The sequence below is a fragment of the Mesorhizobium sp. M7A.F.Ca.US.005.03.1.1 genome (assembly GCF_003997975.1).
Classification (GTDB): Bacteria; Pseudomonadota; Alphaproteobacteria; order Rhizobiales; family Rhizobiaceae; genus Mesorhizobium; species Mesorhizobium ciceri.
In genome coordinates this window covers 1-47609 of sequence record NZ_RZRO01000050.1, presented here as the reverse complement: position 1 = coordinate 47609, position 47609 = coordinate 1, and the positions used below count along the sequence as shown (strand labels likewise).

Here is a 47609-nt window from a genome sequence, read left to right as displayed (position 1 = left end):
GGTCGGCGGGGGCGGCGCGGGTACGGATGGCAATGACGGCCGGGCAGCCACGGGGACCAACACCGGCAACATCACCACCAGTGGCCTGGGCGCCATCGGCATGCTGGTCGAGTCGGTGGGCGGCGGCGGCGGCGATGGCGGCGGCGCCATCGGTCTCGTGTCGATCGGTGGCAAGGCAAGCGGTGGCGGCCAGGGCGATACGGCGACCGGCAATATTGGCGGCGTCATCAAGACCGGCGTCGATGGAAACGGCGGCGACGGCGCGCATGGCATTCTGATCCAGTCGGTCGGCGGTGGCGGCGGCAATGGCGGCTACGCCATCGGCGTAGCGCCTGCAATTTCGGTCGCCATCGGCGGTGGCGGCGGCACTGGCGGCAAGGGTGGCGTGGTCAACGTCAATCAGGCCGGCAACGGTGTGACCGTCGAGACGAACGGCCGTTCCGCTAGCGGCATCATCGCACAGTCGGTCGGCGGCGGCGGCGGCAATGGCGGCGGCGCCATTGCCATTGGCGGCCTGGTGGGTGTGTCGGTAGGCGGATCAGGCGATGCGGCGGGTGACGGCGACAAGGTGAATTACAACGTTGCGAACGCCAAGGTCACCACGCTCGGGGACGATTCCATCGGCGTGCTTATGCAGTCGGTGGGCGGCGGCGGCGGCAATGGCGGGTTTGCACTTTCCGGCTCGACCGTCGCAGCAGTGGGCGTCGGCGGCAGTGGCGGCAAGGCGGGTAAAGGCGGCGTGGTCGACGCGACCGTCGGCGGCACCGTCAACACCTCCGGGGATCGGTCGACCGGCATCGTTGCCCAATCGATCGGCGGCGGCGGCGGCAATGGCGGCTTTTCCGGCGCTGCCAGCTTCGGCGCCAGTGTGGGTGTCGGCGGCAGTGGCGCAGGCGGCGGCGATGCCGATGCCGTCACGCTGCGCACGGCTGATGGCGCGATGCAATCGATCACCACGGACGGCGCGGATTCGGCCGGCCTGATCGTGCAGTCGGTCGGCGGCGGCGGCGGCAATGGCGGCTTTTCCGGCACACTGTCGGCGATTGCCGGCTTCGGCATGGGGGGAAGAGGCGGCGCGGCCGGCAAGGGCGTGGCGACGGAAGCCACCTATAATGGTTCGGTCGAGACTTTCCGCGAAAGGTCGGCCGGTATCATCGTGCAGTCGATCGGTGGCGGTGGCGGAAATGGCGGCGGCCAGTTCGGCCTGAGCGTCAACGCAAGCGTGGGCATCGGTGGTTCGGGCGCGGGGGGCGGCGAAGCCGGGACGGCAAAGTTCTTCTCGACGACAACACTTGACGTCACGACCCATCAGTCGGACTCGGCCGGCGTCATCGTGCAGTCGGTCGGCGGCGGCGGTGGCAATGGCGGCTTCTCGTTGAACGGCGCGGGTCTTGTGGCTGCTGTCAGCATCGGCGGCAAGGCCGGCACTGCCAGCGACGCCAAGGCAGTGACGGTCGGCATCAATTCAGGGCTGATTCACACGCTTGGCGACCGCTCCACGGGTATCATCGCCCAGTCGATCGGCGGTGGCGGCGGCAATGGCGGCGGCACGGCTTCCGCCGGCCTCGGCGCCAACGTCACAATCGGTGGCAAGGGAGGTGGCGGCGGCACGGGCTGGACCGTCGATGTCACCAATGGCGCGGCGGTACACACCGAAGGTGTCCAGTCTCATGGCATCCTGGCGCAGTCGATCGGCGGCGGTGGCGGCTCAGGCGGATTTGCCGTCTCGGTTGGCGGGCCGTCCTTCTCGCTTGGCGGCGATGGCGCGTCGGGCGGCGGGAGCAAGAAGGTCTATGTCGAAAACACAGGCCTGATCAGCACGGACAAGGATATGTCGATCGGCATCTTCGCGCAGTCGGTCGGCGGCTCGGGCGGCGACGGCGGGTTTGCGATGGCGGCCGGCGCCTTTGCCGCGGTCGGCATCGGTGGCAAAGGCGGGGCCGGCGGCGCGGCCGGCGAGGTAGAGGTCAAGAACACCACCAACATCACGACCGTGGGCTCCCTCTCACACGGCATTCTCGCCCAGTCGGTCGGCGGCGGTGGCGGCAATGGCGGATCTGTCGGAACGTTTGCCGTCGGTCTGTTCGGCGCCGCTTCCGTGGCGATCGGCGGCGGTGGCGGCGATGGCAATCTCAGCAACCAGGTCACGGTCACCCACAAAGGTGACATTCATGTCGGCGGCATGGGCTCGAAGGCCATCCTTGCGCAATCGGTCGGTGGCAGTGGCGGCAACGGCGGTTCGGCTTATTCAGGCGCGGTCAGCGCTGGTCTCTACGTGTCCGCCTCGGTCGGGGTTGCCGTGGGTGGCGAGGGCGGCAACGGAGGCAACGGTGGAAAGGTAACGGTTCGGGCTGATGGCAACCTGATTGCCGACACCGACGCAGCCGGTTCCGGCGGCATCGTTGCCCAGTCCATCGGCGGCGGCGGCGGCAATGGCGGCCGCGCTGCCACGATTTCGGGTGCAGCCAGCACGGGGGTCAGCGTTTCACTCGGTGTCACTGTTGGCGGCTGGGGTGGCGACGGTGGCAAGAGCGACCTCGTCATCGTCGACAGCGGCATGAATGGCGGCGGCAGCATCGTTACCAAAGGCGCCAACGCGATCGGCATCCTCGCGCAATCGGTGGCCGGCAGCGGCGGCAATGGCGGCGATTCCTGGGGAGCTGCAGGCGGCTTCGGGGTCAACGCCAGCATCAATGCGACAGTCAACATCGGTGGCGGCGGCGGCAAGGGCAACATCAGCGGCGATGTCGCCGTTCACAACGCCATGACGATCAAGACGGGTGGGGACATGAGCGCCGCGATCGTTGCCCAGTCGATCGGCGGCGGCGGCGGCAATGGCGGAGCGACCAATGGCGCGACGGCCGATCTCGGTACAGAAAACGGCGTCAACGTCGCCGTCAACGTTGGTGTTGGCGGGGCGGGTGGCACAGGCAACAAGTCCGGTGCCGTGGATGTTACGAATTCCGCCAATTTGACCACCGACGGCGACTATTCGTCCGGCATTGTTGCCCAATCGATCGGCGGCGGTGGCGGCATGGGCGGTGCGACAAACACGCAGGCCTTCCACGTCGGCGGCACCGCCGGCACGAGCGTTACCGCAAATGTCAGCATCGGCGGCAATGGCGGCGAAGGCAACGATGCCGCCTGTGCCGCGGACGCAGGTGGCAATGCCACTTGTTTCGATGGCAAGGTCGGTGTCGCAGTCGATAATTCGGGCGAGATCCGCACAAGCGGGTTCAACTCGGTCGGCATCCTCGCCATGTCCATCGGCGGCGGTGGCGGCGGCGGCGGCTCGGCTTCGACCAAAGAGGATATCGTCGGCCCAGGCGATGCTGGCGAGACTTCGGTCGGTATCGGCGCGGCGATCGCGCTCGGTGCCGGCGGCGCCGGCAATGGCGGCACGGTTTCGGTGACCAACCGCAATCTGATCGTCACGGACGGCGCCGATTCCTATGGCATCAGCGCCAATTCGATCGGTGGCGGCGGCGGTGTCGGCGGCTCGTCCAGCTCTGGCGTGCTTGGCACTTACGCAATCGGCGGCTCGCTTGGCGGTGCGGGTGGCAAGGGCGGCAATGGCAACCAGGTCGATGTCGTCAATATGGCCGGCGCAACGATATGGACCAAGCAGGAGCGCTCGATAGGCATCTTCGCGCAGTCGGTCGGTGGCGGCGGCGGCGCAGGTGGTGCCGGCGAAAGCAAGGGCAAGAGCGATGGCGGTGAAGTCGCGGTAAACCTGTCGCTTGGCGGCTCGGGTGAGGTCGGCGGCAACGGCGGCAAGGTCAATGTCGAAAACAGCGGCATAATCCAGACCGACAAGGCCAATTCCCACGGCATCCTGGCGCAGTCGATCGGCGGCTCCGGTGGCGTCGGCGGCGCGTCCGGCACGTCATCCACCGACTCGAAGATCGCCATCACGCTGAGCCTCGGCGGCGCCGGCGGCGCTGGCGGTACCAGCGACAAGGTTCACGTCCAGAACTTCCAGAGCGGTTCGATCCTGACGCAGGACGACAACTCGCACGGCATCTTCGCACAGTCGGTGGGCGGCGGCGGTGGTGCGGGTGGCGCTGGCTCGACGGAGACCGGTAAGGCCGAGACGGCCGTTACCATGTATATTGGCGGCCAAGGCGGCAGTGGCAGCATCGGCGGTGAGGTCGAGGTCAACAACTTCGGCAAGATTGAAACACTGGGCTATATCTCGCACGGCATTTTTGCGCAGTCGATCGGCGGTGGCGGTGGTGCCTCGGGTGCCGCGACCGGCGCATCGGAAGCAGACATGACAATCGGTGGCGGTGCCAGCATACCCAACGGGATTCCGATCCCGGTGGTCGGCGACCCCAACGACCCCGACAACGAGGCCGATGGTGGCAAGGTCACCGTCACCAACGATGGCGAGATCATCACACACAAGGATGGGTCATACGGCATCTTCGCCCAGTCCATCGGCGGCGGTGGCGGATATGGCGGCACGGTTTCGTCCGACTTCGCCGGGTCCGACTCTTTTGCCCTCAGCCTGGGCGGCAAGGGCGGCAACGGCGGCGATGGCGGAGATGTGAGGGTTGAGGTTTCCGGATCGATCGAAACCTTCGGCGCCCGCGCGCATGGCGTCGTGGCGCAGTCGGTGGGCGGCGGCGGCGGTGTCGGCGGCGACGCAAAAGGTAAAACCTCGAACGCGCTCGGCATCGGCGGCCTTGGCGGCAATGGCGGCGATGGCGGCGAGGTGACCGTGATCCGCACCGGCACCATCACCACGCATGGTGTCGATGCGGTCGCCATCATCGCTCAGTCGGTCGGCGGCGGCGGCGGCATCGGCGGCGCCGGCTTTGGGCGCTTCGGCGCCACGGCGGATGGCGGCAGCGGCATCGACAACAACACCATCGGCTTCAACACATTTGCGGGTGCCAAGGGCAATGGCGGCACGGTGACCATCCAGCAGGACGGCGAGATCGTCACCGATGGCGAGCGGGCGCACGGCATCGTGGCCCAGGCGGTGGGCGGCGGCGGCGGCCTGGCCGGCACGCTCTCCACCGGCGCTGCCGGTTCCGGCGGTGGCATCGGCGATGCCGCGGCGGCGACGGCGACGGCCATGAGCCAGGTCTGGGTCAAGGGTGCGAGCTCGTATGCCATGTTCGGACAGAGCGCGACCGGCATCGGCGACGCGCACGCGGTTACGCTGACCGCGGGCGACAGCCTGTTCGCGCAGGGTGCTGGTTCCGTGGCCGCCTACGGCGAAAGCACAGCCAACGGCGCGAAAGGCAACATCACCATCAATCTCAACGGTCATTACACGATTGGCGGCGCCGGAACCGGCGTTGCCGCCATGCTCGTCGGCGGCGCCAACAACGCGCTGACCAACCACAGCCTGCTCTACGCAATGGGAGCGACGCCGACATTCGAGATCCAGGCAGCGGATATCCAGGCATTCCAGACCTTCCTGTTGGCGCCCGGTCCCGTCGTGCCGACCAATGCGATCCTGGAATCGCTGCTCGACGATTTCAGTCCGCTGGCCATTACCGGCACGTCGGGTGATGACCATGTCGACAATTCGCGGCTGGACGACACGCTGGGACGCGTCATCGGCAACATCGATCTCGGCGGCGGCGACAACAGCTTCCACAATTTTGCCGATGCCTCGATGGTCGGACTGAAAACCATCGATCTCGGCGGCGGGCTGTTCACCAATGACGGGCTCTATACCAACCAGGGCATCGGCGTGGTGGCGAAGGTGGATGTCGGCGGCGGCTTCAAACAAAACCTCTCCGGCGATTTCGTCACCGATGTGGATCTCAACAACCAGATCACGGATGCCCTGGCACTAACGGCGGCCGGTGACTTCAACGGCGAAGCGCCGCTGAATTTCCTGTCGATCGATAAGCTGTTCACGGAATATGTGGTCGCCAATGGCTCGGGGATGACCGACTCCGGCATAGCAGCGAAGACCTTGCATCCGGCAGTGGGCTTCAACTTCCAGTTCCGGGTGGATGGCGGCACCGATCTCGTTCTTTACGCCGACAACCCGACATTCCTGGAACTGGCGCAGGATCCGGGGTCCGGCACCACCGATCCCGGCGTGTTCCAGATGGCGCAGTACCTTGACGATGTCGAGGCAGCATCGACCCCGGACAACCCGATGGCCAGGCTGATCAACATGCTGCGCTTCCTGCCCAATGAAGAGGAACTGGGTGCAGCATTGACCCGGCTCACACCGCATTATGCCGTGCATACGTTCGACATGATCAACCGCGAAGCCGACATGATGCTGGAAGCGGCGCGTGAGTGTACTGGCGTGCCTGCCTACAAGAATCCCGACGGCCGCTGCGTCTGGGCAACGATCAGCCCGCAGGCCGAGTACGGCCGCGACGCGGGTGCTGGCACTACAAGCCGCGACGACGTCCTGAAGACGATGTCGCTTGGCGGCATTGGCGAGATCGGCCAGAACTGGTCGCTTGGTGCCACGATCGGCCGCACAGAGTTCGATTCCAAGATCGGCTTTGATGGCGACCTGCTGTCGGAGACCACCGGTGAGGCCTGGCAGGCCTATGCGCTGGCCAAATATACCAACAAGAATTACTTCGTGGACTTTGCACTCGGTGGCGGCACGGGCTCGTTCAAGGGCGAACGCGACACCCATATCGACCCGGCATTCTACATTCCGGGCGAAACGTTGGTGGGTGATTATCTCGACGAGGTAATGCTGCCTGGCATCGGCAGCAGCGTCACCTACACACAGAAGACCGCGATGTTCGGCGGCTCGGCGCGGTTGGGTTTCACCCGGGAGATGGGCGCGTTCTATCTGCAGCCGACAGTGCAGTTCGACGCGCGCTGGCTGCGTGTCTCAGGCACGGAGGAGGGTTCGGTCGCCGCCTTCAACTTCGATGGCTCGGCCAACACCTACTATTCTGCAACCCCTGCAATCGAGATCGGCACCGACATCGCGCTCAGCGACATTGCCAGCCTTCGCGTCTACGGCAAGGCCGGGGCGGAGTTTTCCAACAAGGAGTGGGAAATCGAAGGTCGCTTCGCGGCGGCGGAGAATCTGCCTGGCAACCCCGCATTGCACTTGACGGAGGCCGTCGATTCGCCGCTCTATCGGGTCGGCGCCGGCCTTGAACTGAATGGCGTCAATGGCGTCGGCATGTCCGTCAGATATAATGGCGCCTTCGGCGAAACGGTTAAACAGAACGCGATCAGCGCGTCTCTCAAGGTCAGCTTCTAGCTGGCCCGAGGCGGAGCCGGGCGGGAGGGGTCTTGATGAGGAAGTTCGCGTATTTCGTGGCGATGCTGGGTGTTGCCTGCACCGTCGGTGTGCCGGCCGTTGCAGCGCAAACCAAGAGCGACAAGGCGGTCGCGGCACCGGCTGCCGCCGATGCGCCGCAGTTGCCCGGTGGCGCGTCGGCACTGTCCGAAACCCACGGCGACTGGACGGTCAATTGCCAGATATCAGGCGCGACCAAAACTTGCAGCCTGTCGCATCAGCAATTCAACAAGCAGAACAATCAGCGCCTGCTGGCGATCGAGCTGTCGAGCAAGACCGGCGAGGATGCCACGGGAACGCTTGCGCTGCCGTTCGGCCTGGCGCTGGCCAAGGGGGTGAGCCTGACCATCGACGATCAGAAGCTGGACGGCAGCCTGGCGTTCAACACCTGCCAGGTCGTCGGCTGTCTGGTGCCGGTGGTGTTCGATGCGACTGTCACGCCGCTGCTGAAATCAGGCACCACGCTGAAGATCGACGCTTTCGCGGCAGACACCGGACAAGCGGTGAGCTTTTCCATTCCGCTCAACGGCTTCGCCGGCGCACTTGCCCGGACCGCGGAGCTTTTGACCAATTGATGTGAGCCGCAGGACTTAAAGCGCGCGCCGCCTGAACGCAGTCTCGCGGCAGGGCGGTGCGTCACTGCAGCAGAACATTTTTCAGTCAAACGACGATTGTTTTAAGCCGTTCGGCGATCAGGGCGGCAAGCCGAGCCGCCACTTCGTCCTTGCTCATCTCCGGCCATTCCTCGACACCGGCCTTTGACACGATCCGCACCCGGTTGCGATCGCCGCCCATCACGCCCGAAGAGCCGACGCCGCTTCCCTGCGACACGTCGTTGGCAACGATGAGATCGGCGCCTTTCTTCTTGAGCTTGGCCTCGGCGTTGCGCAGGAGATCCTGTGTCTCGGCGGCGAAGCCGATAACCAGGCCGGGTCGCTGGCTGTGATGGCCGACGCCGGCGAGAATGTCGGGATTCTCGACCATGCGCAGCACCGGCGGCTCTTCGCCCGCGACCTTCTTGATCTTCTCACCGGCCGAGTTCTCGGTGCGCCAGTCGGCCACGGCGGCGACGAACACCGCCGCATCTGCGGGCAAGAGCCGTTCCACCGCGTCGCGCATCTCCTGCGCACGCTCGACGTGAATGGTCTTCACTCCGGGGGGATCGGCGATGCCGACAGGGCCGGAGACGAGGCGCACATCGGCGCCGAGCCTGGCCAGTGCTGCCGCGATGGCATGGCCCTGCTTGCCGGACGAGCGGTTGGCGATGTAGCGCACCGGGTCGATCGGCTCATGGGTCGGGCCGGAGGTGACGATGATCTTGCGCCCCGACAGCGGCCTGGGGCCGACATCGAGCAGCGCCTCGACCGCGGCAACGATCTCCAGCGGCTCGGCCATGCGGCCTTCGCCCGCCTCATTGCTTTCGGCCATCTCGCCCCTGGCCGGGCCGACGAAGGTGACGCCGTCCTTCTGCAGCGTCGCGCGGTTGCGGCGGGTGGCCGGATGCGCCCACATTCTGGGGTTCATGGCCGGCGCCATCAGCACCGGCTTGTCGGTGGCGACAAGCACGGTGGAGGCCAGATCGTTGGCGTGGCCGTTTGCGAGCTTCGCCATCAGGTCGGCGGTGGCGGGCGCCACCACCAGCAGATCGGCCTCGCGCGACAGCCTGATATGGCCGACATCGTGTTCGTCATTGCGGTCGAACAGCTCGGTGAAGACATGGTCGGCGGAGAGCGCGCCGACCGACAGCGTGGTGACGAATTCCTGCGCGGCCGATGTCATGACCACCCGAACCGCGGCCCCGCGCTCGCGCAGCCGGCGGATCAGATCCAGCGCTTTGTAGGCGGCGATGCCGCCGCCGATGATGAGCAGGATGCGCTTGCCGGAGAGGCTCATGCACCCTCCCAAGGATTGACTATGCTGATACCGCAATCGGAAAAGTCAGCAACATTTCTAGTCACCACCGCAAAGCCCCGCGAGCGAGCAACCGAGGCGATCTGTGCGTCAAATTCGCGTATAGGACGTCCCAGAAATCGTCTGTTCGAAACAATCTCCGCGTATGCTTCGGCTTCGCGGTCACCGAACGCGAGCACTGGGGTCTTGAGCCATTTGGTGAAAAAGGCCCCGATGACACTACCCAGTGCAGCCTTACGCGTTCCGTCCGGCATGTTCGCAAGCCCAACGAGCAGCTCTGCCTTGGTCATCACCGTGACATATGAGCGGGTCGCGAGCGAGCTATCCATCCAGGTAGCCACCCCTGCATCCGGCCGTGGTTTGAAGGTTTCCGAGATAACATTCGTATCCAGCACGAACATGGTTAGTCAAATTTCAGTGGCTCGCGCGTAGGGCCGCGCTCCGGCAACTCGACATCGAAACCGCCATGGGGCTCAACCAGCCTACGAATCGCGGCATAGAGTGACTCTCCCCGAGGGTCTTGGTCCACACCGTCCGAAAGAACACTCTTGGCAAGAACGCTACGCGCTTCCTCTTCCATTGAGACTCCCCTCACGGCAGCTCGCTCACGCAGTTTCTGCTTCACGTTGGTGTCGAGATTGCGGATGGTAAGTGTGCTCATGTTTTTGCTCCTTACCTCAACCTAGTCCATGAAAGCGTTGCTTTCAATGATAGCAATGCCGGCACTGCTGTCACCGAGACTCAGATCATCTTCCAGGCGATATAGACCAGCGTCAGCGCGATCACCCAGAGTGCCCAGCGGCCGGAACGGCTGTAGCGCGCTTCGGCCTTGCCGATGGCGTGGGCAGTGGTCTCGTCGAAGCGCAGGCCATGCTCGGCCATCAGGTCGATCTCGCGCGACAGCCGGTCAGTGCGCGCCGCAAGCTCGGGCACCTGGCGGGCCAGCGTCAGCAGCGCCTTGGCGCCATCGCGCGCATCCATCATCATGCCACGCGGCCCAAGATTGCCTGATATCCAGTCGCCGACCACCGGCTCGGCAGTCTTCCACATGTTGAAGGCCGGGTCGAGCGTGCGCGCCACGCCCTCGACCACCACCATGGTCTTCTGCAGCAGGATCAGTTCGGGCCGCGTCGCCATGTCGAAGAGCTCGGTAACCTCGAACAGCAGCGTCAGAAGCTTGGCCATCGAGATGGTCTCGGCCGGCTGGCCATGGATCGGCTCGCCGATCGCCCGGATCGCCTGCGCGAAGGCCGCGACATTGTGCTGGCGCGGCACATAGCCGGCCTCGAAATGGACCTCAGCGACGCGCAAATAGTCGCGCGTGATGAAGCCGTAGAGGATTTCGGCGAGGAAGCGGCGCTCCTTCTTGCCGAGCCGGCCGGCAATGCCGAGATCGACGGCAACGATGGTGCCGTTCGCCTCGACGAACAAATTGCCCGGATGCATGTCGGCGTGGAAAAATCCGTCGCGCAGCGTGTGGCGCAGGAACGACTGGATCAGGTTTGTGGCGATGGTTTTCAGATCGTGGCCCGCCGCGACCAGTCCGGCAATGTCGTTCATCTTCACGCCGTCGACCCACTCCATGGTCAACACGTCGCGGCCGGTACGCTCCCAGTCGACGGACGGCACGCGAAAGCCGGGGTCGTGCCTGGTGCTTTCGCCGAGCTCCGAGAGGGCCGCCGCCTCGAGGCGAAGATCCATCTCGATCTTGGTGGTCTGAGCCAGCGTCTGGGTGACCTCGACCGGCCGCAGCCGGCGGGACGAGGGGATGTATTTCTCCTGCAGGCGAGCGGCAAGGAAATAGCTTTCGAGATCCTGGAAGAAGCGGCGGCGCACGCCGGGCCGGATCACCTTGACCGCCACCTTGGTGGCAACGCCGTCATGCATGGCGTCGGCGGCATGGACCTGGGCGATGGAGGCGGCGGCGACCGGATCGCCGAATTGCGCGTAGAGATCGCCGACTTTGCGCCCGAGCGAGGCTTCGATGGCCGCTATGGCTTCGGCCTTCGGAAAGGTGTGCATCTTGTCCTGCAACATGGCGAGATCGAGCGCCATGTCGTTGCCGACGACGTCGGGCCGTGTCGCCAGGAACTGGCCGAGCTTTACATAGGAGGGACCGAGCCGGACGACCGCCTTGGCCAGCCGGTCGCTGCGCTCATAGGCCAGCGCGCGGCGGCGCGTGAACAGCCGTGCCATCCGCCAGCCGAACTTCGGCAGGCCGGACAGTTCCTCACCCGGCAGAGCGGCGACGACACCCTCGCGGACCAGCACCCAGCCGGCCCTTACGAGCCGGAATCCTGCACTGACATTGCTCATGGCCGCGCCAACCCTGCCGGCTCTTTGAGCCGGCATAGCACACGTCGATTGTGAGAAATGCGGTCCGGCCTCAAAGCTTCCAGCCCGAATGAAGTGCTGCAATACCGCCGGAATAGTTGCGGAAGGAAACGCGGTCGAAGCCGGCGCGGGAAATCATCGTCGCGAAATTCTGCTGGTTGGGAAACCTGGCGATCGATTCGACCAGATAGGAATAGGGCTCGCCGTCGCCGGTGACCATCTTGCCGATCTTTGGAATGGCGTTGAACGACCAGGCTTCATAGGCCTTGTCGAGCAGCGGCATCTCGACCTCGGAAAATTCCAGGCACAGGAAGCGCCCACCGGGCTTCAGCACGCGAAACGCTTCGCCCAAGGCCACCTCGATGCGCGGTACGTTGCGGATGCCGAAAGCGATGGTATAGGCATCGAATGTGGCATCAGGGAAGGGCAGTTCCTCGGCATTGGCCTCGACGAAATCGGTGTTGCCGGACAGGCCCTTCTTTTCGGCCCGGTCGCGGCCGACAGCCAGCATCGAGCCATTGATGTCGAGCACAGTGGCATGGGCATTGCCGTGGCTGGCATCGACGATGCGAAAGGCAATGTCGCCGGTGCCTCCGGCAACGTCGAGCACCTTCCAGCCCGCCCGTTTAGGCGGATTGAGCCAGGTGACCATGGCGTCCTTCCACAGCCGGTGCAGGCCGGCCGACATCAGATCGTTCATCAGGTCGTAGCGGTTGGCGACCTTGTGGAAAACATCGTTGACCAGGGACTGCTTGTCGCCAGCCCCTACACGCTTGAAACCATAGGAGGTTTCCATGCCGCCCGCGGCCGTGGTTCTCTCAACTGACATTTTTTTGATCCGTCATAAAACCGGCGGGACCATAGCCGATCGATGGTGCGGGCGCTATTGTTTAAGGCGCGGTGTTCAGCCGCGCTTCCAGGTGGCGGGTTTTCGAGACCTGGACGGACCGACGGGATGATTGAATGCCTTTGAAAGCGGAACTGCACTGCCACATCGAAGGGGCAGCGGCGCCCGAACTCGTCATCCGCCAGGCGCAGAAATACGGCAAGGACACCTCGCCCTATATCCAGAACGGTTCCTTCGTCTGGCACGATTTCACCTCCTTCCTGGCGGCTTATGATTTTTCCGCCGATCTGTTCCGGACCGAGGAGGACTATGCGCGGCTGGCCGACCACTATCTGACCAGCCTTGCCCGCGATGGCGCCATCTATTCCGAGGTGTTCACCTCGCCGGACCACGCTAAAAAAGCCGGCCTGTCGCCCAAGGCCTATACCGACGCGCTCGGCGAAGGCATGGCCCGCGCCAAGGCCAAGACCGGCATCGAGGGCCGCATGATCGTCACCGGCGTGCGCCATGTCGGCGTCGAGTCGATCGAGCAGGCGGCGCGCTTCGCGGCGCGCTGCGGGCATCCGCTGGTCACCGGTTTCGGCGTTGCCGGCGATGAGCGGATCGGTGATATGGAGGACTATGTCAGGGCTTTCGAGATCGCTCGCGAAGCCGGGCTCGGCATCACCATCCATGCCGGCGAACTGACGGGCTGGGAGACCGTCCAGGCGGCGCTGGATCACATCCGTCCGTCCCGCATCGGCCATGGCGTGCGCGCCATCGAGAACCTGGACCTCGTCCGGCGCATCGCCGACGAGGGCATCGTGCTGGAATGCTGCCCCGGTTCCAACATCGCGCTCAAGGTGTTCGACAGTTTCGCCGATCATCCGTTTCCGGCCCTGCAGGCGGCAGGCTGCAAGATGACGCTCAATTCCGACGATCCGCCCTATTTCTGGACCTCGCTCAAGCGTGAATACGATATCGCTGCCGAGCATTTCTCGATGAACGACAAGGCGCTGACCGCCGTCACCAGAACGGCCATCGAGGCCGCTTTCGTCGATAGAAAGACAAAGACGGCACTTCTTGCCCGGTTGAACAGCGCGGCACGCTGATTTCCGCCGACAAAGCTGTGGTCGGTGCGGGCCAAGCGGTTCCTTGGCCGGCGCATTGCCGCTAGGGTTCGCCCAGGCAGCTTGAAGCGCGGCGCGTCCGAAAGGGCGATGCGCGCATTTTCGGGCGCAGGCATCAGGAGAACACCATGCAGGGCGTCACCGTCGTCGACCACCCGCTTGTCCAGCACAAGCTGACCATCATGCGCAAGAAGGAAACCTCGACGGCGGGCTTCCGCCGGCTGCTGCGCGAAATCTCGCTGCTGCTCGGCTACGAGGTCACCCGCAATCTCGAACTGACGACGACGACCATCGAAACGCCGATGGAAACCATGGAAGCGCCGACGCTCGAGGGCAAGAAACTGGTCTTCGCCTCGGTGCTGCGCGCCGGCAACGGCTTGCTGGAAGGCCTGCTCGACCTGGTGCCGGCGGCGCGCGTCGCCCATGTCGGTCTCTACCGCGATCACGAAACGCTGGAGGCGGTCGAATATTTCTTCAAGGCGCCGAGCGACCTCGCCGACCGGCTGGTGATCGTCGTCGATCCGATGCTGGCCACCGCCAATTCGGCGATCGCGGCGATCGACAAGCTGAAAGAGCGCGGCGCCACCAACATCCGTTTCCTTTGCCTGCTGGCGGCGCCCGAAGGCATCGAGCGCTTCATCAAGGCGCATCCGGACGTTCCCGTCTTCACCGCTTCGATCGACCGCCAGCTCAACGAGAAGGGCTACATCATGCCCGGCCTCGGCGACGCCGGCGACCGCATGTACGGGACCAAGTAATACCAGACCAAGTCGCCTGGTACGATTTACCAAATATTTACGCAAAGGCGCGGTTTTGGCGCGCGTTAAAGCGGCAAACACCATCCGGGCTTAACGATCGGCTGTCACTACAGCGCCGCGCGTCCGTTTCGGACGCGCAAAGGACGCTGTAGCACTTTGATTTTGTGCATGAGCCTTTCCGAAAATCGTTCCCGATTTTCGGGGTCATGCGGCGAGGCCGATCCATGCTGCGCAAACTTCTGATCCTCGCCGTTTTCGCCGGTACATCGGCATCGATACCGATTGTGTATCAGTCGAATCCGCAACTCGTCGAAAACCTGCTGAGGTCGGCGGTGCCGGGCAAACAAGCGGTCGAAGCCCAGCCGAACGTCAATCTGGCATCGGTGCCCAACAAGCCCGCGGCACCGCTGCCGATGGGCCGCAAGGTCCTCGTCGCGGCAGACGAACGCGGGCATTTCTCGTCACCCTTCAAGCTCAACGGACGTCAGGTCGACGGCATGATCGACACCGGCGCCACATTGGTCGCCATCAACATTTCGACGGCACGCAGGATCGGCCTGTCGCTGAACGCTTCCGACTTCAACCGCGAGGTCAACACCGCCAACGGCACCATCAAGGCGGCCGTGGCCATGATCGACCGCCTGCAGATCGGCAGCATCACCGTCAATGACGTCCAGACCATCGTGCTCGACGACAGGGCGCTGCGCACCAATCTGATCGGCATGAGCTTCCTCAACCGGCTCGACAAATACCAGGTCGAGAACGGCACGCTGCTGCTCGTCCAGTAAGGCTATTCGTTTTCCCAAATTCCCAAGGGAAAGCGCTATGCGCTTTTTCCCGGGGAGAACCGTTTCACACTTTTCCTGGAATTGCTCTAGCCGCGCGGCAGAATCCGCCGGATGACCGACTTGTCGGCGGGCGGCTTCGAGGCGCCGACCATATAGGCCGAAAGCACGGTTGCCGCGGCGGCCTCGGCATCGGCCGATGAGCGGGCATGGATCAGCGCCAGCGGCTCGCCGATCCCAACCTCCGCACCGACCGGCAATAGTCTGGTGATGCCGACCGCAGGGTCGATCTGGTCGTCCGGCCGCGTGCGTCCACCTCCCAGGCCGACCACGGCGAGCCCGATATCGCGGGTGGCGATGCCGGTGACGAAGCCATTTGCGGTCGCCTTGACGGCAAGTTCGGTCGCCGCCGCAGGCAGATATTTTTCCGGTTTCTCGATGAAATCGGCGGGGCCGCCAAGCGCGGCCACCATGCGTGCGAAAGTGGCGGCGGCGCGGCCGCTGGCGAGCGTCTCGGTGGCGCGCCGCATGCCATCCTGGTTGGACGACACCAGCCCGGCCGACTGCAGCATTTCGGCGGCCAGCGCCAGCGTCACATCTTCGAGCCGACGGTCACGATACCGGCCGGTGAGGAAATCGACGGCGTTGCGCACCTCGACTGCGTTGCCGGCGGCCGACGCCAGCGGCTCGTTCATGCCGGTGATCAACGCCGAGGCCTTCAGTCCGGCGCCGTTGGCGATCTCAACCAGGCTGTTGGCGAGTGCGGTGGCGTCGCGCGATTTTTCCATGAAGGCGCCGTTGCCGACCTTGACGTCGAGCACCAGCGATTGCAGCCCGGCCGCCAGCTTCTTCGACAGGATCGAAGCGGTGATCAGCGGCACCGATTCGACCGTGCCGGAGACATCGCGGATCGCATAGAGTCGTCGATCGGCGGGCGCGAGGTCGGCGGTCTGGCCGATGATGGCACAGCCTGTTTCGAGCACCGCCTTGCGAAACAGCGCGACATCGGGCTGGCTGATGTAGCCCGGGATGGCATCCATCTTGTCCAGCGTACCGCCGGTGTGGCCAAGGCCACGGCCCGAGATCATCGGCACATAGGCGCCGCAGGCGGCGACGATCGGCGCCAGCATCAGCGAGACATTGTCACCGACGCCGCCGGTCGAATGCTTGTCGGTGACCGGGCCTGGCAGGTCCGACCAGTCGAGCACATCGCCGGAATCGCGCATCGCCAGCGTCAGCGCCACGGCCTCGTCGCGGTTCATGCCGTTGAAGAACACCGCCATGGCGAAGGCGCCGGCCTGGCCGTCGGTAACGGCGCCTGACGTCACGCCCGCGACGAAGCCGGCGATCTCCTCCTCCGACAGCCTGAGGCCATCGCGCTTGCGGCGGATGATTTCCTGGGGAAGCATCAGATCTCCAGCAGTCCGTCGCGGAACACGCGCTGCAGGATCGTCGCCAGCCGCGCGCCGCCGACCGGCGCCATGTCCTTGGTCTCCTGGTGCGAAAGCTCGGCCCCGGTCATGCCGGCCGCCAGATTGGTGATGACCGAACAGGCGGCGACGCGCAGTCCGAGGAAGCGGGCGAGAATGACCTCCGGTACGGTCGACATGCCGACCGCATTGGCGCCCATGATGCGCGCCATGCGGATTTCGGCCGGCGTTTCGAAGCATGGGCCGGAGAACCACATATAGACGCCCTTGTGCAGGGTGGTGCCGGTCGCTTTTGCCGCCCGCTCGATGGCCTGGCGGATGCCGGCATCATAGGCTTCGGTCAGGCCGACAAAACGCCGGTCGCTTGGTTCGCCGATCAGCGGGTTGGTGCCCGAGAAATTGATGTGGTCCGATATCAGCATCACCGAGCCCGGCGGCATGTCCGGATCGACCGAGCCGGCGGCATTGGTGAGGATCAGTTTCGTGATGCCGATGCCGGCAAGCACTTCCAGCACCGGCCGCATCGCCGCGGCGTTGCCGTGCTCATAGTAATGGGCACGGCCCGACAGCAGCAGCACCGGCACGCCGGCAAACAGCCCTGCCACCACTTCGCCGGCGTGCCCGGTGACACCGCTTCTGGGAAAGCCGGGCAGGTCGGCATAGGAGATGCGGATCGGGTCCTCGATCTGGTCGACCAGACCGCCGAGGCCCGAGCCGAGCACCAGTGCCGTGGCCGGCGCCAGGCCGTCCAGCCTTTCGACGAGATGATCCAGGGCTTTTTCCGTCATCGTTGCCAGCTGTTCATTTGAGCCTGTTGCTCATTTCAAAATATCGCCGCGGAAGCCGTAAGGCAGCATGTCGCCCATGGTCACGGTTTCGGCCACACCCGCATTGTCGCAGAGATAGAGCTTTGTTTCCGGCCGGCAGAATTCGGCAAGCCGCTGGCGGCAGCCGCCGCAAGGCGAGCATTTGGCCATGCGTTCGGCAAGCACGGCGATTTCCACGATCTTGCCGCCGCCGCCCATGATGTAGTGGCCGAGCGCCGTGGTCTCGGCGCACCAGCCTTCCGGATAGGAGGCGACTTCGATGTTGGCGCCGGTAAAGACGCGACCGTCCTCGGTGCGCAGGGCAGCGCCGACCGGAAACTTAGAATAGGGCGCGTAGGCCTTGGCCATGGCGGCCTTGGCGGCCTCGAACAGATCATGCGACATTCAGCGTTCTCTCCGATGATCGTGTTCAAAACCCGGCGCAAAGCCGACCCGTCGCTCAACGTTCCTTGACGTAAGGCACGCCGCCGGCGCGTGGCGGAATGGCCTTGCCGATGAAGCCGGCGAGCAGGATGACGGTGAGGATGTAGGGCAACGCCTGCATGAACTGCGCCGGCACCTTGCCGATGATGGGCAGCGGGGATCCTTGCAGGCGGATCGACGCTGCGTCCAGGAAGCCAAACAGCAGGCAGGCGAACATGGCGTTGACCGGCTTCCACTTGGCGAAGATCAAGGCTGCCAGCGCGATATAGCCCTTGCCGGCAGTCATGTCCTTCACGAAGCCGCCATTTTGCACCATCGACAGGTAGGCGCCGGCAATGCCGGTGAGGATGCCGGTGCAGATCAGCGCCCGGTAGCGCAGCCAGGCGACCGAGATGCCGGCGGTGTCGACGGCGGCCGGGTTCTCGCCGACGGCGCGAAGGCGCAGGCCGAAGCGGGTGCGAAACAGCACCCACCAGGTGAACGGCACCATCAGGAAGGCAAGATAGACCAGGATCGAGTGGCCCGACAGGAGTTCGGCATAGACCGGTCCGATGATCGGCACGTCGCGGATGGCCTCGGCGCCCGGCAAGGTGATGGCCTCGAAGCGCTCGCCCGGTTGCAGCGCCGGCGTGCGCCCGCCCTGCTGGAACCAGGCCTGGCCGAGGATGATGGTTGAGCCGGCGGCGATGAAATTGATCGCCACGCCGGAGACGATCTGGTTGCCGCGATGAGTGATCGAGGCAAAGCCGTGGATCATGGCGAAGGCGACCGAGATCACGACCGCCATGCCGAGGCCGAGAAAGGCCGAATGGAACACGGAAGCTGCGGCCGCACCGGCGAAGGCGCCGACAAGCATCTTGCCTTCGAGGCCGATGTCGAAGATGCCGGCGCGTTCCGAATAGAGCCCGGCGAGGCAAGCAAGCAGCAGCGGCACCGAGAGGCGGATGGTGGAGTCCAGTGTCTGGATGATCGCGTTGAACACATCCATCTCAGGCACCTTTCCCCTTGACCGCTTCCATGCCGACCGATCGCGGACTGAACGAGGCAAACAGCGCCTGGATATAGGGCCGGAACATGTGCTCGAGGGCACCGGCAAACAGGATCACCAGGCCTTGAATGATGACGATCATGTCGCGGCTGATTGCCGGCATCTCGAAGGCGAGTTCGGCGCCGCCCTGGTAGAGCATGCCGAACAGGACCGCCGCCAATACGATGCCGACAGGGTGCAGGCGGCCCATCAGCGCCACGGCGATGCCGACGAAGCCGGCGCCGGAAACGAAGTCGATGGCGACATTGTGCTGATCGCCCATCACCGGATTGAGCGCCATCATGCCGGCCAGTGCGCCCGAGATCATCATGGCGGTGATGATGATGCGGGTTTCGGAAATGCCGGCATAGCGTGCCGCCTTCGGGCTGTGACCGTAGGTGCGCATCTCGTAGCCGAGCTTGGTGCGCCAGATCAGCAGCCAGACCAGGAAGGCCATGACCAGCGCCAGCAGGAAGGTGACGTTGAGCGGCGCCGAACGGATCTTGGCGCCGAACAGCTCGATGATCCAGTTGAGTTTGGGCAGTTCCGCGCCGGCGAGGAAGTTGCGCGTCTGCGGCGCTTGCGAGGCGGCTGGCTTCAACGGGCCGACCAGCAGGTAAACCATGATCGAGGCGGCGATGAAGTTGAACATGATGGTGGTGATGACGATGTGCGAGCCGCGCTTGGCCTGCAGATAGGCCGGGATAAGCGCCCACAATGCGCCCACCGCCGCCGCAGCAATGATCGCCAGCGGGAAGGTCAGCCACCACGGCAGTGTACTGTCGAAGCTCAGGCAGACGATGGCGATGCCAAGGCCGGCGATGTAGGCCTGCCCCTCGGTGCCGATGTTGAACAGGCCGCAATGCGCGGCCACCGCCACCGAAAGCCCGGTGAAGATGAAGGTGGTGGCATAAAACAGGGTGAAGGCGATGCCTGTGCCTTTGCCGAAGGCGCCTTCGACCAGGATGACGGCGGCGCGCAACGGATTCTCACCGACCAGAAGCACGACGAAGCCGGCGACGACGAAGGCGACGAACAGATTGATCAGCGGGATCAGGCCATAGTCGGCCCAGGCCGGCAGTTTGGCGTAAGGCGTGCTCAAAGTGCTGCCTCCTGGTGCTCGATGCCGGCCATCAGCAGGCCGAGCTCGCCCTCGGTCGCTTCGGAGCCGCGCTCGCCGACGATGCGGCCGGCAAACATCACCAGGATACGGTCGGACAGCGAACGGATCTCGTCCAGCTCGACCGACACCACCAGCACCGCCTTGCCCTGATCGCGCATGGCGATCAGGCGCTTGTGGATGAACTCGATGGCGCCGACATCGACGCCGCGTGTCGGCTGGCCGACGATCAGCACGCCCGGGTCCTGTTCCATCTCCCGTGCCAGCACGATCTTCTGCTGGTTGCCGCCGGAGAAATTGGCGGTCTTCAGCCGGCAGTCGGCCGGGCGGATGTCGTATTTGGCGATCTTGTCCCTGGCATCGTTGCGGATGGCATCGATGTTGAGGAACGGCCCCTTCAAATAGCGGGGATCATCGTGATAGCCGAGGATCGAATTCTCGTTCTCCTCGAAGGCCAGCACCAGCCCGACGTGATGGCGGTCCTCCGGCACATGCGCCAGGCCACGGTCGCGCAACTCTCCGGGGTCGGCGGCACCGGTCAGGTCGATCGGCTTGCCATCCAGCATGACCGAGCCGGAAACGGCACGCCTGATGCCGGAAATCGCCTCGAGCAGTTCGGATTGTCCGTTGCCGGCGACACCGGCGATGCCGACGATCTCGCCGGCCCTGATATCGAAGGAGATGTCGTCGACCATGGTGACGCCGCGCGTATCCCTGACCGTCAGGTTCTTGACTGCGAGCTTGACGGCGCCGGCCTCTGCCTCGCCCTTCTCGACCCGCAAGAGCACGCGCCGGCCGACCATCAGCTCGGCCAGTTCCTCGACAGTCGTCTTCCTGGTCTCGCGCGTCGCCACCATCGTGCCCTGGCGCATGACCGACACCGTGTCGGTGATGGCCATGATCTCGCGCAATTTGTGGGTGATCAGCACCACCGTCTTGCCCTGGTCCTTCAACTGCCGAAGGATGCGGAACAGATGGTCGGCTTCGGCCGGCGTCAAAACGCCCGTCGGTTCGTCGAGGATCAGGATCTCGGCGCCGCGATAGAGCGCCTTCAGGATCTCGACACGCTGCTGCAGGCCGACCGGCAGTTCCTCGATGATTGCATCGGGATCGACTTCCAGCCCGTATTCACGCTCCAGCCGCTCCAGTTCGGAGCGCGCCTTGGCGATGCTCTTCTTCAAGAGCGCATCGCTTTCGGCGCCGAGGATGACGTTCTCCAGCACTGTGAAATTGTCGACCAGCATGAAGTGCTGATGCACCATGCCGATGCCGAGCGCGATGGCGTCATTGGGGGTCTTGATCGAAGCCGGCTGGCCGCCAACGCGGATCTCGCCGCTGTCGGCCTGGTAGAAGCCGTAGAGGATCGACATCAGCGTCGACTTGCCAGCGCCGTTCTCGCCGACAATGCCGTGGATCGTGCCGCGACCGATCTCAAGATTGATGTCCCGGTTGGCGCGCACCGCACCAAAACTCTTGTTGATGCCGATCAACTCGATTGCGGCTTGCGCCATGCAGCCTGTCCCACTCTTATTTTTTTATCGCTTGGTCAAAACGCCTAGCATGACGCTCCGCCCGTGCCAATTGGCGGAGCAGGTTCACTCTCGACAAATCCCGGTGCGCTTGTCAATTTGCAACGTGGCCGGGGCCTTCACATTCGCTAGTATGACGGAGCCGAAATTCGCATTGCGGCGCAAGACATCGCGGCGCAAGACATCGCGGTGAAGACTGGGGAATTCACATGACCATACCCGCCGACCGGCTGACGACGCTGGAAATCCGCGCCGCCGAGCAGGAGAAGACCATCGAGGAACTGTCCGGCCAGATCGCCGAGCAGTGGAAAGTGATCGAGCGCATGCAGCGCAAGCTCGACGCGCTGACGGATCGCTTCCTGGCGCTGGAGGAGCAGACGGGAGATGAAGTGCCTGTAACCAAGCCGCCGCACTGGTGAGGAAAAAGGGAAGGGCGCACGCCATGGCCAGTGAAAGCGATCGCATTGCACGGGCCAGCGACTATGTGCGTGGCCTGATGAACGATGCGGAGCGCGAACGGGCCGAACGTGATCTGGAGATCGACCCGGCCTTCCGCGACGAGGTCGTGCGACTTGCCGAGCGCATGCACGTCTTCGACCGTGCCGAACCGGGGGATGGCGAAGAGCGCTGGAAGCAGATCACGCAGCGCATTGGCGACCTGCCGCAGATGCGTAGTTCTGGCCTGAGCGACGCCAGGCCGCCAACCGTGATCCGAAGCCTGTCGCAGCGGCCATACGGCGTCGGCGTCCACGCGCTGGGCGGCCGGCGTGGATTTGTGGTTGCCGCCGGACTGATGGTGGCGTTCGCGCTCGGTTGTCTCGTCGCGAAGCTGCTATAGGCGAGGCCGGCGAGACATCAGAGCCATCGTCTCGCCGTCCGAACTGCATATCTCAACGATGTTCCAGCCGAGGGCCGCGTAGAAACCACGCGCATCCCATGTGTAGAGATAGAGCATCTCGACGCCCCGTGACGCCGCATGGGCTTCCGTTGCCTTGACCAGCGCGGTGGCGATGCCTTGGCGTCGATACCTTGCATCGACAACCAACCCGGCCAGCCATGGCGTCAGATCATGCGCGGGCTCCAATTCGTGGCGGACCAGCAGGCATGTCCCGACCGGGGTGTCGCCGATCCGGGCCACGAATGCCGCCTCGAAACCGTCACCGGCGATCAAGTCGCGAAGCCCTGCAGCATCTTCCCCGAGAGTCCTTCCGGTTCCCTCGAAAAAGGCAGACAGGCGCAGTTGCGCGACCGCTGCTACGTCGTGCTCGCCCATGGGTCCGATCGTCGGCTGCATCTGTATCTCGAAACGGTGTCCGGCACGGAGCGAAGGTTTCGCTCGATCCGGTAAAGGCAAAACCGCCGGGCTGGCGCCCGGCGGTTTGCAGATCATGGCTGTGTGTTCGTGCCGCTCAATAGGGGCAGGCGTTGTCAGTCGTATAGTCGTGTACTTCGACCTTGCCGGCAATGATGTCGGCCTTGGCTTTTTCGACGGCCGCCTTCATCTCGTCCGTCACCAGCGCCTTGTTGTTTTCGTCCATGGCGTAGTCGACGCCGCCTTCCTTGAGGCCGAGATTCTCGACGCCGCCCTTGAAGGTGCCGTTCTTGCCGTCCATGAAGGCGGTGTAGACGGCGACGTCTACGCGCTTCAGCATCGAGGTCAGTACCTTGCCGGGCTGCAGGCCGTTCTGGTTGGAATCGACGCCGATGCCGAGCTTGCCGGCATCTGCCGCCGCCTGCAGCACGCCGACGCCGGTGCCGCCTGCCGCGGCATAGACCACGTCGGAGCCCTGGTCGATCTGCGTCTTGGCGATCTCGCCGCCCTTGGCCGGATCGTTCCAGGCAGCCGGCGTGTCACCCGTCATGTTCTGGATGACATCGGTCGCGCCGGCCGATTTGGCACCGCCGACATAGCCGCATTCGAACTTGCGGATCAGCGGGATGTCCATGCCGCCGACGAAGGAGACCTTCTTCGACTTCGAGGCCATCGCCGCCATGATGCCGACGAGATAGGAGCCTTCGTTTTCCTTGAATACCAGCGAGCGGACATTGGGCATGTCGACGGCGTCGTCGATGATGGCGAAGTTGAGATCGGGATATTCGGCCGCGACCTTCTTCAGTGCATCCTCCCAGGCGAAGCCGGCCATGACGATCGGGTTGTGGCCGTCCTCGGCGAAGCGGCGCAGCGCCTGCTCACGCTGCGAGGCATTGGAGACCTCGAATTCGACGTAGGCCGTGCCGGTTTCCGTCTTGAATTTCTCGGCGCCGTGATAGGCAGCCTCGTTGAAGGATTTATCGAATTTGCCGCCGAGATCATAGAGGATGGCCGGCTGGACATCCGCGGCGAAAGCCGGAAGAACCATTGCGGTTGCGGCCAGGAGGCCGAGAACGATACGTTTCATGTGATCCACACCCTGTCGGTTATTTTTTCCGTTACGCACCGCATGCCGGCCCGGTTCTCCGGCAGGCATGCGACGTCAGCCAGGAGTGTATTCCCTCCCGCTCGGCGGCAATCTGGCATGGCCCGAAACAAAATTCACGCGGAATTTTGACCTTTTGGAAAAGCTTGGTGCGGGCAAGCCGCACCGCAGCTTGTGTCAGGCGGAGGCGGCGGCAGGGATGGCGCAAGCGACACCGGTGCCTTTGAGGTTGCACGTGCCGTAAGGGTTCTTCGCCAGATATTGCTGGTGATCGGCTTCGGCGAAGTAGAATTCGGCCGCCGGGGCGATCTCGGTGGTGATCCTGCCGTGGCCGGCACCGCGCAGCGAGGTCTCATACGCATCGCGCGAGGCGCTCGCCGCCAACAGTTGCGCCTCGTCGCTCGTGTAGATCGCTGAACGATAGGCGGTGCCGACATCATTGCCCTGGCGCATGCCCTGCGTGGGATCGTGGCTTTCCCAGAACAGCTTCAGAAGCCCAGCATAGGAGACGATCCCGGGGTCATGGACCACCAGCACCGCTTCGGCATGACCGGTTAGCCCGGTGCAGGTCTCCTGATAGGTCGGATTGGGCGTGAAGCCGCCGGCATAGCCGGCCGCGGTGACCCAGACGCCTTCGATCTGCCAGAACAGCCGCTCCGCAGCCCAGAAGCAGCCGAGCCCGAACATGGCCGTCTCCAGCCCCTCGGGATAAGGACCCTTGAGCGGTCTTTTCAAGACCTTGTGCCTGGATGCGGTCGGGATCGCCCTGGCGCGGCCCGGCAGGGCCTCGGAGGGCTTCGGCAGATTGAGCTTCTTGTTCAGCATATCGCTGAGAAAGAACATGCGCGGGTTTCCCTCTCTTCGCGGAAAGCGGATCAGTTTGCGACGAACTGTCCGGCGCGACGTTGCCGCCTGTAGCCTATCGCATAGAGCAGGAAAGCCAGCACCGCGAACACGGCGAAGCCCGGCTGGTTCAGCACCCAGGCGATGGCGCCATCCCACAGCAGCGGGCTGGTCTTGGTTCGGATGAAGGTCTCGAAGGCGGCCCGCGTGTCGGGCGAGACCGCCAGCCAACTGCTGTTGAGCGGGGTCAGCACCAGCACGGAGGCCGCCACTGTGCGTGTCGCGTCGAGCACCGCCATGATGACGGAAATCGACAGCGCGATCATTGCGGCAAGACGAAAGACGAAGCGAAACATCAGAACCCTCCTCCGGGCTGGTCCTCTCCCGAGGGGCTTTTCAGAGATAGAATGCGCATGGCTGGATCGCAATCGCCATACGCGAATTTGCAGACTCCAAACTCAGGTCAACGGAGGGCCGGACGACAGTCGGTCGGGTCGCTTTTCATTGACATGTGAGGGCAGCTATGCTAATAATTTCGGTATGGCGTTGACTTGCGCCGATGACCCGCCGCACAGGCGGGTTTTTGCGTTTGGTGCTCGCAAACCGACTTGCCGGCGAAGTCTCCAAAGACCGTGTGAACCCGGATTTGTTGCCCGCGCGAATTATGCGGCCGGCTTCCTTTTGTGCCGGTGGACACGCCAGACAGCAAAAACGCCGCCGCCGATGGCGCCGATCACCAGACCGGCCAGGCCGGTGAACACGGCGAAATAGCCGCAGGCGCCCTCGAAACAGCTCATCTCGGTGGCATCGGCGATCAGCGAGCCGATGGCGAATCCGCCCACGGCGCCGATGACCGCGCCCAGGACGATGCCGAGCAGCGCGGCGATGACCGAGACGAAGGCCGATGGGCTCTCGGTTTTCGGATTGACATAAACGGCATCGGCTTCGGATCCATGGCGCAGCAGATAGATGCAGAGCGCGCCGATGGCGATTTCGGCGCCGGTGATGACAAGCGCCTGGCCCGAGAAGACGAATCCCGGCACCGTAGGGGCATAGGCATGGATGACCAGCAGCCCGACGATTATGGCAATCTGCCAGATCGTGAACTGGCGCGGGAAGCGGGCCGAGCGGCCGAAGGCGAGGCCGAGCAGGTAAAGCCCCCACAGGATGGTGACGATGTCGACGACGAGCCCGCCATAGATAAGGTAAAGCACGCTGTCTGGCAGGCCGGTGGCGCCGACCGCGGGCCAGACGGAGATCAGGCCGTAGACCGACCACGCCATGACGAAGACAAGCCAGCCCACCGGCACGAAGGACAGCCCGCTGTCCGGCCGCCTGACTGGCGTCTGTCCATTGCTCGATGTCATGTCCGCACAATGCCCTCGCAAAGCCTCGGCACCCGACAGGCAACTCCGGGGGAAGTCAAGGGCGGCCGTCCCTGCGGTCCTGCCTGTGCACACCATTGCAGCGGCGGCGCCCGCAAAAACGGGCATGCCGGCGGCCTCGTGAAACACTGTGTGGCCGGCAAAGCGAATAGACTGCCGTTATGGCTTGGCATTCGCCGTCGGATCGACTAGATGAGCCCCGCGCCTGTTGCTTCGACGGCTCAGGTGCAGGGGAAGGCGTTTGCTGGTTGGCGACGCCGATGGCGAAAGTTCCGTCTTTCCCCAAGGGAGGTGCATCTCCCCAACCCGCGCGGCAAAACCGGCCGACGCGACATGCATGGACGGAGAGGTGGCCGAGTGGTTGAAGGCGCACGCCTGGAAAGTGTGTTTACGGGAGACCGTAACGCGGGTTCGAATCCCGCTCTCTCCGCCATCCTGCTTCGCTCTACGAGCTTCGCAGGACAAGCCCGAGCCTTTGCGCGAAGCAGGGCGGTAAACATCCCGCCGCGCTCTGCCCTAAAAACCTGCCAATCACAGGAGATGGCATGCCGAACGATGTAATCGTGCGCGACAGCAATGGCGCTCAATTGAATGACGGCGATTCCGTCACGCTGATCAAGGACCTCAAAGTCAAAGGCACTTCGGAAACGATCAAGCGCGGCACGTTGGTGAAGGCTATCCGCCTGAACGGCAATCCCGGCGAGATCGAATGCAGCACCAAGCAAGTGAAAGGCCTGGTGCTCAAGACCGAGTTCGTGAAGAAGGCGTGAGCCTCAGGGCGGCAAGCGATCTCGATGGCTCCTTCGGGATTTTGGAGAGCCTGCCGTCGCCAAGTGGACTGCGGAGCCGTTGAGCGTCCGGCACACGATCGTTGCGCTGCGAAATTGATAATTTCGCCGACCAGGCACAATCAAAAAACCGCCAAGACCCAAGCTTGGAACCTCCTGCCTTGTTGCGCGTTTCACCGCGTCTCGTTCGCGGACCCGCCGGATATCTCTCCAAGCGCGCAAAAAAACCAGGAGCCCGCTTCATGCACGACAAGCTGTTTCATTCCCCGGTCGCACTCTCGGTCGGCCTTGGCTTCAAACGCGAGATTGCGTCGCTGGCCGAAATGCACGACTTCCTCACCAATTGGACGACCTCCCGCCGCGGCCCGCTCTACCGCAACGCGGTGGAAGCATGTGAACTCGCCATCCCAGGCTATGTGACCATCGAGCAGGCCCGCCACGCGCTCGTCCAGTTTGCGCAAGCTTCTTGTATCCTGTGGCCGGACCTCGAGCCGGTGGCGGGCGTGCACGCCGTTGCGCGTGGCTATGGCGGCTACGCCGCCTGAAGATCGATACCCTCCGTGGCGGCTAAAGCCACACCACCATAGAAGGCCCGGCTGGCCCCAGCCGGGCTTTCCCGTTTCCGGCAGCTCGCAAGCAAATCGCAATCCTGTGGCTGGCCACCTGCCTTGCGCGACAATCCCCTGCGTGGAGTGTTGGGAAGAGCCCGCGCAAAAATCTTTATGAAATTCCTATTTCTTTCCACTGCGCCCCGTCTCGAACCTTTATGGCGATCGGGTCCATATTCCCCTCACACAGCCGGTTCCGTCGTCAAAGATGCGACGGGCCACTTCCGATATATTGCGAAATCCCCTGTCAAATTCGCAAAGTACAAAAGAACAACAGGAATAAACACAATGGATATAGCCGTTATCGGGATCGGAATTTTGTTCTTCGCCCTTTGTTTCGCCTACATCAAAGCTTGTGACGCGCTCTAGAGCGAGGCTGAAAAAATGATCGTCGACTATATTCTTGGTGGCGGCGTTACGCTGTTCCTGCTCGCCTACCTGACATACGCCCTCGTTCGTCCAGAACGCTTCTGAAGGCACGGAAAGCCACAGCCATGACACTGAACGGTTGGATACAGATCCTGGTCTATTGCGGGATCGTCATATTGCTGGTGAAGCCGCTCGGCGGCTACATGCACCGCGTCTTCAACGGCGACCGGACGCTGCTCTCGCCCGTCTTTGGCCCGCTCGAGCGCGGGCTGTACCGTGTTTGCGGAACCAGCGAACGCGAGGAACAGCACTGGACCACCTATGCGGTCGCCCTGCTGCTCTTCAACCTTGCCGGCTTCCTGGTGCTCTACGCCCTGCAGCGCCTGCAGGGCAGCCTGCCCTACAACCCGGCCGGCATGACAGCGGTTGAACCAGGGCTCGCCTTCAACACCGCCGCCAGCTTCATGACCAACACCAACTGGCAGAACTATGGTGGCGAGAGCACGATGTCCTATCTCGTGCAGATGGCTGGGCTGACGGTGCAGAACTTCGTTTCGGCGGCCACGGGCATTGCCATAGCCATCGCGCTGATCCGCGGCTTTGCCCGGGCTTCGGGCAAGTCGATCGGCAATTTCTGGGTCGATATGACCCGCTCCACACTCTATTTGCTGCTGCCGTTCTGCGTCGTGCTGACGCTGGCCTATGTCTGGCTCGGCATGCCGCAGACGCTGGGCGCCTATGTCAACGCCACGACGCTCGAAGGCGCGCAGCAGACCATCGCCGTCGGCCCGGTCGCTTCGCAGGTGGCCATCAAGATGCTCGGCACCAATGGCGGCGGCTTCTTCAACGCCAATGCCGCGCACCCGTTCGAGAACCCCGACGCGATCTCCAACCTGATCCAGATGGTGTCGATCTTCGCCATCGGCGCCGCCTTGACCAATGTCTTCGGCCGCATGATCGGCAACCAGCGCCAGGGCTGGGCGATCCTCTCGGCCATGGGCGTCATGTTCATCGCCGGTGTCGCCATCTGCTACTGGGCGGAAGCCGCCGGCAACCCGCTGGTGCATGCGCTGGGCATCGACGGCGGCAACATGGAGGGCAAGGAGACACGTTTCGGCATCGCCTTGTCGGCGCTGTTTGCCGTCATCACCACGGCCGCTTCCTGCGGCGCTGTCAACGCCATGCACGGCTCGTTCACGGCGCTCGGCGGCATGATCCCGATCATCAACATGCAGCTTGGCGAAGTCATCGTCGGCGGTGTCGGCGCGGGCCTCTACGGCATCCTGATGTACATCGTCGTCGCCGTCTTCGTCGCCGGCCTGATGGTCGGTCGCACGCCCGAATATCTCGGCAAGAAGATCGAGGCCAAGGAGGTCAAGATGGCGATGCTGGCCATATTGTGCCTGCCGCTGGCGATGCTGATCTTCACGGCCATCGCCGTCGTGCTGCCGACCGGCGTGGCGTCGATGGGCAATGCCGGCCCGCACGGCTTCTCCGAGGTCCTCTATGCCTACACGTCGGCGGCGGCCAACAACGGTTCGGCCTTTGGCGGCCTCAGCGGCAACACGCCCTGGTACAACATCACCATCGGCATCGGCATGCTGATGGGCCGCTTCCTGGTCATCATCTCGGCGCTGGCCATTGCCGGCTCGCTGGTGGCGAAGAAAACGGTTCCGGCCTCCGCCGGCACCTTCCCGACCGACGGCCCGCTGTTCGTCGGGCTGCTGATCGGCGTCATCCTGATCGTCGGTGGCCTCACCTTCTTCCCCGCGCTCGCCGTCGGGCCGATCATCGAGCACCTGGCGATGGCTCACGGGCAGACCTTCTGAGACCGCCATGTCGTGGTTCAATGCCATGCGCCGCAAGGTCGCCCACAGGGACGATCACGGAAAGGAGGAGGGACCTCCTCCTTCCCCGACCCTGTCGACGTTTCTCGGCCTTGCGGCAGTCATGCTCGTCCTCTGGCTGCTGGCCTACGGGCCGCCCCATCTCTTTTCGGCATCCGATCATCCGGTGCCGTCCAACAACACCGAAGCCGGAGCTTCAAAATGAGCAACTCGAAATCAGCCAGCATCATGGATGCCAGCATCCTGCTTCCCGCCATCGGCGGCGCCTTCCGCAAGCTCGACCCGCGCACGCTGGCCAGGAACCCGGTGATGTTCGTCGTTGCCGTCGTCTCGGCGCTCACCACCGTGCTGTTCGTCAAGGACCTGGTCTCCGGCGGCGGCAATCTCGGCTTCACGCTGCAGATCATCATCTGGCTTTGGTTCACCGTGCTGTTCGCCAACTTCGCCGAAGCGGTCGCAGAAGGCCGCGGCAAGGCGCAGGCGGATTCGCTGCGCAAGGCACGCACCGAGACCAAGGCCAAGCTTTTAACCGGTGAAGACCGCACCAAATACAAACTTGTGCCCGGCACCAGCCTCAAGGTCGGCGATGCCGTGCTGGTCGAGGCCGGCGACATCATCCCGTCCGACGGCGAAGTGATCGAAGGCGTCGCTTCGGTCAACGAGGCCGCGATCACGGGCGAATCCGCGCCGGTGATCCGCGAATCCGGCGGCGATCGTTCGGCGGTCACCGGCGGCACGCAGGTGCTGTCCGACTGGGTTCGCGTGCGCATCACGGCGGCTTCCGGCCACACCTTCCTCGACCGCATGATCTCGCTGGTCGAAGGTGCGGAGCGCCAGAAGACGCCGAACGAGATCGCGCTCAACATCCTGCTCGTCGGCATGACGCTGATCTTCGTGCTGGCCACCGCGACGATCCCGAGTTTTGCTTCCTATTCGGGCGGCTACATTTCGGTGACCGTTCTGGTGGCGCTGTTCGTCACCTTGATCCCGACCACGATCGGGGCGCTGCTTTCGGCCATCGGCATCGCCGGGATGGACCGCCTGGTGCGATTCAACGTGCTGGCCATGTCGGGTCGCGCCGTGGAAGCCGCAGGCGACGTCGACACGCTGCTGCTCGACAAGACCGGCACGATCACGCTCGGCAACCGCCAGGCGACGCAGTTCCGCCCGGTCAAGGGCGTCACCGAACAGGAACTGGCCGACGCGGCCCAGCTTGCCTCGCTCGCCGACGAAACGCCGGAAGGCCGTTCCATCGTCGTGCTGGCCAAGGAGAAATACGCCATCCGCGCCCGCGACATGGCAACGCTGCACGCCACCTTCGTGCCCTTCACAGCACAGACCCGTATGAGCGGCGTCGACATCGATGGTTCGTCGGTGCGCAAGGGCGCCGTGGATTCCGTGCTTGCCCATGTCAACCAATCGACGGTCGCAGCCCATGCCACGCGGCCCGGCAGCGATACCGTCAGGGATCTCCAGGCCATCGCCGACGAGATCGCCAAGTCCGGCGGCACGCCGCTGGCGGTCGAACGCGACGGCCGCCTGCTCGGCGTCATCCACCTCAAGGACATCGTCAAGGGCGGCATCAGGGAGCGCTTCACCGAACTGCGCCGCATGGGCATCCGCACGGTGATGATCACCGGCGACAACCCGATGACGGCGGCGGCGATCGCCGCGGAAGCCGGCGTCGACGACTTCCTCGCCCAGGCCACACCGGAGGACAAGCTGAAGCTGATCCGCGACGAACAGGCCAAGGGCAAGCTGGTTGCCATGTGCGGCGACGGCACCAACGATGCGCCGGCCCTCGCGCAAGCCGATGTCGGTGTCGCCATGAACACCGGCACGGTCGCCGCCCGCGAGGCCGGCAACATGATCGATCTCGACAGCGATCCGACCAAGCTCATCGAGATCGTCGAGATCGGCAAGGCGCTCTTGATGACGCGGGGTTCGCTGACGACCTTCTCGATCGCCAACGACGTCGCCAAATATTTCGCCATCATCCCGGCGATGTTCGCCGTCTTCTACGTCGCACCGGGACAGACGACCGGTCCGCTGCAGGCACTCAACGTCATGCATCTGGCGACGCCGCAGAGTGCCATCCTGTCGGCCATCATCTTCAACGCGCTGATCATCATCGCGCTGATCCCGCTGTCGCTGAAGGGCGTCAAATATCGGGCCATCGGCGCCGGCGCGCTGCTCAGCCGCAATCTTCTCGTCTACGGCCTCGGCGGCCTCATCGTGCCTTTCGTCGGCATCAAGGCGATCGACATGATCGTCACCACGCTTGGCCTCGCTTAACTCTTTGTTTTAACGCAATTCCCTAGGGAAAACCGCTTCACACTTTTCCTGGAATTGCTTTGAGGAACATCTCCATGCTCACCCAGATAAGACCCGCGATCATCATGATCGTCTTCTTCACGGTCCTGACCGGCCTGATCTATCCCCTGGGCATGACCGGCATCGCCCAGGCGCTGTTTCCGCGGCAGGCCAATGGCAGCCTGGTCGAGAGGGACGGCAAGATCATCGGCTCCGAATCGATCGGCCAGGGGTTTGCCAGCGACAAGTATTTCCACGGCCGCCCTTCGGCTGCCGGCGACGGCTACAATGCAGCCTCCTCGAGCGGCAGCAATCTCGGCCCGACCAGTCCCAAGCTGATCGACCGCATCAAGGGCGACGCCGAGAAGTTGAAAGCGGAAAACCCGAACCAGCCTGTTCCGATGGATCTGGTGACGACGTCCGGCAGTGGCCTCGATCCCGACATCAGCCCGGAAGCCGCCTACTTCCAGGTCGCTCGGGTGGCCAAGGCCAGGGGCATCGAGGAAGCCAGGGTCAAGGCGCTTGTCGATGCCCAAGTCGAGGGCAGGGAACTCGGCTTCATGGGCGAGCCTGTGGTCAATGTGCTTGGCCTCAACCTTGCGCTGGACGTAGCGAAAGAGTGAATGGCGGCGGCCGGGGATCGACAGTACCCCCGGCGCCATCCATGATCGATCCCGATGCCTGACGACAGAAGCAGCGACACCAGACCCTCGCCCGACGCACTGCTTGACCATGCCGAGCGGGAGGGTCGCGGCCGCCTGAGAATTTTCCTCGGCGCGGCACCGGGCGTCGGCAAAACCTATGAGATGCTGATGTCGGGCCGCGCCAGGCTGGCCGACGGCGTGGATGTGGTGATCGGCGTCGTCGAGACGCATGGCCGCAAGGAAACAACGGCCCTGGTCGAGGGCTATGAGGTCATTCCCCGCCGCAAGGTCGACTACAAGGGGCGTATCCTCGACGAGATGGATATCGACGCCATCCTCGCCCGGCGCCCGGCGCTGGTTCTTGTCGACGAGCTCGCCCACACCAACGCGCCCGGCAGCCGCCACCCCAAGCGCTACCTCGACGTCCAGGAGATCCTGACGCACGGCATCGACGTCTATACGACGCTTAACATCCAGCATGTCGAAAGCCTGAACGACGTCGTCGCCCAGATCACCAAGGTCAGGGTTCGCGAGACGGTTCCCGATTCCATCATCGACCAGGCCGACGATGTCGAGATCATCGATCTCACCCCCGACGACCTGATCAAGCGGCTCGAGGAAGGCAAGGTCTATTTCCCCAACACCGCGCAGCGCGCGATCGAGAACTATTTCTCGCCGGGCAATCTGACGGCGCTCAGGGAACTGGCGCTGCGCCGCACCGCGCAGCGTGTCGACGACCAGTTGCTCATCCATATGCAGGCGCACGCCATTCCAGGACCGTGGGCGGCAGGCGAAAGGGTCCTCGTCTGCCTCGACGCGCGACCTGGAGGAGCGGCCCGCGTGCGCTATGCGCGCAGGCTGGCCGACCGGCTGCGTGCGCCGTGGACGGCGCTGCACGTCGACAGCACGCGCTCGGCCAGCATGCCCGAGAATGACAAGGACCGGCTGGCGACGAACCTGCGCCTTGCCCAGCAGCTTGGCGCCGAGGTGACGACCATTCCGGGTCAGAATGTGGCGCAGGACATCGTGCGTTATGCGACGGCGAACAATTTTACCCATATCGTCGTCGGCAGGCCGACCCGGTCGCGCTGGCGCGAATTGATCGAAGGCTCGCTCACCTACGATCTCATCCGCAATGCCGGCGATATCAGCGTCCATGTCATTTCGGGAAGCGAACGCGGCACCGAGGCGGCGTCGCGGAGCGTCAAGGCGGCCGACGAGCAGTGGCAGTTCGAAATCTGGCCCTATCTCAAGGCGACGGCCTTTGTCATCGGCTCGCTCGCCTTCGCCGTCCTTCTCGATCAGTTTCTCGACGTTCGCAATCTGGCGATCATTCTGCTCATCGGGGTGCTGGCATCGGCGGTGACCGGCGGCCTGTGGCCGGCTCTGTATGCTTGTTTCGTCAGCGCCCTTGCTTTCAATTATTTCTTCCTGGAGCCGCGCTATACGCTGACGATCAGGGATCCGGAGAGCATCGTCGCGCTTGGCGTCTTTCTCGTCGTTGCGGTCATTGCCAGCAATCTGACGGCGCGCGTGCAGCGCCAGGCGGTCGCCGCCCGCTCGCGGGCGCGGGCGACGGAGGATATCTACCTCTTTTCGAAGAAGCTCGCCGGCGCCGGGACGCTGGACGACGTCCTCTGGGCCACCGCCTTCCAGATCGCCTCGATGCTGAAGCTGCGCGTGGTGCTGCTTTTGCCGGAAGACGGGACGATCACCGTCAAGGCCGGCTATCCGCCTGATGACACGCTGGCCGAAGCCGACATCGCCGCCGCCCGCTGGGCCTGGGAGCACAATCGTGCCGCAGGTCGCGGCGCCGACACGCTTCCGGGTGCCAAGCGCCTCTATCTGCCCTTGCGGACCGGGCGCACGGCCATCGGCGTCGTCGGCCTCGACAACGACAAGCAGGGACCGTTGCTGACGCCCGAGCAGCAGCGGCTTCTCGACGCACTGGCCGACCAGGCGGCAGTCGCCATCGAGCGTATCCAACTGGTCGCCGACGTCGACCGGGCCAAGCTCGCCGCCGAGGCGGACAGGCTGCGCTCGGCGCTGCTCACCTCCATTTCCCATGATCTGAAGACGCCGCTCGCCGCCATCATGGGCGCCGCCGGCACGCTGCGGGATTTTTCAGCAGCACTTCCCGAACCGGATCGGGCCGAACTGCTGTCGACGGTGCTCGACGAATCCGAGCGGTTGAACCGCTTCATCGCCAATCTGCTCGACATGACCAAGATCGAGTCCGGCGCGATGGAGCCGAACTACGCCTTTCACTATGTCGGCGACATCGTCGGCTCCGCCCTGCAAAGGGCCAGGAAAATCATCGGCGAGCACAAGATCGAGACGGACATCCCCAGGGATTTGCCGATGTTGAAGGTCGACCCGGTGCTGTTCGAGCAAGCGTTGTTCAATCTTCTCGACAATGCGGCGAAATATGCCCCGGCCGGCTCGACGATCCGCGTCCAGGGCTGGACCGACAATGGCTCCGTCCTGCTGCAGATCATGGATGAAGGGCCGGGCATTCCTCCCGGCGATCTGGAACGGATTTTCGACACCTTCTACCGGGTGCGCAAGCGCGACCAGATCCGCGCCGGCACCGGGCTCGGCCTGTCGATCTGCCGCGGCTTCATAGAGGCGATGGGTGGCACGATCACGGCGGCAAACCGGACCGACGGTTCGGGCGCGGTCTTCACCATCAAAATGCCCAAGCCGGCAAATCCGCCCAACTTCGACGCTTCGAATACCGACGATGTGGGTGACCTGGCATGACAAACTCGAACGTCAGGATACTGGTCGTCGATGACGAGCCGCCGATCCGCAAGCTGCTGCGCGTCGGCCTCGGCAGCCAGGGCTACGCGATCAGCGAGGCGCCGAATGCCAGGGCGGCCATCGAGCTGATGGAGGCGGAGAAGCCGGACCTCGTCCTGCTCGACCTTGGCCTGCCCGGCATTAGCGGCCATGAGTTGCTGCGCAAATGGCGCGACGACGGCCTCGACATTCCGGTGGTCATCCTGTCCAGCCGGACCGACGAGGCCGGTATCGTCCAGGCCCTGGAGCTCGGCGCCGACGACTATGTCACCAAACCCTTCGGCATGAACGAACTGGTCGCACGCATCCGCGTGGCGCTCCGCCACAAGTTCCAGCAGCAGGGAGAGAAGCCGATTTTCCAGACCGGCGATCTCAGCGTCGATCTGGTCAAGCGCATCGTCAAGGTCGAGGGCAAGGAGGTAAAGCTGTCGCCGAAGGAATACGACATCCTGCGCATGCTGGTGCAGCACGCCGGCAAGGTGCTGACCCACCATTTCCTGTTGAAGCAGGTCTGGGGCGACTCGTCCGACGTGCAGTATCTCAGGGTCTATGTGCGCCAGCTCAGGCAGAAGATCGAGAAGAGCCCCGACCAGCCACGCTACATCACCACCGAGACCGGCGTCGGCTACCGCCTGCGCGAGGTCGAATGAGCGGGTTGGGCGCTTCTAGCCAGTAGCTTCCAGCTGCTGGCCAAGCGGCTTGGAAACCCGCAAGGCCGCGAGACAGCCGACAATGCCGAGCGGGACGAAGGCAAGAAACAGCCAGGACGCGACATTCGCCGCCGCGTCGTGGTTCAAACCTTGCGAAAAGCCGCTGGCATTGGCGACGATGCCGGCAAGGGCTGCACCCACGGCGTAGCCGATGCGCTGCATGGTCGGCACCGCCGCCGAGGCGATGGTCTGCTCGCTCTTCGGGGCGGAGGCGACGATGACGCGTGTCAGGAACGGCCAGGCGATGCCGAAGCCGCCGCCTTGCAACAGGGCACAGATCAGGATGAGCGGGATGGAGCCCAGGGGTATCGTGTAGGCAAAGCCGGCGATGCCGGCCGCGATCATCACCGCGCCGCCGATGATGATCAGCCGCTCGCGCCGCGGCGGCGCGTTGGCGACCAGGATCGACAGGATCGACCAGGCGATCGATTCGGCGGCGATGATGTAGCCGGTGGTCAGCAGCGGAATGTCGTGAAGGCTGGTCAGCAGCAGCGGCCCGTAGACGCCGAAGGAACAGGTGGCCACCGAAAAAGCGGCAACCATGGTCATGCCGGCGCCGACCGGCGTGCGCCATGAGAACAGCCGCGCCGGGAACAGCCGCGAAAGCGGCTTCAGCGCGTCGATGGTGAAGAACAGCAGCAGGCCGATGAGGCCGAAGGCCATCAGCAGCGAAGAGCGCAGCAAGGCGATGTCGACGCCGGCCGAGGCGATCAGCACCACGGCAACGGCAAGGCAGGCAAGGGCCGCGAACGGGAAGGGCGGCGCCCCGCCTGCGCTCGCCTTCGGCCTCGTCGCCTCCGGCGTGTCGAGCACGATGAAACTTGCCAGCGCCATGGCTGCGCCGCCGAGGGTGAAGATGCCGAAGGCCCAGCGCCATGACAAAAGCTCGGTCATGATCGCGCCGAGCAATGGTCCGCTGAAGGCGGCGACGCCCCAGATCGCCGACATGATGCCGAAAAGCTGCGGCCAGATGGCGCGCGAGAACAGTCGTTCGACCGAGACGAAGGCCAGCGACACCAGCGCACCGCCGCCAAGTCCTTCGATCAGGCGGCCGGCGAGGAACAGTTGCATGGAAGGCGAGGTGGCGCAGATCAGGGCGCCTGCTGCGTAGAGCAGGGCTGCGACCACCATGTTGGTGCGCAAGGGGACATAACTCACCAGCCGTCCGGCGGCCGCGCCGGCAACGATGGCACCGAGTTCGTAGATCGCCAGCGACCAGCCGACGAGCTGCACGCCCGCCAGTTCGCCGACCATGGCCGGCATCACCGTTGCCACCATCGTCTCGTTGGTGGCGTGCAACAGGATGCCGAGGCTGATGAAGCAGAAGCGCGCCAGGTCGCCGCTTGCCCATAATCCGCGCCAGTCGACCTTGTTTGTGCTGATCTCGGTCATTTCCACCCCTGTCTTGCATATCTCGACGCCAGCGCAGGACGCCAGAAGCCAGTGCGGCTTTCCGGCAGGACCATGCGGTTCGACAGCGCCGGATCGGGCGCCGCATCGAGGCGTTGTTTCGTTCGGGGCAGGCTTGTAAAACCTCAACCGGGGTTGAGCTCAAGCGGTTTTTTGAGGACCGTTCGCGCGGCAGCCTTTCCGATTGGCGGGTTCGTTGCGCGATCAGTTCTCGGTGCTGCGCAGCTGGAACTGGCTGACGCCGATCGCGAGGTTCATGCCGGTCTGCGTCTGCAAGCTGAGCGGCTGCAAGGTGAAGGCTTGCGAGGAGCCGCCGACCAGCAGATTGGCGCCGGCGCCGACGGCGGCCGTCACCTCGGCGCTGGCGCCGATGTAGTCGCCGGCCAGCGCACCCGGCGCGTAGATGTTCTTCAGCGGCGTCAGCACGATCCACTGCATGACCGTCTGCTTCGTCGTGCCGATGTCGAGGCCGTATTTGTTGACGGCGCCGAAATAGGCTTCCGACGCGAAGCTCTTGTCGGCGGGGTTGAAGGTGCAGCTCAGATCCTTGCTCGAGCCGAAGATGAAGCCGGTGCCGCCGCCAATGGCACAGTCAAGCGTACCGAGCTCTATGCCTCGGTCCTGCGCCTGCGCTGCTCCGACAAACACGGTAGCGAATATGGCAGCGATGGCTGTCTTCAGCATGATGGTCCCCTCAAAAATCAACGGCGCGGAACCATCCTATCTGGTTCCGCGCCGCGGGGTGAGGGGTCATGGAGCGCACGGCTCCATGCGATCACTTGAATGAATGGATCAGCTGGAGCGAGGTCACGGCCACGGCAAGGTTGACGCCGGTCTGCGCCTGGACGCTGAGCGGCTCCAGCATGAAGGCGCTGTCCAAGCCGCCAACCAGCAGATTGGCGCCGCCGCCGGTCACCACGCTCGCCTCGGCGTTGACGCCGTAATAGCTGCCGGCGAGATCGCCTCCGTCACGGTCCCGGGTCGCAGCCAGCACGGCCCAAACGAGCTGGCCCTGATGCGTCTGGCCGACATCGAGGCCGATCTTGGAGATGACGCCTGTGTAAACCTCGGACGGCCCGTGATGATGAGGCCGGAAGACACAGGACACGCCCTTGTTGGAAGCGACGATATAAGCGGTGCCGCCGTCGATGGTGCAATCGAGCGTGCCGAGTTGCAGCTTGCCGGCGCTGGCTGGAGCCACCGCGAACATCGTCGTGGCGAGGGCAGCGGCGCAGGCGAGTTTCTTGATCATGGGAGGGTCCTTTCGCAAATTGCTTTTCGATAACGGCTTGGGAGGCCAGACCGTTCCGCTGAAAACTTGGCGCGATCAAGGCAGGGGCCGAAAGCCTCCTGCCGGGGTTAATGCGCGGTTGCGAAGTGCGTCTTTTCGGACACGCCAAGGATCCCGCGGCATTTGGATGTCACGCGGATTTGTATGGGAAGCGTTTGCCGAAACCGAGATCAGCTGACGCGGGCGAGGCCATCCTTGGCCGGCTGGTAGGTCGGGTCGAGGCGAACGGCTTCCTTATAGGATTTCGCGGCTTTCGCCTTGTCACCGCGCCGCTCGTAGATCAGCGCCTGGTTGGCCCAGGCCTCGGCGTTCTTGCCGTCGAGCTTGATCGCCATGTTGAAATCGGAGAAGGCGTTGTCCTCGTCATTGGTCGCCAGATAGGAGAGGCCGCGGCCGTTGTAGGGCTCGGCGGCGTCCGGCGCCAGCGAGATGGCGGTCGAGAAATCCTCGATGGCGAATTTGTGCTGGCCCTGGCTCTGATAGATCAGGCCTCGATTGTGGTAGGCGCGCGCGTCGGTCGTATCGAGCTGGATCGCCTTCTGAAAGTCGTTGAAGGCGTCCTGGGTGCGACCCGCCTTGCGGTAGAGATTGCCGCGGCCGATATAGGCGGCGTCATAGTTCGAGTTGATCTGGATCGAACGGTTGTAGTCCGCGAGCGCGGCTTCCTGGTTGCCGAGGAAGCGCTGGATGAGCGCACGATTCGAATAGGCCTGGAAGAAATTCGGATTGAGCTGGATGGCTTGATTGAAATCCTTGAGCGCCGCCTGGTATTGGCCGCCACGGCCATAGGCCGAGCCGCGCACATTGTAGCCTTCGGGATCCTGGGGATTGCGCTGGATGACCGCCGACAGCGAGGAAATGTTCTCGCTCGAGCCTTGCGCCTTGTCGATGTTGTTGAATTCACCGGTCGGGCCCGCCGTTTGGCAGCCGGCAAGCGCCAGTCCGGAGAGCAGGGCCGCTGTCAGGGCGAAACCACGCAATGCGGTCCCGCGCTCCACGCTCGTTGCGTTCATGTCTGCCCTGTCCTCACTTCAAGCCGCGTCGTTCAGATCCGGCTCCCCCTCCGGACCGGTCACATCAAAACAAAAAGGTGGCGGCGATTCCACATCGCGCCACCTCTGATATCCTTCGAAAAGGACGAAAAATTGGCGTTAGAACCGCGGCGGACGCGGAGCGCCAGCTGCACCACCAGCGGCGCCGGCAGCAACAGGGCGCGGCGTCATCGGCAGCAGGCCTTCGCGCTGGGCGCGCTTGCGGGCCAGCTTGCGGGCGCGGCGAACGGCTTCAGCCTTTTCGCGGGCGCGCTTCTCGGACGGCTTCTCGTAGTGACCGCGCATCTTCATTTCGCGGAAAATGCCCTCGCGCTGCATCTTCTTCTTGAGAGCGCGAAGCGCCTGATCAACGTTATTGTCGCGGACGAGTACCTGCACGGGCAATCCTGTCTTTCGGGTTTGATATCAACAGGCAAGCGATCATAGCCGCTAGCCTCCGCGGTGGTTTACACCACGAATTGTGGCGGCTGATAGCAGAATCATGCCGCGCTGTCCACAGCGGAAATGAATTTGCGGTGCCAGCCGCAGTCTGTTTGCCTTGAGATAAGGAGCCGACTAGGCCGTCGCGAGGTGCAGCCGCTCGAAATCCTCGAAGAACTCGCCGTAGTCGCAGGTGATCTCCTCGCCCACGGCGATGTCGCGGGTCGCGGTGGCCCCGCCATATTGCGAAAAATCCGTATTCGGATTGCTGGAATGGTTCATGAAGCGGCCATTGTCGACTTCATAGACCATGAAACCTGGCCGGTCGGGGCTGGGATAGGCATAGCGGTCGAGCAGTTCCCTGAGATGCGGGGGGGCCGCTTCGTATTTGTCCATGGGGACCAGTCGGTCGAAATCCGGATCGAGCCGCCAGATCGAAGCCCCTTTCCTGATCGGCTCCGCAGCGAACACGCCGACGCCTTCGATCGCACTCGCAGTCACATAGGTTCTGATCAACAACATAGTTCCAGACCCCGCTTTTGGACAGAAACGGCATCGCCAAATCGCGGCGAAAAATCAAGACCGGCCGTCTGCCTGGCGGCTATGAACATGCATTCCGGACGCGAAAAGTCTTCACGTCCGGTTGATCGACACGCCGCCATCGGCAAACAGAGCGGCTCCGGTGGTAAAGCTCGAGGCATCGGAGGCGAGATAGAGCGCCGAGCGAGCGATCTCCTCCGGCATAGCGACACGCTTCAAAGCATGCAGGCCTTCGACGAAGGCCCGTGATTCCGGGGTCTTGAAGGTTGCCGCCGGCGTGTCTGTGCCGCCGGGCAGCAGCGCGTTGACCCGCACGCCTTTCGGGCCGTATTCGGCGGCAAGCACCTGTGTCAGTCCGATCAGGCCGGCCTTGCTCGCGGCATAACTGGTCATGCCTGGCATGCCGACTGTGTGGCCGACGAAGGTGGAGGTGAAGATCAGCGAACCACCGCCACGCTCGACCATTGCCGGCACCTGGTATTTGGCGCCGAGAAACGCGCTGGTGAGATTGGTGTCGAGCGTCTCGCGCCAGCCTTCCAGCGGCAGTTCGGCTATCGGTCCCATCAGGCCGACAGCGCCGGCATTGTTGAAGGCGATGTCGAGCCCGCCGAATTTTTCGACCGCCAGATCGACAAGGGCCTTTGCGTAGGCTTCGTCGCGGACATCGCCGGCAAGCGCGATGGCGATGCCATCGGCATCCGCGATTTCGGCGACAAGCGCGTCGAGCTCGGCCTGGCGGCGGGCGGCGACGATGACCTTGGCGCCTTCCTCCGCGAAGAGTTTTGCCGTGGCGCGGCCGATGCCGGAACTGGCGCCGGTGACGATGGCGATCTTGTTTGCGAGTGCGAACATTTTTGCATCCTTTTCTTCGCGCCGGCTTGACCGGCAGTTGGGATGCTTGGTCGCAGATCGAGGCCAGGCGAGCCACCCGATACCCGCCAAGATGCTGGAAAGCGCCGACGCGCCGGATGCGTCTTTTTCACCACGGCGCAAAACGGCAAGCGCCGTCGCAAACAGCGCAAGGGTGGAAGCGCTGTTTCGCTAGTGATACACCTCGCGCGCCGGGACCGACTGAACGCCGGCCGCCATTCGCGAAGCCTTTTTGGGGCGAGGTTGGGACGTTGAAGAAATATTCGGTATTCGCCATCGCCCGTGAAGCCATGCGCGGCCACAAGGGCTGGGAAGAACAGTGGTCCTCGCCTGAGCCCAGGAAAGAATACGACGTCATCATCGTCGGCGCCGGCGGCCATGGCCTGGCCACCGCCTATTACCTCGCCACGGTTCACGGCATCACCAATGTCGCGGTGCTGGAAAGGGGCTGGCTCGGCGGCGGCAACACAGGCCGCAACACCACCATCATCCGCTCCAACTATCTCTATGACGAGAGCGCCGGCATCTACGACCATGCACTGAAGCTGTGGGATGGGCTGAGCCAGGAGCTCAACTACAACGTCATGTATTCGGCGCGCGGCGTCATGATGCTCGCGCACAATGTGCACGACGTGCAGGTGCTGAAGCGCCACGTGCACGCCAACCGGCTGAACGGTATCGACAATGAGTGGCTGACGCCGGAGCAGGCGAAGGAATTCTGCCCGCCGCTCAACACCTCCAGGGATGCGCGCTATCCGGTGGTCGGTGCGGCGCTGCAGCGGCGCGGCGGCACGGCGCGCCACGATGCGGTTGCCTGGGGCTATGCGCGCGGCGCCTCGGCGCGCGGCGTCCATATCATTCAGAATTGCGAGGTCACCGGGGTCAAGCGGGCGGCCAATGGCGCGGTTTTGGGCGTCGACACGACGCGCGGCTTCATCGGTGCCAAGAAGGTCGGCGTCGTTGCCGCCGGCCATTCCTCAGTGATCATGAACATGGCCGGCGTGCGCATGCCGCTGGAGAGTTATCCATTGCAGGCGCTGGTGTCGGAACCGGTCAAGCCGGTGGTGCCCTGCGTGGTCATGTCGAACACGGTGCACGCCTATATCTCGCAGTCCGACAAGGGCGAGCTGGTGATCGGCGCCGGCACCGACCAGTATGTCTCCTATTCGCAGACCGGCGGCCTGCACATATTGCAGCACACGCTGGACGCCATCTGCGAGATGTTCCCGATCTTCACGCGCATGAAGATGCTGCGCTCGTGGGGCGGCATCGTCGACGTCACGCCCGACCGCTCGCCGATCCTGGCCAAGACGCCGGTGCCCGGGCTTTATGTCAATTGTGGCTGGGGCACGGGCGGCTTCAAGGCGACGCCGGGCTCGGGCCATGTCTTTGCCCACACCATCGCCAAAGACGATCCGCATCCGATCAATGCGCCCTTCACCATCGAGCGCTTCCGCACCGGCCGGCTCATCGACGAGGCGGCGGCGGCGGCGGTGGCGCACTGATGATGGCTGGGATGGCTGTCGCGATGCCGCTGATTCTGGCGGGGGAACACGTGCTGGCGGGGGAACGGGGCATGTTCCATTTTCCGTCGGCTGACGAAGTGCGCACGCAACCGATCAGCCGCACCGGCAACGAGACCGTCTGGCCGTTTTCGGTCGACGACGGCACGCTGGCCTGCGTCTGGAGCGGCGGCCAGCGGGTGGTGATGTTCTTCGAGGGACGTCCCGAAGGGCTTGACGAAGACGAGACATTCCAGCCGCGTCAAGTCATCGTCACCACCGATCCGATGCAACTCACTCTCGGCAACATGGCGTCGCGCGATCTGTTTCGTCCCGCTGCAAGCGTGGAGGAACGCATCCGGCTCGTCGCGCCGTTCGCGACCCTGGGACAGAAGCTTTGCGATCAACCGGCGGGCGCCCGCGTCGGCCACGGCGAATTGTAGGAACGAACAAATGCTTCTCATCCGCTGCCCCTATTGCGAGGAAGAGCGTCCGGAACTCGAGTTCCGCAACGCCGGCGAGGCGCATATCGCGCGCTCGGCCAATATGGCCGGCGAGAGCGACGACGATTTCGAAAAGTTCTTCTTCATCCGCTCCAACCCCAAGGGCATCATCTATGAGCGGTGGCGGCACATGCATGGCTGCGCGCGTTTCTTCAACGCCGTGCGCGACACCGTCACCGACAGGTTCGTCATGACCTACAAGGCCGGCGAACCCAAACCCTCCAAGCTGCCAGGAGTTGGCAAATGAGCGGCGCGTCGTACCGCATTTCCGGCGCCGGCCGCTTCAGCCAAGCCAAGACCGCGCGTTTCAGCTTCGATGGCCAGTCCTATGCCGGCATCGAGGGCGACACGCTGGCCTCGGCGCTGCTCGCCAATGGCGTCCATCTGGTCGGCCGTTCGTTCAAGTACCACCGTCCGCGCGGCATCCTGTCGGCGGGCGCCGAGGAGCCGAACGCGCTGGTCGAAATCAGGCGCGACGCGGCACGCAAGACGCCGAACGTGCGCGCGACTGTGCAGGAGCTTTATGACGGGCTCGAGGCGCAGTCGCAGAACCGCTGGCCGTCGCTGTCCTTCGACGTCGGTGCGGTCAACGACATCGCGTCGCCGATGTTTTCGGCCGGCTTCTACTACAAGACCTTCATGTGGCCGAAGGCGGCATGGAAGAGCCTGTACGAGCCAAAGATCCGCGCCGCGGCCGGGCTTGGCGTTTCCCCGGACCAGCCCGATCCCGACCATTATTCGTCACGCTACGCGCATTGCGACGTGCTGGTGCTGGGCGGCGGTGCGGCGGGCATCGCTGCGGCATTGGCAGCGGCGGAGACCGGCGTGCGCGTCATCCTCGCCGACGAGCAGGCCGAGTTCGGCGGCAGCCTGCGTTTCGAGAGCGGCGCGAAAATCGACGGCCAGGACGGTTTTGCCTGGGCGCAAGCTGCGGTGGCGAAACTCACTGCGATGGACAATGTCCGCGTGCTCCCGCGCACGACGGCGTTCGGTTATTACGCGCAGAATTTCGTCGGCCTGGTCGAGCGTGTCAGCGATCATCTGAAGGCTCCCGGCCACGATCTGGCGCGCGAGCGGCTGTGGCAGGTCAGGGCCAAGCGCGTGGTGCTGGCCTCGGGCGCCATCGAGCGCCACATGGTGTTTGCCGACAACGACCGGCCGGGCATCATGCTGGCGGGCGCGGCGCGCACCTATCTCAACCACTATGGCGTCGCGGTCGGCAGGAATGTCGGCGTCTACACCGCCAATGACTCTGCCTATGCGGCGGCGATCGACCTGAAGAAGGCCGGCGTCAACGTGGCGGCGATCGTCGATCTGCGCGACAATCCGACCGGACCGGTGATCGACGAGGCGAGGGCGCTCGGCATCGAGGTCAATTTCGGCCGCGCGGTGATCCGCGCCGGCGGCAAGCTGCGCGTTTCCTCGATGACGGTGCAGCCGAAGAATGGCGGCGGCGAACGCACCATTCCAGTCGACGCGATCCTGATGTCGGCCGGCTGGACGCCGTCGGTGCATCTGTTCTCGCAGTCGCGCGGCAAGGTCGCCTTCAACGACGAGACCAAGCGCTTCGTGCCGGGCACCTATGCGCAGGACTGCGTCTCGGTCGGTGCCTGCAACGGCACCGATGGACTTTCTGCAACAATCGACGAGGCCTATGCGGCGGGCGCCAAGGCGGCCAAGGATGCCGGCGCCAAAACCGCCAAGGGTACCAAGCCGAAGGTCGACGCCTCGGAGAGCTGGTCGCGTGGCATGCTGGGCGCGGCCCCCGGCGCCGGGCCGGACACCACGGTCAAGGCGTTCGTCGACTTCCAGAACGACGTCACCGCCAAGGATATCCGCCAGGCGGTGCATGAAGGCATGCGCTCGATCGAGCACGTCAAGCGCTTCACCACCAACGGCATGGCCACCGACCAGGGCAAGACCTCCAACATGCACGGCCTGGCGATTGCCGCCGAGATGCTGGGCAAGCCAATCCCGGAAGTCGGCCTGACCACGTTCCGGGCGCCGTACACGCCGGTGACCTTCGGCGCGATCGTCAGCCATGCGCGTGGGCCGCTGTTCGACCCGACGCGCAAAACGGCGATCCATCGCTGGGCCGAGGCGCAAGGGGCCGTGTTCGAGGATGTCGGCCAGTGGAAGCGCGCCTGGTATTTCCCCAAGGCGGGCGAGGACATGCATGCTGCTGTCGACCGCGAATGCGTCGCCGTGCGCAAGACGGCAGGCCTGTTCGACGCCTCGACGCTGGGCAAGATCGAAGTGGTCGGTCCTGACGCGGCGAAATTCATGGAGTTGCTCTACACCAACCCATGGGAGAAGCTGGAGCCCGGCCGCTGCCGCTACGGCATCATGCTGCGCGAGGACGGTTTCATCTATGATGACGGCGTCGTCGGCAGGCTGGCGCCCGACCGTTTCCATGTGACGACGACGACCGGCGGCGCGCCGCGTGTCATGAACCACATGGAGGACTATCTCCAGACCGAGTTCCCGCATCTCAATGTCTGGCTGACCTCGATCACCGAACAATGGGCTGTCATCGCCGTGCAGGGACCAAAATCCCGCGACATCATCGCGTCGCTGGTCGAAGGCATCGACATGTCGGACGAGGCGCTGCCGCATATGTCGGTGCGCGAAGGCAAGATCTGCGGCGTGCCGACGAGGTTGTTCCGCATGTCGTTCACCGGCGAGCGGGGCTTCGAGGTCAACGTGCCTGCCGACTACGGCCAGGCGGTCTGGGAAGCGCTGTGGGCCGAAGGCCAGAAGCATGGCGCGGCGGCCTACGGCACCGAGGCGATGCACGTGCTGCGCGCCGAAAAGGGCTACATCATCGTCGGCCAGGACACTGACGGCACGGTGACGCCGAACGATGCCGGTCTCGACTGGGCGGTCGGCAAGAAGAAGACCGATTTCGTCGGCATCCGCGGCCTGACTCGGCCGGACCTTGTCGCCAAGGGCCGCAAGCAGCTGGTGGGCCTCAAGACCAAAGATCCCAAGGTGGTGCTCGAAGAAGGCGCGCAGATCGTCGAGGATCCGAAGCAGGCGATCCCGATGAAGATGATCGGCCATGTCACTTCGAGCTACTGGTCGGAAAATTGCGGCCGCTCGATCGCGCTGGCGCTGGTCGCCGGCGGCCGCGACCGGATGGGCGAGACCCTCTACGTGCCGATGCCGAACGGGGTGATCGAAGTGGAGGTTACCAGCATGGTGTTCTTCGACGAGACGGGAGGGCGCCTCAATGGCTAAGGCCGCTGCAAGAAAGACGACGCCGGCTGCATCGCCTTCGGTGGAACGCCGTCCGGCGCTGGCTGGACGCAGCACCACTGCTGCCGGCGCCAAGGTCGAGGTCTTGCCGCCGGCCGAGCGGATTTCATTGCGTGCGCCGGAGGCGTCGGTCGCGGCGCTTTCGAAGGCGCTCGGCGTGACCTTGCCGAAAAAGCCGAAGACATCCGCCTCGAAGGCCGGACGTATCGCCTTGTGGCTCGGCCCCGACGAATGGCTCGTCATCGACGAGACCGGCAACGATCCGCTCGCCGATTGCGCCGGGGTTGCCGCGTTGCATTCGGCGGTCGGCGTCTCGCATCGCAACATCGCGATATCAGTGACGGGCGCCGGGGCAGCGGCGACGATCAATGCGGGCTGTCCGCAGGATCTGTCGCTCGACGCCTTCCCGGTGGGCGCGGCGTCGCGCACCATTCTGGGCAAGACCGAGATCGTGCTGTTGCGCACAGCCGCCGATGCCTTCCGGGTCGAATGCTGGCGTTCCTTCTCGGACTATGTCTTTACTTTCCTGTCCGAGGGATCGCGCGACGCGGCGGTCTGAACTCGGAACGTTTTGCAGGGCACGCTCGTTCTGCATCCGCACGCCGAGGGAGAAATGCCGATGCCGTCGAATTCCGCGCCGAAGTCGCCGGTCAAAAAGACATCGGCCGTCCGCTCGCTCGAACAT

44 protein-coding genes and 1 tRNA gene are annotated in these 47609 nt (G+C 64.1%); 22 read left to right on the top strand and 23 right to left on the bottom strand.

What is annotated here, in order from left to right; genetic code table 11:
- The first annotated feature begins 100 nt into the window (after positions 1 to 100).
- Positions 101 to 7213 carry an autotransporter outer membrane beta-barrel domain-containing protein gene (locus EN990_RS36690; RefSeq protein WP_281056291.1) on the top strand — a complete coding sequence of 2371 codons (7113 nt, stop codon included), beginning with the start codon at positions 101 to 103 and terminating at the stop codon, positions 7211 to 7213.
- A 35-nt stretch (positions 7214 to 7248) separates the two neighbouring features.
- Positions 7249 to 7827 (top strand): invasion associated locus B family protein, encoded by a 579-nt coding sequence (locus EN990_RS20540; RefSeq protein ID WP_024502803.1) that lies wholly within the window; start codon positions 7249 to 7251, stop codon positions 7825 to 7827.
- Between the two features lie 85 nt (positions 7828 to 7912).
- Here EN990_RS20540 and coaBC read toward each other — a convergent pair whose 3' ends face one another.
- The 5 genes from coaBC to ubiE all read right to left on the bottom strand — a co-directional run bounded on the left by coaBC (position 7913) and on the right by ubiE (position 12326).
- A complete protein-coding gene (gene coaBC / locus EN990_RS20535) occupies positions 7913 to 9145 on the bottom strand; it encodes a bifunctional phosphopantothenoylcysteine decarboxylase/phosphopantothenate--cysteine ligase CoaBC (RefSeq protein WP_127368789.1) in 1233 nt (410 codons plus the stop codon).
- A complete protein-coding gene (locus EN990_RS20530; protein WP_127368790.1) occupies positions 9142 to 9564 on the bottom strand; it encodes a type II toxin-antitoxin system VapC family toxin in 423 nt (140 codons plus the stop codon). Before EN990_RS20530 ends, coaBC begins: the two co-directional genes overlap by 4 nt.
- 2 nt (positions 9565 to 9566) lie before the next feature.
- Positions 9567 to 9824: a plasmid stability protein gene (locus EN990_RS20525; protein ID WP_013529622.1), complete on the bottom strand. Its 258-nt coding sequence runs from the start codon at positions 9822 to 9824 to the stop codon at positions 9567 to 9569.
- Between the two features lie 80 nt (positions 9825 to 9904).
- The gene (gene ubiB / locus EN990_RS20520) at positions 9905 to 11479 is read right to left on the bottom strand and encodes a 2-polyprenylphenol 6-hydroxylase (protein WP_024502800.1); all 1575 of its coding nucleotides are present in this window, start codon (positions 11477 to 11479) and stop codon (positions 9905 to 9907) included.
- A 70-nt stretch (positions 11480 to 11549) separates the two neighbouring features.
- Complete coding sequence (gene ubiE, locus EN990_RS20515; RefSeq protein WP_013529624.1) at positions 11550 to 12326, bottom strand: bifunctional demethylmenaquinone methyltransferase/2-methoxy-6-polyprenyl-1,4-benzoquinol methylase UbiE; 777 nt, start codon at positions 12324 to 12326, stop codon at positions 11550 to 11552.
- 134 nt (positions 12327 to 12460) lie between these two features.
- Between ubiE and EN990_RS20510 the strand changes: the two genes are divergently transcribed.
- The 3 genes from EN990_RS20510 (at position 12461) to EN990_RS20495 (ending at position 14999) form a co-directional block, all read left to right on the top strand.
- Positions 12461 to 13435 carry an adenosine deaminase gene (locus tag EN990_RS20510; protein ID WP_127368791.1) on the top strand — a complete coding sequence of 325 codons (975 nt, stop codon included), beginning with the start codon at positions 12461 to 12463 and terminating at the stop codon, positions 13433 to 13435.
- Between the two features lie 146 nt (positions 13436 to 13581).
- Positions 13582 to 14211 carry a uracil phosphoribosyltransferase gene (gene upp / locus EN990_RS20505; RefSeq protein WP_013529626.1) on the top strand — a complete coding sequence of 210 codons (630 nt, stop codon included), beginning with the start codon at positions 13582 to 13584 and terminating at the stop codon, positions 14209 to 14211.
- 224 nt (positions 14212 to 14435) lie between these two features.
- Positions 14436 to 14999 carry a TIGR02281 family clan AA aspartic protease gene (locus tag EN990_RS20495; RefSeq protein WP_024502797.1) on the top strand — a complete coding sequence of 188 codons (564 nt, stop codon included), beginning with the start codon at positions 14436 to 14438 and terminating at the stop codon, positions 14997 to 14999.
- An 86-nt stretch (positions 15000 to 15085) separates the two neighbouring features.
- On the opposite strand, the gene deoA is transcribed toward EN990_RS20495, so the two are convergent.
- The 6 genes from deoA to EN990_RS20465 are packed head-to-tail and all read right to left on the bottom strand — an operon-like array spanning position 15086 to position 21334.
- A complete protein-coding gene (gene deoA, locus EN990_RS20490) occupies positions 15086 to 16405 on the bottom strand; it encodes a thymidine phosphorylase (RefSeq protein ID WP_127368793.1) in 1320 nt (439 codons plus the stop codon).
- Positions 16405 to 17214, bottom strand: a complete 810-nt coding sequence (locus EN990_RS20485; RefSeq protein WP_024502795.1) for a purine-nucleoside phosphorylase — start codon at positions 17212 to 17214, stop codon at positions 16405 to 16407. The genes deoA and EN990_RS20485 overlap by 1 nt, the downstream gene beginning before the upstream one ends.
- A 30-nt stretch (positions 17215 to 17244) precedes the next feature.
- A complete protein-coding gene (cdd, locus tag EN990_RS20480; protein WP_013529630.1) occupies positions 17245 to 17637 on the bottom strand; it encodes a cytidine deaminase in 393 nt (130 codons plus the stop codon).
- 55 nt (positions 17638 to 17692) lie between these two features.
- Entirely contained in the window at positions 17693 to 18664 is a 972-nt protein-coding gene (locus EN990_RS20475) for an ABC transporter permease (protein ID WP_024502794.1), read from the bottom strand.
- Between the two features lies 1 nt (position 18665).
- Entirely contained in the window at positions 18666 to 19805 is a 1140-nt protein-coding gene (locus tag EN990_RS20470; RefSeq protein WP_024502793.1) for an ABC transporter permease, read from the bottom strand.
- Positions 19802 to 21334 (bottom strand): ABC transporter ATP-binding protein, encoded by a 1533-nt coding sequence (locus EN990_RS20465; protein ID WP_013529633.1) that lies wholly within the window; start codon positions 21332 to 21334, stop codon positions 19802 to 19804. The genes EN990_RS20470 and EN990_RS20465 overlap by 4 nt, the downstream gene beginning before the upstream one ends.
- Positions 21335 to 21561: 227 nt before the next feature.
- On the opposite strand from EN990_RS20465, the gene EN990_RS20460 reads away from it, so the two are divergent.
- Together EN990_RS20460 and EN990_RS20455 are read left to right on the top strand one after the other, a co-directional pair.
- Positions 21562 to 21771 carry a SlyX family protein gene (locus tag EN990_RS20460; protein WP_013529634.1) on the top strand — a complete coding sequence of 70 codons (210 nt, stop codon included), beginning with the start codon at positions 21562 to 21564 and terminating at the stop codon, positions 21769 to 21771.
- Positions 21772 to 21794: 23 nt separating this feature from the next.
- Positions 21795 to 22190, top strand: coding sequence for a hypothetical protein (locus EN990_RS20455; RefSeq protein WP_127368211.1), 396 nt, complete (start codon positions 21795 to 21797; stop codon positions 22188 to 22190).
- On the opposite strand, the gene EN990_RS20450 is transcribed toward EN990_RS20455, so the two are convergent.
- From EN990_RS20450 to EN990_RS20430, 5 genes are all read right to left on the bottom strand, one after another.
- Positions 22185 to 22646 (bottom strand): GNAT family N-acetyltransferase, encoded by a 462-nt coding sequence (locus EN990_RS20450; RefSeq protein ID WP_013529636.1) that lies wholly within the window; start codon positions 22644 to 22646, stop codon positions 22185 to 22187. The two genes, EN990_RS20455 and EN990_RS20450, sit on opposite strands and share 6 nt — an antisense overlap.
- A gap of 115 nt (positions 22647 to 22761) precedes the next feature.
- Entirely contained in the window at positions 22762 to 23751 is a 990-nt protein-coding gene (locus EN990_RS20445) for a BMP family ABC transporter substrate-binding protein (protein WP_013529637.1), read from the bottom strand.
- Between the two features lie 195 nt (positions 23752 to 23946).
- Positions 23947 to 24612, bottom strand: coding sequence for a peptide-methionine (S)-S-oxide reductase MsrA (msrA, locus tag EN990_RS20440; RefSeq protein WP_013529638.1), 666 nt, complete (start codon positions 24610 to 24612; stop codon positions 23947 to 23949).
- 32 nt (positions 24613 to 24644) lie between these two features.
- Entirely contained in the window at positions 24645 to 24968 is a 324-nt protein-coding gene (locus EN990_RS20435) for a hypothetical protein (RefSeq protein WP_024502789.1), read from the bottom strand.
- A 306-nt stretch (positions 24969 to 25274) separates the two neighbouring features.
- The gene (locus tag EN990_RS20430; protein WP_245322014.1) at positions 25275 to 25979 is read right to left on the bottom strand and encodes a hypothetical protein; all 705 of its coding nucleotides are present in this window, start codon (positions 25977 to 25979) and stop codon (positions 25275 to 25277) included.
- A 361-nt stretch (positions 25980 to 26340) separates the two neighbouring features.
- Here EN990_RS20430 and EN990_RS20425 point away from each other — a divergent pair.
- The 10 genes from EN990_RS20425 to EN990_RS20375 all read left to right on the top strand — a co-directional run bounded on the left by EN990_RS20425 (position 26341) and on the right by EN990_RS20375 (position 36018).
- A tRNA-Ser gene (locus EN990_RS20425) sits at positions 26341 to 26430 on the top strand.
- A gap of 112 nt (positions 26431 to 26542) precedes the next feature.
- Positions 26543 to 26767: an alkylphosphonate utilization protein gene (locus EN990_RS20420; RefSeq protein ID WP_127368209.1), complete on the top strand. Its 225-nt coding sequence runs from the start codon at positions 26543 to 26545 to the stop codon at positions 26765 to 26767.
- Positions 26768 to 27027: 260 nt separating this feature from the next.
- Positions 27028 to 27330 carry a DUF982 domain-containing protein gene (locus EN990_RS20415; RefSeq protein ID WP_013529642.1) on the top strand — a complete coding sequence of 101 codons (303 nt, stop codon included), beginning with the start codon at positions 27028 to 27030 and terminating at the stop codon, positions 27328 to 27330.
- A gap of 447 nt (positions 27331 to 27777) precedes the next feature.
- Positions 27778 to 27867 (top strand): K(+)-transporting ATPase subunit F, encoded by a 90-nt coding sequence (locus tag EN990_RS20405; RefSeq protein ID WP_032808122.1) that lies wholly within the window; start codon positions 27778 to 27780, stop codon positions 27865 to 27867.
- 20 nt (positions 27868 to 27887) lie between these two features.
- The gene (gene kdpA / locus EN990_RS20400) at positions 27888 to 29591 is read left to right on the top strand and encodes a potassium-transporting ATPase subunit KdpA (RefSeq protein ID WP_127368207.1); all 1704 of its coding nucleotides are present in this window, start codon (positions 27888 to 27890) and stop codon (positions 29589 to 29591) included.
- Between the two features lie 25 nt (positions 29592 to 29616).
- The gene (locus tag EN990_RS20395; protein WP_245460893.1) at positions 29617 to 29814 is read left to right on the top strand and encodes a hypothetical protein; all 198 of its coding nucleotides are present in this window, start codon (positions 29617 to 29619) and stop codon (positions 29812 to 29814) included.
- On the top strand, positions 29811 to 31904 hold the full coding sequence (gene kdpB, locus EN990_RS20390) for a potassium-transporting ATPase subunit KdpB (protein WP_063168982.1): 2094 nt from the start codon (positions 29811 to 29813) through the stop codon (positions 31902 to 31904). The genes EN990_RS20395 and kdpB overlap by 4 nt, the downstream gene beginning before the upstream one ends.
- A 74-nt stretch (positions 31905 to 31978) precedes the next feature.
- Positions 31979 to 32545, top strand: coding sequence for a potassium-transporting ATPase subunit KdpC (gene kdpC / locus EN990_RS20385; protein WP_063168981.1), 567 nt, complete (start codon positions 31979 to 31981; stop codon positions 32543 to 32545).
- Between the two features lie 54 nt (positions 32546 to 32599).
- A complete protein-coding gene (locus EN990_RS20380) occupies positions 32600 to 35329 on the top strand; it encodes a sensor histidine kinase KdpD (RefSeq protein ID WP_063168980.1) in 2730 nt (909 codons plus the stop codon).
- Positions 35326 to 36018, top strand: coding sequence for a response regulator transcription factor (locus tag EN990_RS20375; protein WP_063168979.1), 693 nt, complete (start codon positions 35326 to 35328; stop codon positions 36016 to 36018). Before EN990_RS20380 ends, EN990_RS20375 begins: the two co-directional genes overlap by 4 nt.
- 15 nt (positions 36019 to 36033) lie before the next feature.
- Here EN990_RS20375 and EN990_RS20370 read toward each other — a convergent pair whose 3' ends face one another.
- From EN990_RS20370 to EN990_RS20340, 7 genes are all read right to left on the bottom strand, one after another.
- Positions 36034 to 37470: an MFS transporter gene (locus EN990_RS20370; RefSeq protein WP_063168978.1), complete on the bottom strand. Its 1437-nt coding sequence runs from the start codon at positions 37468 to 37470 to the stop codon at positions 36034 to 36036.
- A gap of 222 nt (positions 37471 to 37692) precedes the next feature.
- Entirely contained in the window at positions 37693 to 38172 is a 480-nt protein-coding gene (locus EN990_RS20365) for a DUF992 domain-containing protein (protein WP_063168977.1), read from the bottom strand.
- A gap of 91 nt (positions 38173 to 38263) precedes the next feature.
- Positions 38264 to 38740 carry a DUF992 domain-containing protein gene (locus tag EN990_RS20360; RefSeq protein ID WP_024502781.1) on the bottom strand — a complete coding sequence of 159 codons (477 nt, stop codon included), beginning with the start codon at positions 38738 to 38740 and terminating at the stop codon, positions 38264 to 38266.
- Between the two features lie 209 nt (positions 38741 to 38949).
- Positions 38950 to 39792, bottom strand: coding sequence for a tetratricopeptide repeat protein (locus EN990_RS20355; protein WP_013529652.1), 843 nt, complete (start codon positions 39790 to 39792; stop codon positions 38950 to 38952).
- 138 nt (positions 39793 to 39930) lie between these two features.
- Positions 39931 to 40209, bottom strand: coding sequence for a 30S ribosomal protein S21 (rpsU, locus tag EN990_RS20350; RefSeq protein ID WP_013529653.1), 279 nt, complete (start codon positions 40207 to 40209; stop codon positions 39931 to 39933).
- A 177-nt stretch (positions 40210 to 40386) separates the two neighbouring features.
- A complete protein-coding gene (locus EN990_RS20345; RefSeq protein WP_063168976.1) occupies positions 40387 to 40773 on the bottom strand; it encodes an SET domain-containing protein-lysine N-methyltransferase in 387 nt (128 codons plus the stop codon).
- 111 nt (positions 40774 to 40884) lie between these two features.
- Complete coding sequence (locus EN990_RS20340) at positions 40885 to 41643, bottom strand: SDR family oxidoreductase (RefSeq protein WP_063168975.1); 759 nt, start codon at positions 41641 to 41643, stop codon at positions 40885 to 40887.
- 269 nt (positions 41644 to 41912) lie between these two features.
- On the opposite strand from EN990_RS20340, the gene EN990_RS20335 reads away from it, so the two are divergent.
- The 5 genes from EN990_RS20335 to EN990_RS20315 are packed head-to-tail and all read left to right on the top strand — an operon-like array spanning position 41913 to position 47483.
- Entirely contained in the window at positions 41913 to 43166 is a 1254-nt protein-coding gene (locus EN990_RS20335) for a sarcosine oxidase subunit beta (protein ID WP_063168974.1), read from the top strand.
- Positions 43166 to 43606, top strand: a complete 441-nt coding sequence (locus EN990_RS20330) for a hypothetical protein (protein WP_013529657.1) — start codon at positions 43166 to 43168, stop codon at positions 43604 to 43606. Before EN990_RS20335 ends, EN990_RS20330 begins: the two co-directional genes overlap by 1 nt.
- Before the next feature lie 10 nt (positions 43607 to 43616).
- Positions 43617 to 43913: a sarcosine oxidase subunit delta gene (locus tag EN990_RS20325; protein ID WP_013529658.1), complete on the top strand. Its 297-nt coding sequence runs from the start codon at positions 43617 to 43619 to the stop codon at positions 43911 to 43913.
- On the top strand, positions 43910 to 46906 hold the full coding sequence (locus tag EN990_RS20320) for a sarcosine oxidase subunit alpha (RefSeq protein ID WP_127388359.1): 2997 nt from the start codon (positions 43910 to 43912) through the stop codon (positions 46904 to 46906). Before EN990_RS20325 ends, EN990_RS20320 begins: the two co-directional genes overlap by 4 nt.
- A complete protein-coding gene (locus EN990_RS20315; RefSeq protein ID WP_127388358.1) occupies positions 46899 to 47483 on the top strand; it encodes a sarcosine oxidase subunit gamma in 585 nt (194 codons plus the stop codon). Before EN990_RS20320 ends, EN990_RS20315 begins: the two co-directional genes overlap by 8 nt.
- The last annotated feature ends 126 nt before the right edge of the window (positions 47484 to 47609 follow it).

Excerpts from the sequence above, each read along its gene's own strand:
- EN990_RS20445 (WP_013529637.1), bottom strand. The coding sequence starts at position 23,751 with ATGAAACGTATCGTTCTCGGCCTCCTGGCCGCAACCGCAATGGTTCTT.
- EN990_RS20330 (WP_013529657.1), top strand. The coding sequence starts at position 43,166 with ATGATGGCTGGGATGGCTGTCGCGATGCCGCTGATTCTGGCGGGGGAA.
- cdd (WP_013529630.1), bottom strand. The coding sequence starts at position 17,637 with ATGTCGCATGATCTGTTCGAGGCCGCCAAGGCCGCCATGGCCAAGGCC.
- EN990_RS20365 (WP_063168977.1), bottom strand. The coding sequence starts at position 38,172 with ATGCTGAAGACAGCCATCGCTGCCATATTCGCTACCGTGTTTGTCGGA.
- ubiE (WP_013529624.1), bottom strand. The coding sequence starts at position 12,326 with ATGTCAGTTGAGAGAACCACGGCCGCGGGCGGCATGGAAACCTCCTAT.
- upp (WP_013529626.1), top strand. The coding sequence starts at position 13,582 with ATGCAGGGCGTCACCGTCGTCGACCACCCGCTTGTCCAGCACAAGCTG.
- EN990_RS20370 (WP_063168978.1), bottom strand. The coding sequence starts at position 37,470 with ATGACCGAGATCAGCACAAACAAGGTCGACTGGCGCGGATTATGGGCA.
- EN990_RS20525 (WP_013529622.1), bottom strand. The coding sequence starts at position 9,824 with ATGAGCACACTTACCATCCGCAATCTCGACACCAACGTGAAGCAGAAA.
- EN990_RS20455 (WP_127368211.1), top strand. The coding sequence starts at position 21,795 with ATGGCCAGTGAAAGCGATCGCATTGCACGGGCCAGCGACTATGTGCGT.
- EN990_RS20495 (WP_024502797.1), top strand. The coding sequence starts at position 14,436 with ATGCTGCGCAAACTTCTGATCCTCGCCGTTTTCGCCGGTACATCGGCA.
- EN990_RS20435 (WP_024502789.1), bottom strand. The coding sequence starts at position 24,968 with ATGTTTCGCTTCGTCTTTCGTCTTGCCGCAATGATCGCGCTGTCGATT.
- coaBC (WP_127368789.1), bottom strand. The coding sequence starts at position 9,145 with ATGAGCCTCTCCGGCAAGCGCATCCTGCTCATCATCGGCGGCGGCATC.
- EN990_RS20450 (WP_013529636.1), bottom strand. The coding sequence starts at position 22,646 with ATGCAGCCGACGATCGGACCCATGGGCGAGCACGACGTAGCAGCGGTC.
- EN990_RS20325 (WP_013529658.1), top strand. The coding sequence starts at position 43,617 with ATGCTTCTCATCCGCTGCCCCTATTGCGAGGAAGAGCGTCCGGAACTC.
- EN990_RS20510 (WP_127368791.1), top strand. The coding sequence starts at position 12,461 with ATGCCTTTGAAAGCGGAACTGCACTGCCACATCGAAGGGGCAGCGGCG.
- kdpB (WP_063168982.1), top strand. The coding sequence starts at position 29,811 with ATGAGCAACTCGAAATCAGCCAGCATCATGGATGCCAGCATCCTGCTT.
- EN990_RS20380 (WP_063168980.1), top strand. The coding sequence starts at position 32,600 with ATGCCTGACGACAGAAGCAGCGACACCAGACCCTCGCCCGACGCACTG.
- msrA (WP_013529638.1), bottom strand. The coding sequence starts at position 24,612 with ATGTTCTTTCTCAGCGATATGCTGAACAAGAAGCTCAATCTGCCGAAG.
- EN990_RS20355 (WP_013529652.1), bottom strand. The coding sequence starts at position 39,792 with ATGAACGCAACGAGCGTGGAGCGCGGGACCGCATTGCGTGGTTTCGCC.
- EN990_RS20340 (WP_063168975.1), bottom strand. The coding sequence starts at position 41,643 with ATGTTCGCACTCGCAAACAAGATCGCCATCGTCACCGGCGCCAGTTCC.
- EN990_RS20405 (WP_032808122.1), top strand. The coding sequence starts at position 27,778 with ATGATCGTCGACTATATTCTTGGTGGCGGCGTTACGCTGTTCCTGCTC.
- deoA (WP_127368793.1), bottom strand. The coding sequence starts at position 16,405 with ATGCTTCCCCAGGAAATCATCCGCCGCAAGCGCGATGGCCTCAGGCTG.
- EN990_RS20420 (WP_127368209.1), top strand. The coding sequence starts at position 26,543 with ATGCCGAACGATGTAATCGTGCGCGACAGCAATGGCGCTCAATTGAAT.
- EN990_RS20315 (WP_127388358.1), top strand. The coding sequence starts at position 46,899 with ATGGCTAAGGCCGCTGCAAGAAAGACGACGCCGGCTGCATCGCCTTCG.
- EN990_RS20540 (WP_024502803.1), top strand. The coding sequence starts at position 7,249 with ATGAGGAAGTTCGCGTATTTCGTGGCGATGCTGGGTGTTGCCTGCACC.
- kdpA (WP_127368207.1), top strand. The coding sequence starts at position 27,888 with ATGACACTGAACGGTTGGATACAGATCCTGGTCTATTGCGGGATCGTC.
- EN990_RS20320 (WP_127388359.1), top strand. The coding sequence starts at position 43,910 with ATGAGCGGCGCGTCGTACCGCATTTCCGGCGCCGGCCGCTTCAGCCAA.
- EN990_RS20375 (WP_063168979.1), top strand. The coding sequence starts at position 35,326 with ATGACAAACTCGAACGTCAGGATACTGGTCGTCGATGACGAGCCGCCG.
- EN990_RS20460 (WP_013529634.1), top strand. The coding sequence starts at position 21,562 with ATGACCATACCCGCCGACCGGCTGACGACGCTGGAAATCCGCGCCGCC.
- EN990_RS36690 (WP_281056291.1), top strand. The coding sequence starts at position 101 with ATGCTGGTCGAGTCGGTGGGCGGCGGCGGCGGCGATGGCGGCGGCGCC.
- EN990_RS20465 (WP_013529633.1), bottom strand. The coding sequence starts at position 21,334 with ATGGCGCAAGCCGCAATCGAGTTGATCGGCATCAACAAGAGTTTTGGT.
- EN990_RS20430 (WP_245322014.1), bottom strand. The coding sequence starts at position 25,979 with ATGACATCGAGCAATGGACAGACGCCAGTCAGGCGGCCGGACAGCGGG.
- EN990_RS20345 (WP_063168976.1), bottom strand. The coding sequence starts at position 40,773 with ATGTTGTTGATCAGAACCTATGTGACTGCGAGTGCGATCGAAGGCGTC.
- EN990_RS20395 (WP_245460893.1), top strand. The coding sequence starts at position 29,617 with ATGCGCCGCAAGGTCGCCCACAGGGACGATCACGGAAAGGAGGAGGGA.
- EN990_RS20530 (WP_127368790.1), bottom strand. The coding sequence starts at position 9,564 with ATGTTCGTGCTGGATACGAATGTTATCTCGGAAACCTTCAAACCACGG.
- EN990_RS20415 (WP_013529642.1), top strand. The coding sequence starts at position 27,028 with ATGCACGACAAGCTGTTTCATTCCCCGGTCGCACTCTCGGTCGGCCTT.
- ubiB (WP_024502800.1), bottom strand. The coding sequence starts at position 11,479 with ATGAGCAATGTCAGTGCAGGATTCCGGCTCGTAAGGGCCGGCTGGGTG.
- EN990_RS20360 (WP_024502781.1), bottom strand. The coding sequence starts at position 38,740 with ATGATCAAGAAACTCGCCTGCGCCGCTGCCCTCGCCACGACGATGTTC.
- kdpC (WP_063168981.1), top strand. The coding sequence starts at position 31,979 with ATGCTCACCCAGATAAGACCCGCGATCATCATGATCGTCTTCTTCACG.
- EN990_RS20475 (WP_024502794.1), bottom strand. The coding sequence starts at position 18,664 with ATGGATGTGTTCAACGCGATCATCCAGACACTGGACTCCACCATCCGC.
- EN990_RS20485 (WP_024502795.1), bottom strand. The coding sequence starts at position 17,214 with ATGACGGAAAAAGCCCTGGATCATCTCGTCGAAAGGCTGGACGGCCTG.